Origin of the sequence: Gordonia sp. CPCC 205515 (assembly GCF_048537925.1) — a bacterium.
In the GTDB taxonomy this organism is placed as follows: Bacteria; Actinomycetota; Actinomycetes; order Mycobacteriales; family Mycobacteriaceae; genus Gordonia.
The window spans coordinates 56,224-113,649 of record NZ_JBCLVJ010000012.1 but is presented as its reverse complement, the minus strand read 5'-3'; the positions used below and the strand labels follow the sequence as shown (position 1 = coordinate 113,649).

Genomic DNA, 57,426 nt, shown 5'->3' with positions numbered 1-57,426 from the left:
CTCCTTGGCCATGATCTCCACGGCGTCCTGGTCGGCGATGTAGTCACCACCCTTGACGGTGTCGAAGGTGTGCCACTCCCAGTTGTCCTCTTCGACGTTGGCCAGGGCGGCGCACATGCCGCCCTGCGCCGCGCCGGTGTGGCTGCGGGTGGGGTAGAGCTTGGTCAGCACGGCGGTGCGGGCGCGCGGCGCGGATTCGATGGCTGCGCGCATCCCGGCGCCGCCGGCGCCCACGATGACAACGTCGTAACGATGTTCCTGCATCTTCTTCGTCTATCTCCTCTAGCCGACGCTGTTGGTGTCGAATGTCAGAAGCGCATAGGTACCCAGGACGAGGACCAGGATCATCGAGATCCCGAGCAGCACGTTGAGCCAGAAGCGGGTGGAGTCCTTGCGCGAGTAGTCGGCGATCACCGTGCGGACGCCGTTGCCGCCGTGCAGCTGGGCCAGCCACAGCATGGTGAGATCCCAGACCTGCCAGAAGGGTTCACGCCAGCGCGCGGCGACGAACGAGGCGTCGATACGGTGCACGCCGTCGTCCCAGGCGAGCATGATGAACATGTGCCCGATGGTCAGGATGATCAGGGCAAGGCCGGAGAAGCGCATGAACAGCCAGGCGTACTTCTCGAAGTTGCCGCCCTTGCGCATCCGCGGCGCCCGCGGGTTGTCCAGGCTGGCCGGCCGGTCGTGCTGAGTGCCCAGGGTCTTGGCGACACCCGGTGTGGCTTGCGATGCAGTCATCAGGTGCCTCCTACAACGAGTGGGTGATCAGGATCTGCAGCAGGCGGATGGCCGCCGCGCCGAAGACGATGACGAACAGCGTCAGGATCGTCCACAGCATCTGACGCTGGTACTTCGGACCCTTCGACCAGAAGTCCACCAGGATGATGCGGACACCGTTGAGTGCGTGATAGAGCACGCAGGCGACGAGGCCGATCTCCATCAGGCCGATGATCGGGGTCTTATAGGTCTCGATGACCTCGGAGTACTTGTTCGGGTCGATGCGGATCACCGCGGTGTCCAGCACGTGCACGAACAGGAAGAAGAAGATACTGACACCGGTGATGCGGTGCAGCACCCACGACCACATGCCGGGGTCGCCGCGGTATAGGGAGCGCTTGCGCACCGGCTCTGGTGCTACCTCAGTAGGGGAGCTCATAGGAAAATTGGCCTCCAACAACGTCGATGGAACTGCCGAGTCGGCATTATGAGGCTCGGCCGTGGACCCATGGAAGAGACTTTAAACCTATGCTGAGTCCGGTAGTAAATTGCCCGAACCGATTTGGGCCGCAATTGATCTCGACTTAGGTTTGCCTTACCAACATTTCGAATGGTAAGGGAGGTCACAAGTTGCACGCCCGTAGGAGAATGCGAGGACCCCGGTTGACCGTCGATTTGGACTGGAATCTGTTGCGGGACAAGGCGAAATCGATGATTGATCGGGCGTATGCACCGTATTCCCGGTTTCCGGTCGGCGCCGCGGGCCTCACCGACGATGACCGGATTGTCCTCGGGTGCAATGTGGAAAATGTCTCATACGGCCTGGGTATCTGCGCGGAAGTCGCATTGATCGCGCATTTCGCCGGAACTGGCGGAAATTCCCTTCGTGCGATATCGGTCTGTGACTCTCGCGGCGAGATCCTGATGCCCTGCGGCCGTTGCCGTCAGGTGTTGCTCGAGCACGGCGGCGGGGATCTGTTGGTCGACCACCGGGACGGCCCGATGCGGCTGGCCGAGTTGCTGCCCGAGGCCTTCGGTCCCGACGATCTGGCGAGCGGGTCGGTCCGGTGAGCGATCCCGGGTCCGGGAGCGATCTCGATGCCGTCATCGACACCATCTCGGTGATCGCCACCAAACGCGATGGCGGGGAATTGTCCGACGCGCAGATCGACTGGGTCATCGAGCGGTATACCGCCGAATCCGGGGATGTGGTCGCCGACGAGCAGATGTCGGCGTTGCTGATGGCCATCTTCCTGCGCGGGATGACGCGGCGCGAGACCACGCGCTGGACGCAGGCGATGATCGACAGCGGCCGCCGGATGGACTTCTCCGGGCTGCGTCGCGCCGGTCGGCCGCTGGTCACCGTCGACAAGCACTCCACGGGCGGGGTGGGCGACAAGATCACGCTGCCGCTCGCGCCGCTCGTGGCGTCCTTCGGGGTCGCGGTGCCGCAGTTGTCGGGTCGTGGTCTCGGTCACACCGGCGGCACGCTGGACAAGCTCGAGTCGATTCCGGGGTGGCGGGCCGACGTGTCGTCCGAGGAGATGGTCGACCAACTCGAGCGCGTCGGCGCGGTGGTCTGCGCCGCGGGCGGCGATCTGGCGCCGGCCGATCGTCGGCTCTATGCCCTGCGGGATGTCACCGCGACCGTGGAATCCATTCCGCTGGTGGCGAGTTCGATCATGAGCAAGAAGATCGCGGAGGGTACCGGCGCGTTGGTGCTCGACGTGAAGGTGGGCGCGGGCGCGTTCCTCAAGACCCTGCCCGAGGCGCGTGAGCTGGCCGAGACGATGGTGGCGCTGGGTACCGCGGCCGGGGTGCGGACGCGGGCGGTGCTCACCGCGATGGACACGCCGCTGGGCCACACGGCGGGCAACGCACTCGAGGTCACCGAGTCGCTGGAGGTCCTCGCCGGTGGTGGTCCGGCCGATGTCGTCGAACTGACCGTGGTGCTGGCACGCGAGATGCTCGACGCCGCGGGCCTGCCCGACGCCGATCCGGCGCGGCACCTGGCCGACGGCACCGCCATGGACACCTGGCGGGCGATGATCGCCGCGCAGGGCGGCGACCCGGATGCGCCGCTGCCGCAGGCGCGGCACACCGACACCGTCGCCGCCGAGGAGTCCGGGGTCCTCACCGGGCTCGATGCCATGGCAGTCGGGGTTGCGGCGTGGCGGCTGGGCGCCGGTCGGGCGATGCCCGGGCAGTCGGTGCAGGCCGAGGCCGGGGTGCGGATGCACGCCAAACCCGGAGATCGGGTGCGGACTGGTGATCCCCTGTTCACGCTGTACACCCAGACCCCGGAACGGTTCGCGGCGGCGCGTGCCGCGTTGGCGTCGGCGGTGTCGGTGGGCCAGACGCCGCGCGCTGCCGCGCCGTTGATCATCGATCGGGTTACCGTCGAGCCATGACGGATGGATCCCTCACAGCCGCGGGCCCGGCCGGGCGGCCGCTCGATCTCCCCAACATCTCCCTGGCACCCAAGGTGCTGCTGCACGATCATCTCGACGGCGGGCTGCGGCCGGCCACCGTCCTCGACCTCGCTCGGGAGGTCGGCTACACCGATCTGCCTGCCGACGACGCGGAGTCGCTGGCCCGGTGGTTCCGGGAGGCCGCCGACAGCGGGTCCCTCGAGCGCTACCTGGAGACCTTCGCGCACACCGTCGCGGTGATGCAGACGCCGTCCGCGCTGGCGCGGGTCGCGCGGGAATGCGTGGAGGACCTCGCCGCCGACGGTGTGATCTACGCCGAGGTGCGGTATGCGCCCGAGCAGCATCTGGAAGCGGGCCTGACCCTCGACGAGGTCGTCGAAGCGGTGCTGGCCGGGTTCGCCGAGGGGGAGAAGGCAGCCGCCGCCGAAGGTCGGCCGATCATCGTGCGATGCCTGGTCACCGCGATGCGGCATGCGGCGCGCGCCCGGGAGATCGCCGAACTGGCGGTGCGTTACCGCGACGAGGGGGTCGCCGGTTTCGACATCGCCGGAGCTGAGGCGGGCAACCCGCCGACGCGGCATCTCGACGCGTTCGAGTTCATGCGGGCCAACAACGCGCACTTCACGATTCACGCCGGCGAGGCGTTCGGGCTGCCGTCGATCCACGAGGCGATCGCGTTCTGCGGCACCGACCGGCTCGGCCACGGTGTTCGGGTCATCGACGACATCAGGTTGCCCGACGGTGTAGACCTGGCGGCTGAGTCGTTCGACGACGCCGAGCTGGGTCCGATCGCGAACATCGTGCGCGACAAGCGAATTCCACTGGAACTGTGCCCCAGTTCCAACGTGCAGACCGGTGCGGTGGCCTCGATCGCCGAGCATCCGTTCAATGTGCTTGCCCGACTGCGGTTCCGCGTCACGGTCAACACCGACAACCGGTTGATGAGCGACACCACGATGAGCAAGGAGTTCCTCCGCCTCGCCGAACAATTCGGCTACGGCTGGGCACACTTCGAACGCTTCTCCATCAACGCGATGAAGTCGTCGTTCATCCACTTCGACGAGCGGCTCCGGCTGATCGACGATGTGATCAAGCCGGGGTACGCGGTGCTGTTGGGCTGAGGTGATCGCGGGCGGGCTCAGCCCTTCTTGACCAGGCGGCCCTCGAAGTCGTGTACGAGCGCGCGCCACGCCTCGGACTCGTTGTCGAACGGTGCGCTCGGCGCCATCCGCTTGGGATCCGGGTTGATCGTGTAGTCCACGAACCAGCCGAGCGGAGTGCTCGAACCGAGTGCCTCGTTCACCGAGTCGTCGTCGGCATAATCGGCTGCGTCGGTGAGCAGTTCGACAGCGAGGTCGAGTTGATCGCGATCCATGCGTCGGGGGCCGTCGGCGATGTCCTCGGTGAGGCCGGGCAGCACGTAGACGTTCTCGTCGAGGACGTCGAACTCCAGCGAGCCGTCGTTGGCGCCGGCGCGGACGTCGTCGAAGGTCGACAGATGCGCGAGGTCGTGGTTGTTGTCGTCGGCGAGGAACCGGCCGAGCGACCGCCCGGAGGTGAACACGTAGATCTTGCCCTTGGACCCGAGGAAGACCGGGTCGTCGCCGAGATAGCAACGCAGGGAGAGGTATTCGCCGTCGGCGGTGACGATCCGGATCGGGTCGATGCCGACGTTGCCCCAGAAGTCGTCCTCGTCGATCTCGTCGTCGAGGTCCTCGTCGTCGGAGTCGTCGTCGGTGCCGTCCTCATCGGTGTCGTCGTCGATGGCCGCGGCGGCGCCTCCGGCGGCAGCGGCACCCTCGACGATTTCGAGGTCGTCGTCGGCCGGTTCGTCCTCGTCCTCGGCCGAGGCGGCGGCCTCGAGCTCGGCTTCGGCGGTGGCGACCGCAGCGCCGTCGACGTCGGGGGTGGTGATGACGTCGTCGATGGCGTCGAGGACGTCATCCCAGTGCTTGGCGATGAGCCGGCCGATGCGCACCCACAGGTCCACTCCGTCGCGGCCGGTGAAGTTGCGCGTGCCGGTGGTCACCGCGCCGAGGATCGGGTTGCCGTTGAAGAACTTGGTGATGACCGTGAGTTCACAGACCTCACCGAGAATCCGCACGATCTCCAGGGCGTCCTCTAGTTCGGCGATGACCTCGGGGGTCGGGTCCTCGGCGGCGAGTTCCGGGACACCGACGAGGTCGTAGGTGTGGCGGTCGTCGGGGACCAATTCGTCGGCCTGCACACCGACGACGGTCGGCCACGCCGGGTGCTCGTCGAGATCGTTGGCGGCGTTCTGCCGGATGAACGCGGTGAGTTCGGCGACACCGGGGAATCCGTAGAGGTCCTCGTCGAGCCCGAGGAACGCCTCCCACTCGTCGTCACCCTCACGCCACCGGGGTGCCCAGAGGGTGAAGGTGTTTCCGTCGGTGAGTCCGAGTTCGATGGGGACGATGTCTCCGGCCATGAGGACACAGCGTAGCGATGCGGCCTGTGAAAGTGGGTAGCGCCCCCGTGAACTCGAGGTGGTGATCGCGGTGCTCATCGTGGGCGGAAGAATCCCTGGAAACCCTGACCGGCGTTCGCGGTGCGCAGCGGGGACACCTGCACCGGATCGCCGGCCTCTACGAGCTGGTTGTTCCCGACGTACATCGCGACGTGACCGTCCCAAACAGCCAGATCGCCCGGCCGCAACTGCGCCTGGCTCACCGGCACGCCCGCGGTGTCCTGATCCTGGGCGAGGCGGGGAAGCTCGACACCGGCCTGGTGGTAGGCCCACTGGGTGAGGCCGCTGCAGTCGAAGCCGTTCGGCGTGGTGCCGCCCCACACATAGGGCACCCCGCGCTGACTCAGCGCCGCGCGCACGGCTGTCGCGGCTCGTTTGTCCGGGGCGTACGCGGTGGAGCCGTCGGGCAGGGTGATGGCGACGCCGCCGCCCGCCGCGACCGACGACGGATGGACCTGCGCGGGCGCCTCGGTCCGGGCCAGACTCATCATCCGGGTCGTGTCGGATTTCAACTCCGCCTGGGTACGGGCCACGATCTGCACCCCACGACCGACGTGGTCGGCGGCGATCGGCAGGATCCGGATCAACCCCTCGGGAGTGAACAATGCGGGTCCCATCGCGGTGGCCGCGGAGCTGAACGAGTCGATGAGACCGTTGAGCTGATCGGCGGCGACCTTCACCTTCGCGCCGGCCGATTCGATCAGTCCGGCGATCGCGGTGGTGTCGTCGGTGGCGTGCGCGGCGTGGGCGTCGGTGCGCTGCGCTGCGGTGACGGCGTTCTCGGCGCCGGAGCCGCGCCACTGAGTCGCGACCTGCCGGGTTGCGGCGGCCGAGGACGCCCGGGTCTGTTCGAGTTGCGGTGCCGACGTCCGCAACCGGTCGGCGGGGTTGTCCGGCGGCAGCACTCCGGTCCCGAGTGCGCTGATCAGGATGCGCAGCGGGGCGATCAGGATTTCGATGGTCAGCATCAGAGTCGCAACTCCTGGTCGCCGCGGGTCGACCCGATCACCGCACCCGCGCCGGCGTCACCGGTGCGGTAGGTGGTTGCGGCGTCCCGGGTATGGGTGGCCTGGTCATTGTGCCGGGCGGCGAGCGCGTCGAGGGTGCGTGCGTGGGCGTCGAGCACGTAGGTGGTGGCGGCGAGGAATTCGGCGCCGATCACACCGAAGGTGCCGGCGAGTGCACCGACCTCACCGCGGTGCGTGCGGGCGTGATCGCCGACCACGGCGGCCGCGGTGCGCTCGGCGCGGACATAGCTGTCCAGGGCGTGGGGTGCGACGGTTACCTGACTCATGGAAATAGGACGCGCCACACTCGCGTCCGGTTCCCTTTACAGTTCCAGCCATGCAGGTAACGATCGTCGATCATCCGTTGGCGGCGGCGCGCTTGACCACGCTGCGCGACAAGACCACCGACAACGCCCGATTTCGGGCGGCGCTGTCGGGCCTCACCCAGATGCTGGTCTACGAGGCACTGGCGACCGCGCCCGTCAAGACGGTGCCGATTGAGACGCCGTTGACGTCCTGCACGGGATCGAAGCTCGCGGCGCCCCCGCTGCTGGTGCCGGTCCTGCGGGCCGGACTCGGCATGGTCGAGCAGGCGCATGCGATGGTGCCGGAGGCGCTCGTCGGGTTCGTCGGCATCGCCCGCGACGAGGCGACCGCCAAGCCTGTGCCGTATCTCGCGTCGCTGCCCGACGACCTCGCCGATCAGCCGGTGTTCGTGCTCGATCCGATGCTCGCGACCGGCGGATCGATGCTGCACACCATCGACCTGCTGGTCGAACGGCACGCCACCGACATCACCGCCGTCTGCGTCGTCGCGGCTCCGGACGGGGTGGCCGCACTCGAGGCCTCCGGGCACCCGGTGCGGTTGGTGGTCGCCGCGGTCGACGAGGGCCTCAACGACGTCGCCTACATCGTGCCCGGGCTCGGCGACGCCGGGGATCGTCAGTTCGGTCCGCGGTGAGTTTCGTCGCCCCGTTTCACACCGTGTCGGGGGCTGCGACCGCCGACCAGCGTCCACCGGCGCGACGCACGACGACGTCGTGGTCGAAACACGTGCTGATCGTCGCCGAGGTGAGCGCGTCGTCGACCAGTCCGGCCGACACGATGACACCGTCGCGCAACAGCATCGCGTGACTGGTGCTCATCGGTAGATCCTCCAGATGGTGGGTGACCAGCACACTCGCGAGTTCGGGTACCTCCGAACGTAATTGGTCGATGCCGGTGAGCAGTTTCTCGCGGGCGGCGAGGTCGAGGCCGGTCGCCGGTTCGTCGAGCAGCAGCAGCGCGGGCTGCGGCATGAGTGCGCGGGCGATCAGTGTGCGGCCACGTTCGCCCTGACTCATCACCGGCCACACCGAATCGCGGCGCGCCGACATGCCGAGCAGTTCGAGCAGGTCGTCGGCATGCCGGTGTTCGGCGTCGGTGTAGGTGTGGCGCCGGTCGAGTTCGGGGGTGTTCGTCAGACCGGTCAGCACCACCTCGTGTGCGGTGAGCGGGACGTCGATGCGCCAGCGCGGATCGACATGGCCGATGTGCGTGCGCAATTCGCGCATGTCCACGCGGCCGAGACGTTTGCCGAGGACGTCGACGGTGCCGGTGGTCGGGTGGCCGCGCGCACCGAGGATGGTCATCAGGGTCGACTTGCCCGCCCCGTTGGGACCGAGCAGCGCCCAGTGTTCGCCGGGCACCACGCGCAGGTGCACATCGCGCAGCAGGTGCCGGCCGCTGCGGACGACGTCGATGGACGCGGCGTCGAGCACCGTGTCCCCGTGTGAAGCGGGGCTCACAGCTGCGCCACGATGGTCGCGAGCAGTTCGCCCATGCGGGCCGCCGAGGAACGGCCCACCTCCAGCACCTCGGTGTGGCTGAGCGGTTCGCCGGTGATTCCGGCCGCGAGATTGGTGACCAGCGACATGCCGAGCACGTTGAGCCCGGCGGCGCGCGCCGCGATCGTCTCGTGCACAGTCGACATGCCGACCAGATCCGCACCGAGAGCGCGCAGCATCCGGATCTCCGCCGGCGTCTCGTAGTGGGGTCCCGGCAGGCCGGCGTAAACCCCTTCGGCCAGAGATGGATCCGCGCTGCGAGCGATCTCCCGCAATCGGGGTGAATAGGCGTCGACGAGGTCGACGAACTGCGCGCCGACCATCGGGGAGCGGGCGGTGAGGTTCAGATGGTCGGAGATCAGCACGGGCTGACCGACCGACATGTCCGCGCGCAGACCCCCGGCCGCGTTGGTGAGCACAATCGTGTGCGCGCCGGCCGCCGCGGCGGTGCGCACGGGGTGCACGACACGGGCGAGTGGATGACCCTCATAGGCGTGAATCCGGCCGAGGAGGATCAGCACGCGGCGATCCCCGATGTGCACCGACAGCACGGTGCCGCCATGGCCGGCCGCCTTCGGCGCGGTGAAGCCGGGGACGTCGGCCATCGGCAGGCTCGCGATCGGCGTGCCGAACGCGGCCGCCGCCGGAGCCCAGCCCGATCCCAGGATCACCGCCACATCGTGCGCGGAGCAGTCGGTTTCGGTGGCGATCGTCGCAGCGGCCGCGACCGCCGCGGCATCCGGGTCGATGGTGGGATCCATGCGGTCACTCTAATGACGGTCGGCGCAGGCGATAAGGTCGCACCATGCCATTTCTGAGTTCCGCGGGCGATGTCAACGAGCTGTACCTCGGCTCCGAGGGTGTCGAACTCGACGAGGCCAACCCGGACAACCGATTCCGGCTGGAGTGGCTCGCAGCCGTCGGGAACCTGCTCGACGATGTCGCGGCCGAACCGTCGAAGCCGCTGGTCATCACCGCGACCGGTAAGTTCTTCTCCAACGGTCTGGACACCGATTACATCGCCGCCAATGCGAGCGGTCTGCCCCGCTACCTCGACCGGGTACACGAACTGTATGTGAAGGTGCTGACACTGCCGGTGCCCACCGCGGTTGCCATCAACGGGCATGCGTTCGGTGCCGGCGCGATGCTGGCACTGTGCACCGACGTCCGGGTGATGCGCAGCGATCGCGGATTCTGGTCGCTGCCGGAGGCCGCGCTGGGCATGCCGTTCACGCGAGGTATGGCATCGCTGCTGCGCACCCGTCTCTCCGACCCGACGGCGACCACGGCGATGCTCACCAGCCACCGTTACGGCGGTGCGGAGGCAGCGGCCGCCGGCATCGTCTCCGAGGCCGTCGATGCCGACCAATTGCGTTCGCGTGCAGCCGAATTGCTCGCCGAACGGGCACCGCTGGCGGGGCCGAATCTGGGTGCCATCAAACGCGGTCTGCGACAGCCGCTGATCGCCGACCTGGAAACCGAGACCCCCGCGAGTCTGCTGTGAGCGACACGATCGGTTCCTGGTGGGCCGCCCACGGCCAGGACGTGGTGCGGTGGCGGCGACACATCCACGCGAATCCGGAACTGTCGCGGCAAGAGGTCAACACCACCGAGCTGGTGATGGCCGAACTCACCGCATTCGGGCTGGCCCCTCGTCGGCTGCCGCTGGGCACCGGCGTGGTGTGTGATCTCGGCCCCGACGACGGACCGCGGATTGCGTTGCGCGCCGATATGGATGCGTTGCCGATCACCGAGTACACCGGGCTGTCGTTCAGCTCCACCGTCGAAGGTGTGTCGCATTCGTGTGGGCACGACGCGCACACTGCCATCCTGATGGGCACCGCCGGGTTGCTCGCATCGCTGGACACGCTGCCGGTCGGGGTACGGCTGGTCTTCCAGCCGGCCGAGGAGGTCATGCCCGGCGGGGCGCTCGACGCCGTCGCCGCCGGCGTCACCACCGGTGTCAGCCGCATCTTTGCGCTGCACTGCGATCCGCGGCTGCCCGTCGGCTCGGTGGGGTTGCGTGCCGGCGCGCTGACCTCGGCCGCTGATCACATCGACCTGCAGTTGCACTCAGCGGGCGGGCACACGTCGCGTCCGCACCTGACCTCGGATCTGGTGTACGCGATGGGCATGGTGATCACCGGGTTGCCGGGGATCCTGTCCCGGCGGGTCGATCCGCGTTCCGGCACGATCATGGTGTGGGGTGCGGCGCATGCGGGCAACGCACCCAACGCGATTCCGCAGGAGGGACGCCTGCGGGGCACCGTCCGCACGGGCGATCACGCGATGTGGTCGGAACTCGAACCCATGGTGCGCAGCGTCGTCGGTGAACTGCTGGCGCCGCTCGGGGTGCGCTACGACCTGTCGTACTTCCGGGGTGTACCGCCGGTGGTCAACGAGGAGACCGCGGTCGAGATGATGCGGGCATCTGTTGCGGCGATCGGGCCGAACGCCGAAGCCGATACCCCGCAGTCACCCGGTGGCGAGGATTTCTCGTGGTATCTCGAGCATGTGCCGGGCGCGATGGGCCGCCTCGGCGTGTGGGACGGCATGGGTCCACAACTGGATCTGCATCAACCGAACTTCGACCTCGACGAACGTGCCCTCGAGGTGGGTGTGCGCACCCTGGCCGGCATCGTGCTGGGCGCCGGCGCCTAGGAGACACTCGGCCCTGGGTTCAGGCCTCGCCGCCGTCGGGTCCCGGCCCGACGTTGCGCGACTCCCGCAACCGCAGGTCCTGGACGTATTCGGCGGGCGCTCCGGCGATCTCGGCGGCCTCGGCCATCACGCCGAGGTAGCGGGCCGACGGCAGACCGCCCTCGTAGGCGTCGAGCACATAGAGCCACGCGAGGACCGGACCGTCGGCGGTCTCGACCCGCGCCCGGATCTTGACATGGATGCCGAGCTCGGACCCCTCCCACCGGTCGAGGTTGGCCTCGTCCTCGGAGGTGACGTCGTAGAGCACGATGAAGACCCGCGCCGACGGGTCGTCGCGGTCCTCGGTGACCGTCGCCAGTGATCCTTCCCACCCGATGTCGCCGCCGCCGAAGGTGAGACGCCAGCCGTGTAACCACCCGGTCCCGGCCATCGGCGAGTGCGGTGCACGCTCGGCCATCTGCTCGGGATGCATGTTCGAACCGTAGGCGGCGTAGATGGGCATTAAGCCTCGGACCTGCACTTTCTCGACTGCGGGGCGGTCGGATTCGTGGTGAGGCCGACCGGGGTGGTTTCAGTTCCCGATTGATCGTATTACGCGTGGGTCCCGAATACGTCAGGGAGATCCGGTGCACCGCGATGGAGAGGACTAGGTTTGTAGGCGGTCCTCCGCTGCCCCGGAGGCGCATGCTCAGCCACCTGACGCCCATTGTTCTGACAGGAGTGCACAGTGACGAAGATCGTGATCATCGGCGGCGGACCGGCAGGTTATGAGGCGGCGCTGGCCGCAGCCGCCTACGGCGCCGACATCACGGTGATCGACTCCGACGGCGTCGGCGGCGCCTGCGTGCTGTGGGACTGTGTGCCGTCGAAGACCTTCATTGCGTCCACCGGGATCCGCACGGAGGTTCGGCGGGCCAAGGATCTCGGTATCGAGCTCAACACGACCGACACGCGGGTGACCCTGACCCAGATCCATCAGCGGGTGCGCGATCTGGCGTTCGCCCAGTCGGCCGACATCCGGTCCCGACTGATCAGCGAGGGCGTGACCGTGGTGGCCGGGCGCGCCGAACTCGGTGCCCGGCAACTCGGGGTGTCCACGCACGAGGTCACCGCCACCCTGGCCGACGGCACCACCCAGCGCTTCGACGGAGACGTGGTGCTCATCGCGACCGGTGCGTCGCCGCGGGTGCTGCCCGATGCGCAACCCGACGGTGAACGCATCCTGACCTGGCGTCAGCTCTACGACCTCGAGAAGCTGCCCGAGCATCTGATCGTGGTGGGTTCGGGTGTCACCGGTGCCGAATTCGTGCACGCCTACACCGAACTCGGCGTCAAGGTGACCCTGGTGTCGAGCCGCGACCGAGTGCTGCCGCACGAGGACGAGGACGCGGCACTCGTCCTCGAGGACGCCCTCGCCGAGCGTGGCGTCGAACTGATCAAACACGCGCGCGCGGACAAGGTTGAACGACACGGTGATTCGGTGACCGCCCATCTGGCCGACGGCACCACGGTGACCGGATCGCATGTACTGATGACGGTGGGGTCGGTGCCCAACACCAACGGCCTCGGCCTCGACCGGGCCGGCGTGGATCTGGGCAAGGGCGGCTACATCACCGTCGACCGGGTCTCGCGGACATCGGTGCCCGGCATCTATGCCGCCGGCGACTGCACCGGTCTGCTTCCGCTGGCATCGGTCGCCGCGATGCAGGGACGGATCGCGATGTACCACGCGCTGGGTGAGGGCGTGAGCCCGATCAAGCTGAAAACTGTTGCGTCGGCGATCTTTACCCGCCCGGAGATCGCCACCGTCGGAGTCTCGCAGAAGGCGATCGACGCGGGGGAGTATCCGGCGCGCACGGTGATGCTGCCGCTGGCCACCAATCCGCGCGCCAAGATGAGCGGTCTGCGGCGCGGCTTCGTGAAGATCTTCTGCCGCCCGGCGACCGGTGTGGTGATAGGCGGTGTGGTGGTCGCGCCGAACGCGTCGGAACTGATCCTGCCGATTGCCCTCGCCGTGCAGAACAAGTTGATGGTTTCCGATCTCGCACAGACCTTTTCGGTGTACCCGTCGCTGTCGGGGTCGATCACCGAGGCCGCTCGGCAACTCGTGCGGCACGACGACCTCGACTGACTCACTCACTCGCGCCGCCCGCAAGCTGGTGGTCGGTGTCGACGAAGGTGGTGTGTGCCGCTGCGCAGGACCGGGCGAGGTCGGTCAGGTGGGCGGCCTGCGCTGCGAGTTGTGTCTGCCACTCGTGTAGTGCCGGGATGAGAGCGGACTGCATGCCGCTGCCCTCGGTGCACTCGCCGAAGTGATTGGCCGCGGCGACAGCAGTGACCGCACGGTCGGCCGCCCGCAACGCGTCGGCGCACTCTGCCGCGGCGCGCGCCCGTCTGGCCCAGTCGGTGGCCGCCGACTGCACGATCTGCCCGTCGGGACCGGGACTCGACGGTGGGGTGGGGGCGTCGTCGCTCATGTCCATTAGACGTTTTATCCACAGCCTCGGTTCCACCCCCGATTTCGGGGGGTGGACGCGGTAACGTCCGTGCGAGGCGATGGTCGGTGAGGGGAGGGGAGGCCGTGCCGGCGGACGACAGTGTCGACGCGGGTGAACTCGGTGCGCACCCGACGAGCGGTGGCGCATGTGCGGATTCGGGGTTCGAACGGGCGGGTGGGTGCTCGCCGTGGGCGAGCATGTCGATCGGTGAGATCCTCGGCATCGTCGACACCATGAACGACACCGGAGCGGCGGGCGACGCCGCCGCCGTGCAAGCGGCCATCACCGCGGTGCATGCCGCGGCCGACTCGCTCGACGCCGCGTTCGGAACCACCACCGGTGGCATCGTCGGTGCGGCCGTCGATGCGAGTGCCGCGTCGGCGGCAGCGCTGGCCGCCCGCATGCGCAGCACCGCGGGCAACGCCGCGCAGACCCAGGCTGCGATGACCGGTGCCGCGACGACACTGTCGGCGACACGCACCAATCGGGAGATGCTCGAGTCGGTGCGGCGGGCGATGGCCGACAATCCGGAGAACGCCCCCGCACTGCGCGCCGGGGTGGAGGTGGTGATGTCGGCGACGTACACCATTCCGATGAACACCGCGCAGGCCGGCGTGCCGGGACCGGCGGTGACCGGCGACGGCAGGGCGATGGCCGATGTGCGGACCGGGAGCACCGTGACGGACGTGGTCGGCGGGGGTGCGCGCTCGGTGGTTGGCGGCGGTGGTTCGGCCGATCCGACTCTTGCGCAACCGGATTCGGCAGGAACGTCGACATGGACCGCCGACCCGCTGGATCAGGAGGGCGTGGGCACCGGCACGCAGGCGGGTGTCACGGCCGTCACGTCGACAGTGAGCCCTGCGTCAACCGCCCGCACCCCGACCACCGGCACCCAGTCCAGGGCGGCCGCATCGACCGGCGATCGCCCGCTGTCTCGTGGCTCTGGTGCGACGTCGCCGGCTTCGGTTGGCGCCCAAGGACTCACCGGCTCCGCGCCGGGCCCGGGCGGGCGCCGCTCGGCGCCGGGTTCGGCAGGCGCGACGGCCGACGACGACGGGCAGCGCACCGTCGACGTCCCGGTGCCGGGGACTCGATCGGGCGATCCGGTTGCGTCGCATGGTGGTCCTGTTCCCGTTGGCGGCGGCGGTGGGGGAGGCGGGATGGTCGGCGCCCGCACGCCGCTGACACAGCGACTGCTCAGCGCGCTGCCGGTCGCCACCGTGGTGGGCACCACCTCCGGCGCGACGGTGCCTGCCGGACCGGTGCGGTCGACGGTCGGTCCCTTCGGTGCCGGACCACACGCCGGTCGCGAACGAGGACGCGACGGCCGGCATACGGCGGCGTCGTATCTGCACACCACCGACAACGGTGCGCAGATCGTCGGGGCGTTGCCGCTCGTCGGCCCGCCGGTCATCGGTGGGTGGGCGGTGGCGCGGCCGTCGCCGGAGGACGTCGAGGAGTCCGATGGCGCCGATCCGCCCGTGGACACCGAGCGGCCGGACAATGAGCGGCCGGGCACCGAGCGGCCGGGCACCGGGGACGAGTGACGGTGCGACCCGGAGAACGTCTGCCCGCCGGACTCATAGACCTCGTGGCCCGGATACCCGACGCCGACCTCACCCACTGCCTGCGGCTGTTGGCGATCACTGCGGTCGATGTCACCGACCTCGGCAGCACCCCGGTGGTGCGGTCGGCCCTCACCGACTGGCGGCTACACGGTCGGGTCTCCGACGACACCCGTACGGCACTCGACACGCTTCTGCGCCGCATCGAATCCGACGGTTTCGAGTATCAGCGGCGGGGCGCGATCGACGACTGGCGCACCGCCTACCTCCGCGTGCGCACCCTCGAATGCCTGCGCATCTGCTTCGACAACCGGATCGCGCCGCGGACCGCGGTGGCCGAGGCCGCCGCCGAGGCCGCGATTGCGCTGCGCAGTCACATCGCGGTCACGGCGATCCTCAGCGACTTCGTCGCCAGATCACTACCCGTCTAGCCGAGATCGAGACTGTGCTCGACCGCCCGATTCCACTCGCGGTACAGGCGGTCCCGTTCGTCGTCGGACATCTCCGGTGTCCAGCGGGTGTCCTCGGCCCAGTTGTCGCGGATCTCGTCCTCGGACTCCCAGTACCCCACCGCGAGGCCCGCCGCGTAGGCCGCGCCGAGTGCGGTGGTCTCGTTGACCACGGGCCGCACCACCGGCACGTCGAGCATGTCGGCCTGGAACTGCATGAGCAGATCGTTGACCACCATGCCGCCGTCGACCTTGAGCGTGGAGAGCTCCACTCCGGAGTCGGCCTGCATCGCCTCGATGACCTCGCGGGTCTGGAAAGCGCTGGCCTCCAACGCTGCTCGCGCAAGGTGGCCCTTGTTGGCGAAGCGGGTCAACCCGACGATCACCCCGCGGGCGTCCGGTCGCCACCGGGGCGCGAAGAGCCCGGAGAAGGCCGGCACGAAGTAGACGCCGCCATTGTCATCGACCTCGGCGGCCAACGCCTCGATCTCCGAGGCATGCGCGAACAACCCGAGATTGTCCCGCAGCCACTGCACCAGCGACCCGGTGACCGCGATCGACCCCTCCAACGCGTAGCGCGCATCCTGGTCGCCGATCCGATAACACACGGTGGTGAGCAGACCGTGGTCGCTGAAGACCGGTTCGGTCCCGGTGTTGAGCAGCAGGAAATTGCCGGTGCCGTAGGTGTTCTTCGCCTCTCCGGGACTCAGACATGCCTGCCCGAAGGTCGCCGCCTGCTGATCGCCGAGGATTCCGGCGAGCGGCACCCCGGCCATCGATCCATGCTCGCGTAACGGCGCGTACACCTCCGACGAACTGCGGATCTCCGGCAACACCGCGGTGGGGATGCCCATCTCGCCGCAGATCTCCTCGTCCCACGCCAAGGTCCGCAGATCCATCAGCATCGTCCGCGACGCGTTGGTCACGTCGGTGATGTGCACCCCGCCGTCTGCTCCGCCGGTGGCATTCCAGGCCACCCAGGAATCCATTGTGCCGAAGCAGAGTTCGCCGGCCTCGGCGCGGTCGCGGGCGCCGTCGACATTGTCGAGCAGCCAGCGGATCTTCGGGCCGGCGAAATACGTGGACAGCGGCAGTCCGGTGCGATCCCGGTAGCGGTCGACGCCCGCCTCGCCCGCGAGTTCGTCGCACAGCGCTTTGGTCCGGGTGTCCTGCCACACGATGGCGTTGTGGATCGGTTCGCCGGTTGCGCGATCCCACAGCAGTGTTGTTTCTCGCTGGTTGGTCAGCCCGCACGCCTCGATGACGGTGGCGTCGAGATCGGCCGAGGCCAGCGCCGACGCGACGACGCGGCGGGTGTTGCGCCAGATCTCGGCGGCGTCGTGCTCCACCCACCCGGCCTGCGGAAAGATCTGACGGTGTTCGAGTTGCTCGGAGCTGATGACCCGTCCCTGACGATCGAAGATCATCGCCCGCGTGGAGGTGGTGCCCTGGTCGATCGCCGCGACGTACGTCTGCTTAGCCACGACGCCAGTCTTGCACGCGGCCGGTCTGCAGGAGTTCAATCGGCCGTGGCGGCCCCGTTGCACAGTGTCGCATGCGGCGGGCTCCTCCGAGATCAATTAGTCTCGGCAATCATGAACACCGAGTTCAATCCAGACCGACCTGCGGATATGGGGCCGCTCTATCGCGAGCAGGCGTGGCGTCGGCTCGGCAGTGAGCAGTTCGACATCGTCGTCATCGGCGGGGGAGTCGTCGGGGTGGGGGCTGCCCTCGACGCGGCCACCCGCGGCCTGCGCGTGGCGCTGGTAGAGGCCCGCGACATCGCCTCCGGCACATCGAGCCGGTCGTCGAAGATGTTCCACGGCGGCCTGCGCTATCTCGAACAGCTCGAATTCGGGCTGGTGCGTGAAGCATTGGCCGAACGTGAACTCTCCCTGCGGTTCCTGGCACCCCACCTGGTCAAGCCATTGCCGTTTCTGTACCCGCTGACCCAGCGGATCTGGGAACGCCCGTATGTCGCCGCCGGTCTGTTCCTCTACGACCAGATGGGCGGCGCGAAATCGGTTCCCGGGCAGAGCCATGTGACCCGCGCCGGGGCGTTGCGGGTGGCGCCGGCACTCAAACGGAACTCGCTCGTCGGCGGTATCCGCTACTACGACACCGTCGTCGACGATGCACGCCACTGCCTGACCGTGGCCCGCACCGCCGCCCATTACGGTGCGGTGATCCGCACCTCGACACAGGTGGTCGGCTTCATCACGGAGTCCGATCGGGTTCTCGGTGTGCGCGTGCGTGATTCGGAGAGCGGGGAGCTCGCCGAGGTGCGGGCGCACTGCGTCATCAACGCCGCCGGGGTGTGGACCGACGAGGTGCAGGCACTCTCAAAACAGCGGGGCCACTTCCGGGTTCGCGCATCCAAGGGTGTGCACATCGTGGTGCCGCGCGACCGGATCGTGTCCGAGACGGCGATCATTCTGCGGACCAAGAACTCGGTGCTGTTCGTGATCCCGTGGGAGACGCACTGGATCATCGGTACCACCGACACCGACTGGAATCTCGATCTGGCGCACCCGGCCGCCACCCGCGCCGACATCGACTACATCCTCGAGAAGGTCAACGAGGTCCTCGTCACCAAACTCACCCACGCCGACATCGAGGGTGTCTACGCCGGCCTGCGGCCCCTGCTCGCCGGTGAGGACGACGAGACCTCGAAGCTCTCCCGCGAGCATGCGGTGGCCACGGTGTCGCCGGGCCTGGTCGCCATCGCCGGCGGCAAGTACACCACTTATCGGGTGATGGCGGCCGATGCGGTGGACGCGTGCAACGATTTCATCCCCACCCGGGTGGCACCGTCGATCACCGAACGTGTGCCGCTGCTCGGGGCCGACGGCTACTTCGCGCTGATCAACCAGTGCGAGCACCTCGGGCAGCGATTCGGCTTGCACCCCTACCGGATTCGTCGTCTCCTCAACCGGTACGGCTCACTCATCGACGACGTCCTCTACTACGCCGATGCGGACCCGTCGTTGCTGGCGCCGCTGGCCGCCGCCCCGCAATACCTCCGGGTCGAGGTGGTCTACGCCGCGATCGACGAGGCGGCGCTCCATCTCGAGGACGTGCTGGCCCGTCGCACCCGCATCGCCATCGAATACCCGCACCGCGGCGTCGATTGCGCGCAGGAGGTGGCCGAGCTGCTCGCGCCCATTCTCGGGTGGACGCAGCAGCAGACGGCGTACGAGGTGGCCACCTACATCGCCCGGGTGGAGGCCGAGATCGCGTCCCAGCGGCAACCCGACGACGCCTCCGCAGATGCGTTGCGGGCCGCGGCCCCGGAGGCGCGTCCGGAAATACTCGAGCCCGTCCCGGTACCGGAATGAGGCCGTCTACTCGGGACCTTCTACTCTGGTAATGACCATCCGCCGTGACGAATAATGAACTATGGCAGAAGGACAGATCATGGTTGAGAATGCCGTACACGAACTCACCGTCGAAGAGGCCTGGAAGCAACTGGCCGCTGTTGAACTCGGGCGAATTGCCTTGAGTGTCAACGGACAGCCCGACATCTTCCCGGTCAACTTCTATGCCGGTGAGGGCAAGATCGTCTTCCGTACCGGAGAGGGCACCAAGCTCTCCGAGCTCGTGGTCAATGAGCACGTCGCCTTCGAGGCCGACGACCACACCGATGCGGGTGGTTGGAGTGTCGTCGCGAAAGGCACTGGCCGTGTGCTGGTTTCGGGTCATGACATCGCCGCTGCCGACGAGTTGCCGTTGAAGCCGTGGATTCCCACGCTCAAGTACAACTACGTCGAGATCTCGGTCACCGAGATCACCGGCAGGCGTTTTCTGTTCGGCCCAGAGCCGGAACGGTACCCGGTCTAATCGGGGGCGGGTATCGCGTCGGCATCATTGCCACGCGATCCGCTACATGTCCGAGATGGTGTCACGACTGGCATCGCGGACAAAAGTAGATCACGCGTTCACCGCCGATCGAGCCGAGTTGCACTCGCTCGATCGGCGTTTGGCATCTCCGGCACCCGTGCCCGCGTCGCCCGTACACCCACATCCGCGCATTCGGGGCGGTGTTGCCGGTCGTGGTGCGCGTCGTCCGCAACCGATTGGCCCACAACATCTTCCGCGCCAGCTCCACCATCGGCGGCAGATTCACCTCGGCCACCGGCCGGGTGGATGCAACCCCACGCAGAAAACAGATCTCGCTGCGATACACGTTGCCGATGCCGGCCAGGTTCCGCTGATCCAGCAGCGCCTCACCGATCTCCCGATCCGGGTCGGCCGCCAGGCGTCGCACCGCCTCGGCGGCATCCCAGTGCTCGCCCAACAGATCCGGGCCGAGGTAGGCGAGCGTAGCATCCGGATCCTCGAGGAGCTCGAGAATTCCCAGGGCGAATCCGACCGCCTCGGAGCCGTTGGCGCGCAGCACGATCCGTGCCTCGAACCCGGGTCGCCGCCACCGCTGACCAACCCGGTGCACGTGCCACGCACCCTCCATCTTCAGATGCGAGTGGATACTGACGTCCGCGGTGTCGATCAACAGATGCTTACCCACCGACCGAACTGCGGTGACCTCCTGCCCGGTCAGATCGACGGTGGCCAGTGACGGAATCCGGAACTGGCAGTGGTCGATTCGGTGTCCGGCCAACGCCTTCCGCAACCGTGCGGCCGCGGCGAACACGGTATCGCCCTCAGGCATGCGCCCCGTACCGCATCCGGATTCCACGGGGCGTGGTGGCGAAACCCGCCGCGACGAGAGCCCGCCCGAAATCGGTGGTGAGGACCGGTTGGCCATCCACCTGGTCGATCATCAATCGCGAGACCCGGCCGGACCGCACCAGTCGCACGAGGGCGTCCGCGGTTGCGGCGACCGATGATTCGCGGTTGGTGAAGGTGAGCACCGTCTTGCCGCCGCGTTCGACGAAGGCCACCAACTCGCCGTCGACGAGGACGATCAGCGCGCCCGGCTTCCGGCCCGGTCGGTGACCACTCTCCTCGGCGTCGCGCGGCGGCCAGTCCAGTGCCGCGCCGAAGGGATTGGCGGGATCGGTGGCGGCCAGCACCACGGCCTTGGCGGCGGCCTTACGATCGGGCAGTGCGTGCGCACGCAACGCATCGACCTGGCTCGGTGACGCGAACTGCGCACCACCGAGACCGTCCACGTAATAGCCGCGCCGCACCTGTCCACTGTCCTCGAACACATTGAGTGCCTTGTAGATCCGGGCGAAGCCGCCGACGACGTCCTCGACCGTGACACTGCCGCGGGTGACCACGCCGTAGCGGGCCAGCAACTGGTCGCAGAGCGCCTGGGTGGCCACCGTCGGATCAACGGTCGGGTGGTGCAGCAGGAACCAGCGGCCCCCGGCCGTCGGCGGGACCGAGCCACGCAACGATTGTTCGGCCAGATAGCGGGTGGACAGCCGCTGCGGCCGCAATCGCGGTGCGCGGCCCCGCGATCGATGCGTGGGCATCGATTTCGGCGCCGACGACGCACGCCGGGGTGCGATGGCCGCGCGCAGCGGTGCGAAGGAGTCGTTGCTGATCCAGCCCGCCCACACCAGATCCCACAGTGCAGCCTCCACCTCGGTGGCCGCGGGGGGTGTGCCGTCGTCGTCTGCTGCGGCGTCCACGATCTGGGTGAACCGCAGGGCGCCACCGGGTTCGAGCGCGGCCAGTACCCGTGAATGCACCGGCGTGAGGTCGATCTCGTCGGGCGCGGGCACCGTCAGTGCCGCGACATCGGCCGTGTGCAAGGAGATCCAGCCGTCCGAGCCGCCGATGCGGCCGCGCGCCGTCCACACCACCTCGCCGGAAGCGAGAAGTTCGTCGAGCATCGCCGGCGTGTAGTCGGCTACGCGCGAGGGCAGCACCAGCGACTCCCACGCCGAGGCCGGCAACGGGTAGCCGGCCAACTGGTCGACGACCATGTCCACGGCATCGACACCCGTCAGCGGGTCGTCGAGTCCGACATGCTGCCACGCGGTCAGGAAGCGGGCATAGACATCGGTACCGACCGGCGCCACCTCGGCACGACTGGCCGCCAGCGAGCCACGCCGGATCTGCCCGAGGACATCGGCGTGACACCACTGCGTGACCCGGGTGCCCGGCCCGGACTCGGTGTCCGGCAGAAAATCACCTTCGACGACCCGACGATCACCGGCCAACCGGGTGAGCACATCGCGCACCACACCCGCCGCCATGCCCAGGTTCTCGGCCGCCTCGGCAATGGTGAACGGGCCATGCGTGCGGGCATAGCGGCCCACCAGATCGCCAAGCGGGTCGGCGACCTCGTCCAGGTAAGCGGTCGGAATACCCAGCGGCGCAGGTACACCCAGGCCGTCGCGGAGGCGTGCGGTGTCGTCGATGGATGCCCACAGCGCCCGGCTGCGGTGGTTGATCGAGATGATCTGCCCGCTGCGGTGCAATTCGGTCAAGGTCTCGAGGATCGGTTCCTCGCCGCGGTACCGGGCCTCCACGTCCTCGGTGCTCAGCGGGCCGAGCCAGCGCAGCAGGTCGACGACATCCTCCGCGTCACGGGCCTGCCGTTCGGGGGTCCGGCGCTGCAGGCGGGCGGTGACCTCGGCGATCACGCCGGGATCGAGCAGTTCCCGCAGATCCACCCGGCCGAGGAGTTGCGCGAGCAGGCTGGTGTCGAGGGAGAGCGCCGCGGCGCGCCGTTCAGCGAGCGGTGCGTCGTCGGCGTACATGAACGCCCCGACATACCCGAAGAGCATGGACGCGGCGAACGGTGAGGGGCTGGCGGTTTCGGTCTCGACCACCCGCACGCGGCGTCCTCGGATGCGGGTGAGCAGATCGGTCAGCGCGGGCAGGTCGTAGACGTCCTGCAAACATTCGCGGACGGCTTCCAGCACGATCGGGAAGTCCGGGAACTTCGAAGCGACCGAGAGCAATTGGGCGCTGCGCTGCCGTTGCTGCCACAGCGGTGCACGACGGCCCGGATCGCGGCGTGGCAACAGGAGGGCGCGGGCAGCACATTCGCGGAACCGCGAGGCGAACATCGACGAGTCGGCCAGCGCGTCGGTGACCAACTGCTCGATCTCGTCCGGATCGATCACGAAGACCGCGGCGCCCGGCGGGTCGTCGTCGGTGTCCGGCAGTCGCACGATGATGCCGTCGTCAGAGGCGGTGGTGGCGCCCTCGAGGCCGAGGGTGGTGAGCAGGCGTGCGGAGATCGCGCTCGCCCACGGCGCGTGGACGCGTAATCCGTAAGGGGAGTGCAGGATCAGCCGCCAGTCGCCGAGTTCATCACGGAATCGCTCGACCACCAGGGTGCGATCGGTGGGCAGGTGGCCGGTCGCGTCGCGTTGCTCGGTGATCAGTGCGGCGAGGTTGTCGCGGGCGAATCCGGTCAGACCGAGGCGTTCGGCGTGGGCATCGAGGATCTCCGGATCGGCGACGGCGCCGGTGAATTTGCCGATGGCCGCACCCAATTCGGCCGGTCGGCCGACCGAGTCGCCGATCCAGAACGGCAGCCGGCCGGGCTGGCCGGGTGCGGGTGTCACCAGCACCCTGTCGTGGGTGATGTCCTCGATGCGCCAGCTCGTCGCGCCGAGCGCGAAGACATCGCCCACCCGCGATTCGTAGACCATCTCCTCGTCGAGTTCACCGACACGGGTGGATTTCTCGCCCACCATGAACACCCCGAACAACCCTCGGTCCGGGATGGACCCGCCGGAGGTGACGGCAAGGCGCTGCGCTCCACGCCGACCGGACAGTGTGCCGGTGTCGCGGTCCCAGGTGACGCGCGGGCGGAGCTCGGCGAACTCGTCGGACGGGAACCGCCCGGCGATGAGGTCGAGTGTCGCCTCGTAGACACCCCGCGCCAGTTCCCGATAGGGCGCCGCACGGCGGACGACGTCGAACCAGTGCTCGACGTCGAGGTCGTCGATCGCGGCCGCGGCGATGGTCTGCTGTGCGAGGATGTCGAGCGGATTCTGCGGGACCCGCAATTCCTCGATGGCGCCGTCGAGCATCCGTTCCACCGTCACCGTGCAGTGGATGAGGTCGGTGCGGTGCTTCGGATAGAGCACACCCTGACTGATCTCGCCGACTTGGTGCCCGGCGCGGCCGATGCGCTGTAGACCGTTCGCCACCGACGGCGGCGCCTCCACCTGGATCACCAGATCGACCGCACCCATGTCGATGCCGAGTTCCAGTGAACTCGTCGCCACCACGCAGGCGAGGCGACCCGACTTGAGGTCGTCCTCGATCTCCGCGCGCTGCTCTTTGCTGACCGACCCGTGATGGGCGCGGGCGAGCACCGGTTCGGCGCCGGCGCTCGCACCACTGCCCATCACGAAGGCCGGGGACCCGCCGGCCACCCGTGGATTCGGTGCCGCCTGCGCCGGGCTGCCTACGCGTTCGGCGTGGATCTCGTTGAGCCGCGCGGTGAGTCGTTCGGCGAGCCGGCGCGAGTTGGCGAACACGATGGTCGCGCGGTTCTTCTCGATGAGGTCGACGATCGAGTTCTCCACGTACGGCCACAGCGATCCGGCGGTGGGGGAGAACGCATCGTCGAGATCATCGCTGGAATCGGCCGGCGCTGGAATGTTGGCCATGTCCTCGACCGGCACATCGACGCGCAGGTCAAAGGTCTTGGTGGCCTTGGGTTTCACCACCGTGCACGGGGCGGCGCCGCTGAGGAAGCCGGCGACCAATTCCGGTGGGCGGACCGTCGCGGACAGGCCGATCCGCTGCGCGGGCCGATCGAGGATCTCGTCGAGGCGTTCGAGGGTCAGGGCCAGGTGGGTGCCGCGTTTGGTGGCCGCGACGGCGTGCACCTCGTCGACGATGATCGTGTCGACGTGCGTCAGGGTTTCCCGCGCCGCCGACGTCAACATCAGATACAGCGACTCGGGGGTGATGATGAGGATGTCGGGTGGCGTCTTGACGAGGGATCGTCGCTGCGTCGGCGACGTGTCGCCGGACCGCACCCCGACGGTGATGTTCGGCTCCGGCTGATCGAGTTCCTGCGCCGCCCGGGTGATCCCGGTGAGTGGGGCCCGCAGGTTGCGTTCGACGTCGACCGCAAGTGCCTTGAGCGGGGAGATGTAGACGACGCGGGTGCCGTGGGTGCGGTCGGGCTCGGCGGCCAACCGGTCGAGCGCCCACAAGAACGCCGAGAGCGTCTTGCCGGAGCCGGTCGGGGCGATGACGAGGGTGTTGTTGCCGTCGGCGATCGAGGTCCAGGCGCCTGTCTGCGCGGCGGTCGGCGCAGCGAACGCGCCGGTGAACCACCGCTGTGTGGCAGCGGTGAAGCGGTCGAGAACGGTCGCCTTTCGGGGCACTCTGCCATCATCCCCCACACCTATGACAACCCCGGGTATAGAGTCATCTCACATCGCTGTGCGGGGAATCCGGTGAGAGTCCGGAGTGGTCGCGCCGCTGTGATCGTCTGACGGTGTCCACCGTGGGGCGAGAACCAGAATGCCGCCGTGATGACCGTTCGTTTGGACAACGCTGATGGGACGCGAAATCCCAGGGAAAGGACACCGATGACCGCCTCGACCCAGACGGCCGCAAAGGCTCGTTCGCTTGCCGTACCCAATCTGTCCGTTGCGAGTGCCGCTGTCTGGCTGACCCTCACGGTCATGCTCGCCGCACTTGCCTACTACTTCCTCGGCTACGACCAGGGCGCCGTGTCGGTCTTCGGGTCCGACACCCACGTGCACGAGTTCGTACACGACGCCCGCCACTTCCTCGGCTTCCCCTGCCACTGATCGCCCACCGGCAGGGAGACAACAGCACATGGAGAAGAAGTTCATCGGCGCAGGCCTGTTCTCGGGTCTGATCGCCGGCATCGTCGCGTACGTTTTTGCCCGGTTGTTCATCGAACCACAGGTGGCGAAGGCGATCGACTACGAAGAGGGGCGTTCGCACGCCGAGGAGATGCTCGCCGGTGACACCGGTGCGCACGAGCACGGTGAGGTGTTCACCCGCTCGGTGCAGGAGAACATCGGCGCCGGCGTGGGCACCGTCGTGTTCGCGGTGTGTATGGGCGCGTTCTTCGCGGTGGCATTCACCATCCTGTGGAGTTACCTCGGCCGCCGGTACCCGGCGACCGACCCGCGGATGGTCGCCGCCGCGCTGGGCGTGATCGGGTTCGTGGCCCTGTTCGCCGTACCGTTCTTCGTCTATCCGGCCAACCCGCCTGCGGTCGGCAACGACGACACCATCGGCGCGCGCAGCGGCGCGTTCCTGACGATCACGCTGCTGTCGGTCGCGTTCGCGATCGTGGCCGTCATCATCACGTTGTTGCTGCGTCCGCGGCTCGGCGGTCTGGTCTCGGGCATCCTCGGCGCCCTCGGGTATCTGGTCGCGGTGACCATCACCGCGGCCCTGATGCCGGAGTTCCACGAGGTGCCCGGACCGGTGACCAACGACGCCGGCCAGATCGTCTTCCCCGGATTCCCCGGCGACGTGATCGGCGACTTCCGCGTATACGCCATCGCCAACCAGGTCATCTTGTGGACGGTGCTCACCGTCGTCTTCGCCCTCGTCCTCGGGCGGTTGATGCGACCGCAGGATCAGCTGCTCAGCACGCAGTCCCCGCAGACCGCGGTGCGGTCGCCGGAGACCCGGTAGATCAAACAACAACTGCGCCGACGAAATCCCGGCCCGGACCGGAGGACACCCGATTCCACCTCTGGTTCGGCCAGGATCTCGTCGGCTGCGGCGTGCGCGGCCGCCGACAGCTCCGGCCGGGCGAGCGCGATCATTCGTGCCGCGCTGTTGGCCGCGGACGCGACGTTGCCCCCGAGCACCAGGTCACTGACCCCGAACGTGCGGGCGACGGCTCGGGTCACCGCGACGATCGCCGACTCTTCCCACCCGCGATCGTCCGCCCAGATCACCGACAACGGAAATGGGCCACCGAGCCGGTCCTGCCACCAGAGGTCCTCGACGCGTCGCGAGATCGGCTGCCCGTCCATCACGACCGACGCCACCCACGGCGCGATCACGCGCGCCACCAGACCGAGATGGGCGACCGACGCCGCGACCCGGTCATCGACGGTCCCGGAGGGAGCGCCGGGATAAAGCGCCGCCTGGACGGCCACCACTCGAGTGGTCAGCGTCGCGGTTTCTAGGATCGTCGAAAAAGGTTGCCACGGAGCATCTTTGGTTCCGTCGACGGGGTGGGTGTCCACGGCGAAGAACGGTCCCAGCGCCGCAAGGTCATGCACGGTCATCGTCGACCAACATACCGCCTTGGGTGGACAGCCCCGGACCAGCAAAGATACGAAGTGTGCGTCATGTGTCTTTACATCGCACCGCACTCCTGACACAGTATTCAGAAAGTAGTTGCAACAGGTTCTGATCTGGCGGGAGTGTGCCGATGTTCGAGTGGTCCGACGAAGACTTGATGGTGCGAGATGCCTTGCGCGCGTTCATCGACAAGGAGATTCGCCCGCACATCGACGACCTCGAGACCGGTGTGCTCCCGCCGTACGACATCACCCGCAAACTGCTGTCGACCTTCGGTGTCGACGCGATGGCGAAGGATGCGCTGGAGAAGGAACTCGCCGCCGAGGCCGAGGGCAAGAATTCGTCGGGCGGCGGTGGCGGCGGCAATATGAACAGCTCGATGTTCATGATCCTCAACATCGAGCTCGCCGGTGTCTGCCTCGGACTGGTCGGCTCGATGGGGGTCAGCATGGGCTTGACCGCGTCGGCCATCCGCGGCAAGGGCACCCTCGCGCAGAAGAAGCGCTGGCTGCCCGAACTGGTCACCATGGAGAAGGTCGGGGCGTGGGCGATCACCGAACCAGATTCGGGGTCCGATGCGCTCGGCGGCATGAAGACCACCGTCCGCCGCGACGGCGACGACTACGTCCTCAACGGCCAGAAGACCTTCATCACCAACGGCCCCTACGCCGACACCCTCGTCGTGTTCGCCAAGCTCGACGACGGCTCCGGCACCCCGATGCGGGACCGCAAGGTGCTGACCTTTGTGCTCGACAAGGGCATGGAGGGCCTCACGCAGGGCAAGCCGTTCAAGAAGATGGGCATGGTCAGTTCGCCCACCGGTGAACTCTTCTTCGACAACGTGCGGCTCGGCAAAGATCGACTGCTCGGCGAGACCGAGGACACCGGCTCCAACGCGCGGGGAGACGACGGCGTCAAGGCCGGTTTCACCGCGGAACGAGTCGGCATCGCGGCGCTGTCGCTCGGCATCATCAACGAATGTCAGCGGCTGTCCATCGATTACGCCAAGACCCGCAAGCTGTGGGGTCAGGAGATCGCCCAGTTCCAGCTCATCCAGCTCAAGCTGGCCGAGATGGAGATTGCGCGGATCAACGTCCAGAACATGCTGTTCAACGCGATCGAACGAGGGAAGGCGGGCAAGCCGCTGACCCTGGCCGAGGCGTCGGCGATGAAGCTCTATTCGTCGAAGGCGGCCACCGACGTCGCGATGGAGGCGGTGCAGCTGTTCGGCGGCAACGGCTACATGGCCGAGTACCGCGTGGAACAGCTTGCGCGCGACGCCAAGTCATTGATGATCTACGCGGGCAGCAACGAGATCCAGGTGACGCACGTGGCGAAGGGTTTGCTCCGCGGGTAGCGGGGCTTGCGGGGTGTCAGGCGGAGCCGGTCAGCACCAGACCGATGAGCGTGAGGTTGAGGATCACGATCAGCACCGCCGACACCCCGGCCGCGACGCGTAGCGGCCAGCGGTCGACGAACTCGCCCATCAACTCCCGGTCACCGGTGAGGCGTCCCAGCGGGATCAGTGCGAACGGGATGCCGAAGCTCAGTACGACCTGACTGACGACCAGCGCCCACGTCGGGTCGACCCCGATAGCCAACACGATGAGCGCGGGGATCACCGTGACCACGCGACGGACGAACAGCGGGATCCGCTTGTGCAGCAGGCCGCCCATGATCGCGGCGCCGGCCGTCGAACCGACCGAGGTGGCGGCCAGGCCGCTGGCCAGCAGTCCGATCGCGAAGATCGTGGCCATGCCGTGGCCGAGGGCGTTACTGACGGCGTCGTAGGCGCCCTCGATGGTGTCGGTGCCCTCGATGCCGAGCAGGTTGGTGGCCGCCAACAGTAGAAGGGCGATGTTCACCGTGCCGGCGATGATCAGCGCGATGACCACGTCCCAGCGGGTGATGCGGATCAGCCGACGTTTGCGCACCGAGGTCTTGCTGACCCCGAAACGGTCGATGACCAGGGCGGAGTGGACGTAGATCGCGTGGGGCATCACCGTGGCGCCCAGCATGCTCGCGGCGAGCAGCACCGTCTCCGGCCCCTGCAGGCGCGGGATCAGGCCGCCGAGCACCTCACCCGCGGGTGGCGGATTGACGAAGAGTCCGGCGACGAAGCCGATGACGATGATCGCCAGCAATCCGAGGATCACGCGTTCGAAGACCCGCTGCTGCTGCGGATTCTGCAGCAACAACAGCAACATCGACACGACACCGACGATCACGCCGCCGACCACGAGGGGCAGGCCGAACAGCAGTTGCAGGGCGATGGCGCCGCCGAGAACCTCGGCGAGATCGGTGGCGATGGCAACGATCTCGGCCTGCAGCCAGAACGCGCGTCGGGACCGGGTGCCCAGGCGCCGTCCGAGCAGCGTGGGCAGGCTCGTGCCGGTGACGATGCCCAATTTGGCCGACTGGTACTGGATCAGCATGGCGATGAGATTGGCCAGCACCAACACCCAGACCAGCAGGAATCCGTAGCGGGCGCCGGCGGTGATGTTGGCGGCGACGTTGCCCGGATCGACGTAGGCGATGGCGGCGACGAAGGCCGGACCGAGGAACGCGATGTTGCGTAGCCATACCCGGGGGCCGCGCGCCCCTGCGCTGTTGGCCTCAGTGGCGTCGTCCACCGAAACCGGTTCGCGGTTGTCGACCGTACTCACTCCCTTAATTTCGCACAGCTGCACTCAAGTTTCAACACGATCGAAGAGAAAAGTTCGGTTAGCCGAAAAACTCGTCGTGGGGAAGGAGGCGCCAGATGCGATCGCGGGACATCGGCAACTCGTCTGGGCGCACTCCGATCGCTCGGCGGATCGCGTTCGCCAGCGCGGGGGCAACAGGGTTGTACGGTGATTCGCTCATCGACTTCGCGCCGAATGGGCCGAGGTCGTCGGAGGTGTCGGCGAAGTAGACCTCGGTGGTCGGGATGTCGGCCATCTGCGGCACCCGATAGGTGCGGAACACCGGGGTCTGTGGCACGCCGTTGTCCAGCATGACTTCTTCGTAGAGCGACGACCCGATGGCCTGCGCGACGCCGCCCTCCACTTGTCCTAGGCACTGTTGCGGGTTGATCACCGTGCCAGCGTCGGCGGAGTGCACCGACTGCAGGATGCGCACGGCTCCGGTGTCGGTGTTGACCGCGACCCGGAAGGCGTGGACGTTGAACGCGATCGAGCGGAGGTCGCCGTTCTCTTCGCCGTCGGCGACGACGCGGCCATCGGTACCCGCTGTGGCGGTCAACTCGCCGAAACTCACGAGCCGCTCGCCGACGAACGCGCCGTCGGGGCCGAGGATGACGAGATCGGGTGCGGCGCCGGTGATGGTGGCCGCCGCGTCGATGAGCTTCTCGCGCAATGAGGTACACGCGGCATGCAGCGCCTTGCCCGCGACGGTGATGCCCGCCGACGCGAAGGCGCCGGTGTCGTAGTCGGCGGCGTCGGTGTCGCCGTGGTGCAGACGTATTCGCTCGGGCGTGGTATCCAGCGTGGTCGCGGCGATCTGGGTGTGCACGGTGGTGGTGCCGTTGCCGAACTCGGCGGTGCCCACGCCGACGTCGTAGATGCCATCGGCGCCGACCGAGACCCGGGCCCGGGAGATGTGGCCGCGTGGCGCCATGGTGGCGATCGCGGCGAGTGCCATACCCTCGCCGACGCGCCACTGCGGACCCTGGGGTGGTTCGATTCCGCTGCCGCGTAGCAGGGCTCGCTGGGCAAGGTCGAGACACTTGTCGAGTCCGTAGCTGCCGTACACCATGTCGGCCTCGGGTTCGGGATGCGCGATGAGCAGTGGGTCGCCGTCGGCGACCGCGTTGATGCGCCGCAGTTGGAACGGGTCGAGGTCGAGTTCGACGGCGAGTTCGTCGAGGGCGCTCTCGATCGCGAAGATCACCTGGCCGAGGCCGTAGCCGCGGAAGGCACCCGACGGCGGGTTGTTGGTGTAGACGACCTCGGCGTCGACGTGCTTGACCGGGCAGTTGTAGACCGAGACCGATTCGGCGCAGCCGTGGAACAGCACGCCGATCGCGTGGTTGCCGTAGGCGCCGGTGTCGGAGAGGACGTCGATCTTCAGGGCGGTGAGACGGCCGCAGGTGTCGGCGCCGAGGTCGACGGCGACCCGGAACGGGTGCCGGTAGGTGGTGCGGGTCATCTCCTCGGTGCGGCTCATCTCGTACGCGCAGGGTTTTCCGGTGCGCAGGACGGCAAGGGCCACCAGGTCTTCGGTCAGCAACTCCTGCTTGCCGCCGAAGCCGCCGCCGACCCGGGCGGTCAGCACCCGGATCTGCTCCGCGGGCAGGTCGAGGATGTGAGCGAGTTCGTCGCGCACCAGGAACGGCACCTGGGTGCTGGAGCGGATCACCAGGCGTCCGTCGTCGTCCAGCCAGCCGAGGGCGCCGTGGGTTTCCAACTGGGCGTGGGCGACTCGCGACGTGCGCCAGGCGCCGGAGATGGTGACCGGCGAATCGGCCAGTGCCGCTTCGATATCACCGCCCAAGCCCTCGTGGAACGCGACGACTGTGTTGCGGTCGGCATGCGCCACCCGATCGGCGGGGGTGCGGTCGGGATGCAGTCGCGGTGCTCCGGCGCTGCGTGCCTCCTCGGGGTCGAAGACCGCGGGTAGCGGTTCGTAGGTGACCTCGATCAGCCGGCAGGCATCCTCGGCGGCAGCGGCGGTGGTGGCCACGACCGCGGCGACGCGTTGGCCGACGAAGCGGACAACGTCGTCGAGGATGCGCGTATCGTCCGGATCGTCTTCTCGGTGTTCGTGACGCGCGGTGGAAAACCTTGTGGCGGGTACATTCTCGTGGGTGAGGATCAGTTCGACACCGTCGACTCGCGCCGCGGCGGTGGTGTCGATGGCGAGGATGCGGGCGTGTGGGTGTGGCGAACCGAGGACGCGCAGGTAGCGCAGGTCGGTGATGGAGGTGTCGAACGTGTAGGGCTCGGTGCCGGTCACGACTCGACGTGCGGCCGGGGGAGTGACGGCGCGGCCGACGGAGTTGCTGTCGGCGCAGAACTGGTTGCTGTCGGCGCACGAGTGGTTGCTGTGGGCGGAAAGTTGGTTGCTGTCGGCGGGCGGGGTTACGCCCTGGGTGATGGCGTCCCGGATCGCGCGATAGCCGGTGCAGCGGCAGAGATTTCCCTTCATCGTGCGGGGGAGGTCGTCGAGGTCGTCGGGGGTCAGCGTGGAGGCGGTGACGATCATGCCGGCGGTGCAGAAGCCGCACTGGAAGCCGAAGTTGTCGACGAAGGCCTGCTGCATCGGGTGCAGATCGTCGGGGGTGCCGAGGCCGGCGACTGTCGTGACGTCGTGTCCGTTGATGCGCTGCGCGGGAAAGATGCAGGAGTGCACCGGGGTGCCGTCGACGAGGACCGAACACGCGCCGCAATCGCCGGCGTCGCAGCCCTTCTTGACCTCGAAATGCGCGGCGTCGCGCAGGAAGGTGCGCAGGCACTGTCCGGGGCGCGGTGTCTCCGAGTGGGATTCGCCGTTGATGGTGTACTTCATGGTGACCCGCCGTCGGCGAGTTCGATGCGAATCTCCTCGGCGAGGGTTGCCGACACGGCGCGCCGCCAATCCGCGGCGCCGAGGGGGTCGGTGTAGTAGCCATCGGCGGCCAGCACATCGGCACGCAGGGTCTGGGGTTCCGGACAAGCGCTGTACCGCAGCATGATTGGTCGTGCCGTGGCCGCGGTGATCCCGAAGACAGCACTGCCGTCGTCGTCGATGCGGCCGGTGATCACCGCGCCCGAGCGGCCGAGTTCGGCGAGCGCGATCTTGCGAAAACCCGTGCGCGCCCGCATCATGTGCCCGGGAATATCGACCGCACGGAGGATCTCACCCTGTCGCAGGGTGTTGGTTCCGTTGCCGGTGATCAACTCGGGCACCGGGATTCGTCGTTCACCGCCGTCCGGTGTCCAGATCAGCGCCACCCCGTCGAGGCCGGCGGTCAGCGACACCATCGACGCCGCGGCGAACGACCGGCAGATGTTGCCGCCCACCGTGGCGACATTCCAGATCTTGAACGACGCCAGTAAGGCGTTCGCGCACTGCGCGAACAGGGGACGCGCCCGCCACGCCGGATGCGCCGGTAGTCGGGTGATCTCGACGATCGGGCAGGTCGCCGCTATGCGCAGGCCGTCGCCGGGAAGTTCTTCGGTCGCAGGCCACTCCATGGTGGTGAGGTCGACGAGACCGGTGGTGGCGACCTGGGGTTCGGAGAACATCCAGGTGCCGCCCGCGACGAACCGTTCGCCGGGTGCGAGGGCGAGGTCGTCGCGAGTATGGGCGTAGCGGTAGCCGGTGACGGTGTTGAGGTCCATCAGCCGGCTTTCGCCAGGAGTCGACGATGCTCGTGGGCCACATCGGCGGCCACCCGCTCGGCGTCGACGGTCAGCATGGTGCCGTCGGCGACGATGCGGCGGCCGTTCACCCAGGTGCCGGCGATCGGCGGGATCGCACCCAGAACGAGGGCGGCGACCGGATCGTCGATCCCGCTGTGCGCCACCGTCGAGAGATCCCACAGCACCAGATCGGCGAGTTTGCCGACCTCGATCGACCCGGTGTCGTGGTGGCGCCCCAGCACCCGGGCGCCACCGATCGTCGCCAATTCCATTGCGGTGCGGGTGGTCAGGGCGGTCGGCCCGTCCTTGGCGCGAGCCATCAGCACCGCCTGATGCGCCTCCTCGAGCAGCCGACATGACTCGCTGGATGCCGCACCGTCGACGCCCAGGCCGACCGGCACGCCCGCGTCGACGAGGTCGCGGGTGCGGCAGATCCGGTTGCCCAACCGGGCATTCGAGGTGGGGCAGTGTGCGACCCCGGTGGCGGTGGCGGCCAGGCGGCCGATCTCGGCGTCGTCGAACTCGATGCCATGCGCGAACCACACGTCGTCACCGACCCAGCCGACCGACTCCATGTATTGCAATGGGGTGCAACCGAAGTGCTCGTCGCAGTAGGTGTTCTCGTCGAGCGACTCGGCCAGATGGGTGTGCATCCGTACGCCGAGTTCGCGTGCCAGTAGCGCGGATTCGCGCAGCAGGTCGGTGGTCACCGAGAACGGGGAACAGGGGGCCAGCGCGATCCGGAGCATCGACTCGGCACTCGGATCGTGCCAGCGCGCGACCGCATTGCTACTGGCGGCGAGGATCTCGTCGAGGGTCTGCACCACCGAATCCGGTGGCAGCCCACCGTCTTTCTCCGACAGATCCATCGATCCACGGGTCGGATGGAACCGCAGGCCGACGGTGGCGGCGGCGTCGATCTCCGCGCCGAGCAGGTCACCGCCCCGCGGCGGGAAGACGTAGTGATGATCGGTGGTGGTGGTGCATCCGGACAGGGCGAGCTGGGTGAGTCCGCCGAGCGCTGCCGTCCGCACCGCGTCCTCGTCGATCCCTGCCCAGATGGGATAGAGCGTCGTCAGCCACTGGAACAAGGTGTGGTCGGCGGCCAGGCCGCGGGTGATCCACTGATAGAGGTGGTGATGGGTGTTGATCAGGCCGGGGGTGAGCACGCATCCGGTGCCGTCGGCGCGGAGTGTGTCGTCGGGCAACCGGTCCGGGGTGTCGCCGACCGAGACGATACGGGTCCCGTCGATCACCACCGATGCGTGCGACAATTCGCGGCGCTCGGCGTCAACCGTGATGACCTGAGTGTTCTCGATCAACGTCATGGGGGACACCGGAATCACGCTACGACGAACCAGCCGTCACCGCATGTCCGGCGGCTGTTATGCGACGATCGACACCGCGGTCCCGTCGCCGGCCCAGTCGTAGAGCCGGGCCATCGCGGGTCTGGGGACGTGGATGCAGCCGCGGGATCCGTCGAGCTTGTAGCGTGTCATGTCGCCATACGAGAACTTCTGCCATGACGAATCGTGGAAGCCGATGTCGCCGAACAGTCGCACCCAGTAGTGCACGAACACCCGGTAGCCAGGGCCGCTGAGATAGCGGTTGGGTTCGTGATCGGCGACGTGGAAGTTGCCGACCGGAGTTCCCGCACCCAAGCTCGAACTGCCGGTCGTCACGGGTGAATCCGACAGTTGTTTGCGTCCGTCACAGAGCCACATGTGCTGGTCGGAGATGCTGACCTTGACCAGTTTCCCGGCGCGGTTGCTGCCACAGGCCGGGGGCGGCGGTGGCGTCGGGGCAGTGGTCGTCGGGGCGGCGACGGGACGGGCCGCCACCGGATTCGGTTCGGCAGTACCGAGGATCAACTGCCCGACGACGAGCACGCTCACGACGAGAACGGTGACGGTCAGGACCGAAAGCCAGATGCGGTCCCAGTCGGCGACATGCTTGCTTCCGGACCAGACCACGAGCCCGATTATGCACGTGCGAACGCCATGGGTCGAAACGGTCGCCCTCCGCGACCGCTCGTCCTCGGCATCAGCCGTGGCTGTGGGCGTGTTCGGACGTCAGACCCTCCTGGTGCACATGGGTGTGCGTGTGCTCGACACCGTCGTGGATGTGGGTGTGCTCATGTGTGACGTGGGTGTGGGCATGGGTGGTGTGCGCGTGGGTATGCGTCGTGCCGTCGTGGGTGTGCTCGTGCGTATGCACTCCGATACTGTTATCTGCATTCATACGTAGATACGTTAGCTCAACCGGACGCGACGGTCCAGAGGTGTGCCGCCTCGCCGAGGAGATCAGCTCAGTGCGTCTCCCAGGTCGTCGGCCCGGCCGAGCATCTCGGCTCCGTCGCGGGCATCCACGACTCCCGCGCAGTGATCGGCGTAATCGTCCATTGCACAACCTGTTTGGGTCCAGTAGCGGGACGGCTCCGGAGTCACCCAGGCGATTCGATGTGCGCGACGCGACACCTCGGCGAACAGATCGACGCGGGGATCGAATCCGTTGCTGCGGGCATCGCCGACGACGAGAACGGAGGTGCGGCGGGTGATCAGGTCGCCGTACTGGTCCAGCAGCTCGTTCCACATGGTGCCGTAGTCGCTGGTCGCGGCGAGGTCGAGTCCGTCGGCGGCCAGCACCGCGGCCAGCGCGGCATCGGCGTGGGCCGCGCGCAGCGCCGCGGTGACCAGGACGGGACGGTCGACAAAGGCGACGACCTCGCATCGGTCGCCCATCCGATGCAGCGTTTGCGCCAGTCGGAGGATGAAGCCGGTGACCGGCCGCACCGACAGCGACACGTCGACCAGGATGAGCAGCCGGACCGGTCCCGGGGAGCGACGCCGACGCCAGAGTTCCAGCGGCACACCGTCGGTGGTCACCGACGCGCGCATGGTCCGTCGGATGTCCAGACCACCGCGGTCACCGCGCCGCACGACCCGTCGCGGCGCGCCACGCATACGCTGCACCAGCCGATGGCAGGCGCGATCGATCTCCGCCTGATCGGTGTTCTGCGACGGCGCCTCGCCGGGATCCGTGATCACCGCCAGTTCGCCATCGAGTCGCTCCGCGAGTGCGTCGATGAACGCTGCAAGTGCGCGCTCGAGTTCGGCTCGGCGATGGTCGTCGAGGCCTTCGGCGCCGTCGGTACCGTACGCGCGGCGGGCGTCGTAGGCGTCGAGGGCGCGCAGGATGGCCGCGGCTCCGGTGAGCCCGAGCGGGGTGCCGCGCACCCGGGTGGCGGACCCGACCAGCTCGCCGACCGAACCGGAGTCCGCCTCGTCGAGCTCCACGGTGTAGGTGATGCCGCCGGCGACCGACTCGCTGTCCGGATCGACGCCGAGCTGTTCGGCACCGGAGGACACGGTGAAGTCGTTCTCCTCGCGATGGGCGCTCTCGGCGTTGCGTTCGGTCGCGTCGGGGTCGTCGACCATCAGCTCGCCGATCTCGTCGGTGTGCTCGTCGGCGCCGATTCGCCGTGCGGCACCTTCGAATTCGTCCTCCCAGACCACGTCCTCGGGCAGGTCTGCGGCGGCGCCTCGGGGGCGCGGCAATGACTCGTCCGCGGCGACGTGTTCGGTGCCGCGGAAGAACACGTCAAACGCGCGGTCGAAGCCCGCCGACTCGTGCGTGTACTTCACGCACACACTGCACAGCGCGGCACGCAGGACGCCCAGATCGGCGGCACCGACGATGGCGAGCGTGCGCCGGATCTCGATGACCTCGGCCGGCGAGGCCGCCACCGAGCAGCGGCGCAGTATCTGGCCGAAGAGCACCGCGAGCAGATCGAGCACCCGGGTGCGGTCCGCGGACACTGCAGGCTCGTCGATGATCGTCACCGCCGTCACCGCCGCTGCGAACTACGGGCCCGTCCGGCGCCGAACGCGGTCGCGGTCACGGTGCCTCGCGGCGTCGACCCGTCGGTACCGATCTCCCCGGCGCGCGGATCGCGGGCGACTGGAGCTTCCAGGGCCCGTCGGGCAACCTCGAGGTCGGTGCCGAACTTGACCAGCAACGCCAGCAGCGCCCGATCGACCGCTGAGCGGTCCGCGGCGCCGGTGGACGTCGTGCCCTCGAGGAACGACGCGGCACGGGCGGCGTCGATGACCTCGGCGATCGACGGACTCTTGCGCAATGGCAGTTCGCGCAGATCCCGGGCGAGCTCGACGACCCGACCGATGATCGCCTCCTCGACCTCCGGTGCCCGCACCGCGACGATGCGGCGTTCGCGATCCACCGACGGATAGTCGACCTGGAAATGCAGGCAGCGACGCTTGAGGGCGGGGGAGAGTTCGCGAGTGTCGTTGGAGGTCAAGATGACCCACGGTGCCGAGCGGGCCGTGAAGGTGCCGAGTTCGGGTACGGTGACCTGCCGTTCGGCGAGCACCTCGAGCATCACCGCCTCCATCGCCTCGTCGGTCCGGTCGATCTCGTCGACCAGCAGGACGGTCGGGACGGTCGACATGATCGCCGCGAGCAGCGGTCGCGGAACCAGGAAGTCCTCGGTGTAGACCCCGACGTCGGTGCGCGCCAACGCCGCCGACGCCGAGGACAAGCTGGACTCGGCGGCCAGCTCGCTGCTGATGCGGTCCCGCAACATCTGCACATGCAGCAGTTGCCGCGCGTAATCCCATTCGTAGAGGGCCCGCGCCTCGTCGAGCCCCTCGTAGCACTGCAGCCGAATCAACTCACGCCCGGATGCCGCCGCCAACGCCTTGGCCAATTCGGTCTTGCCGACCCCGGCCGGCCCCTCGAGTAACAGCGGTCGGTCCAGCAAGGTGGCCAGATGCACGACGACGGCCAGATCGTCGTCGATGAGGTAGCCCTGCGCACTGAGCGCGGCCGTGAGATCGTCGACCGTATCGAAGGTGGTCAGTGGCTCGGACAGGGCGGGCATGACGGACATTTCTCCTCAATTCGTCTCTCGGACAACAGGTGTGGATGTGTGACTGGGGATAGGGCACGGCCCGGGTGAGGTGGTGCACCACCTCACCCGGGCCGCTCGACGGCAGTGCCCACCACCGACGTTCAGGGGACGCTACTGGGTCAGTAGCTTCCGGTCATCGCATGCGTCACCATCGGGATCAGCGATTCGACGGTGCATTCGCGCGGGTTGCCCGGCGTGCACCAGTCATCCATCATGTGCTCGGAGATCGCGCGGATCTGCTTGTCCGAGGTGTCCATGGTCTCGCCGCGGCCCTCGTACTTGCCGGTGTTCATCCGGTTCTTGTCGTAGCTCGTGACGCTGACCTGCCCGAAGTTGTCCGGGATGCCGAGGTCCTTGGACAGCCGGATGGCTTCCTCGACCGCGGCGTCGGCCGCCTGCACGGTGGTCATCTTGGACGTGTCGACACCCAGTAGTCGGGCGATGTCGGCGTAGCGCTCGTACCGCGAGGGCAGGTTGTACTCCCACACGCGCGGCAGGGCGATCGCGTTGTTGAGGCCGTGGTGGCTGTCGTAGAAGGCGCTCACCGCGTGCGACAGTGAGTGGATCAGGCCCAGGCCGCCGGAGTTGAACGCCTGTGCCGCAATGTATTGCGCGTGCATCATGCCGGTGCGGGCCTCGAGGTTGCGGGGCTCGTACACGGCGGTGCGCAGGTGATCGCGGATGAGCTCGATCGAGTACTTGGCGTTGCCCAGCGACGGCGCGAAGTCCAGCCGCGACACGTACGGTTCACTCGCGTGCGCCAGGACGTCGAAGCCGCAGAACGCGGTGAAGTGCTCGGGGCAGCTGTAGTACAGCAGCGGGTCGTCCATCGCCAGGTCGACGAGGCAGGTGTCGTCGAAGGCCACCCACTTGTGCGGCTTGTTCATGTCCGAGGTGTCGGTGATGACGTAGGCCCACGAGGTCTCCGAGCCGGTGCCGGCCGTCGTCGACACCGCGATGTGCTTGGGGTTCTCCTTGTTGGTGGCCTTGGAGAAGCCCTCGAACTCGTTGATGTTTCGGCCGTCGTGCGCGATCACCATACGGGCGCCCTTGGCGGCGTCGTGGCTCGAGCCGCCGCCGACGGAGATGATGCCGTCGCACTTCTCGGACTGGTACAGCGCGGCGGCGTCCATGCAGTTGTAGTCCTTGGGGTTGGACTCCACCTTGTCGTAGAGGACGACGTCGACACCCTGGTATTCGATCTTGCCCTTGAGTTCCTCGATGATGCCCGAGCCGCGCAGGCCGGTGGTCATGAGCAGGACGCGGGTCATGCCGAGATTCTTGGCCTCGACGCCGAGCATGTCGTGGGCGCCGACACCGATCTTGGCGTTGGGGAACGGGTGGAAGTCCTTGATCGGGAAGTCCCAGATCTGGTTGAGCTCGATGGCCATGTGGTCAAACTCCCTTGCGAGGTGAATTGATCGTGATGCCCCTCAACCATGTTGGACAGATCACACTCCACACAAGATTACCTGTTCACATACACATATGTTCAGGCTTAGGGGTGAGTGGACTACCTGTCGTTTCGGACAGGTGGGCAGGCGCGGTCGGGGGTGTCGCCGTCCACCTGGGCGAGTACGGCCTCCGCGAGTTTGATGTGGGCGGCGTCGACCAGTTGACCATCGACGCTGGTGGCGCCGAACCCGCGCGCCTCGGCGTCGCGGTATGCCTCGATATTGCGACGGGCCCGATCGATCTCTTCGGGGGTCGGGGAGTACACCGAGTTGGCCAGATCGATCTGTGTGGGGTGGATGGCCCACTTGCCGTCGAATCCGAGAGCGGCGGCGTTCCGGGCGGCCTCTAAGTAGCCGTCGCGGTCGGCGAAGTCGGGGTACGGTGCGTCGATTGCCAGCACCCCGGCGACCCGTGCGGCGGTCAGGACGGTCATGCGTGCGTAGTGCCAGAAGTCTCCCGGATAGAAGTCGCGGGGAGTGAAGTTGGTGTCGACGCGGGCATGCTGGGAGACGCTCAGGTCACCGGCGCCGAAGATCAGTGCATCCAATCGGGGGCTGGCGGTGGCGATCTCTTCGGCGTGGGCGACACCGGCGACGTCCTCGATGAGCACTTCGAGTCGGATCTGCCGGGTGAGGCCGATCGATTTCTCGAGTTGCCCGAGCAGTACGTCGACCCACCAGACGTCGCGGGCTGCGGTGACCTTCGGGATGATGATCGTGTCGAGTGTGTCTCGTGCGCCGGTGACCACTTCGATGATGTCGCCGTAGGCCCAGTGGGTGTCGATGCCGTTGATGCGGACGGCTCTCGCGGTTGTGCCCCAGTCGAAGTCGGTGAGTGCGGTGACCGCGGTCGTGCGAGCGGCTTCGCGGTGGGCCGGGGCGACGGCGTCTTCGAGGTCGAGGAAGACCAGGTCGGCGTCGGATGCCGCAGCCTTGGCGAACATGTGCTCGTTGGTGGCCGGGGTGGCGAGCTCGGATCGACGACGGATCGGTGTGCGTGGGGTGATCACTTGTGCTCCTGTGGATGTGGGGTGTCAGATGACCCGGTTGGCGCGCAGTTCGGCGATGCGGGCCGGGGCGAGGTCGAGGACCTCGCCGAGGATTTCGTCGGTGTGCTGCCCGAGTGTCGGGCCGAGGGCGTCGACGATTCCGGTGTGCTGTGAGAAGCGGGGGACCGGCGCCTGGACGAGCATGCTCTGCAGTTCGTCGTCGTCGATGCGAACGAACACGCCGCGTGCGGCCATCTGCTCGTCATCGATCAGGTCGCTGACGTCGTACACCGGGGCGGCGGCGATCTCTCCGAGTTCGAAGACGCGCATCGCCTCGGCGAGTGTCTGCTGCGAGACCCAGTCGGCGACGATCGAGTCGACCTCGCGGGCTCGTCCGAGTCGGCGTTGTGCATCGGCGAAGTCGGGATCGGTGGCCAGGTCGTCGCGTCCGATCGCGCGGAACACGCGCTGCGCAATGCTCGGCGCGCTGGCCGACAACGCGAGCCATCGATCGTCCTTGGTCCGATAGGTGTTGCGCGGGGCGGAGATATCCCATCGGTTGCCGGAGCGGTGCGGAATGGTCCCGGTCTGGTCGTAGGTCAGCAGCGACTGCTCGAGAAGCCGCGCCAAGGGGTCCACGAGATTGATGTCGATGAGCTGACCGCCACCGCCGTGCACGTCGCGGTGGTAGAGGGCCATCATGATCGCGTACGCGGCGTTGAGTGACGCGACACCGTCGGCCAGCATGAAGGGCGGCAGCGTCGGTGGCCTGTCTGCTTCGCCGGTGAGATGGGCGAAACCGCTCATCGCCTCGCCGAGGGTGCCGAATCCGGGTCGATCGCTCTTGGGGCCGCTCAATCCGTATCCGGTGACGTGCAGCATCACCAGTTGCGGATGGTCGGCGGCCAGACTCGCGTAGTCCAGGCCCCAGGTGCGCAGCGTCTGCGGACGGGTGTTGGCGATGACGACGTCGCAGCGGGCGGCGAGGTCGCGTACCAGCTGCTGTCCGTCGGTGGTGCGTAGATCGACGGTGACCGAACGCTTGTTGCGGCCCAGGCTTTTCCACATCAATCCGACTCCGTCGCGCTGGACACCCCACCCGCGGATGGCATCACCACCCTGGGGTTGCTCCACCTTGATCACGTCCGCGCCGAACTCGCCGAGGTAGGTCGCGGCCAGGGGAGCCGCGGCCAGCGTCGCCATGTCCAGGACGCGGACGCCGCTGAGCATGGTGCTGCGGGGCGGGGAGTCGTGGTCGGTCGCGTCAGACACCGACCACCTCGCCGCGTTCGGCGAAGACGTTTGCCGGTCGCGCGAGGCCGAGATTCTCGCGCAGGGTGGCGCCGGTGTACTCGGTGCGCATGAGTCCTCGGCTCTGCAGCTCGGGTACGACGAGGCGGGTGAAGTCCTCGAATGCGCCGGGGAAATGTGTTGCGGCAACGACGAATCCGTCACACGAGCGGGACTGGAACCAGTCGTCCATCTGGTCGGCGATCTGGCGTCCGGTACCCACGAATCGGGGTCCCTGCAGCAGGGTGGCGCGATGATTGGCCAGCACACGCAGGGTCAGCGGCTGATCGCCGATGTGGCGTTTGACTCCCTGGACGAGACCGCGGATGCCGGAGATCGAGTCGACCAACTCGTCGGTCACGACATCGTCGAGGGTGTAGCCGGAGAAGTCGTGGTTGGTGACTTCCGAGAGCAGCGCCAGAGACGCGTTGGGATGCACCAGTTCGTTGAGGAAGACCGACTCCTTCTCCCGGGCGATAGCCTCGGTCTCGCCGACGATGACGTAGACCATCGGCAGGATCTTGACCTGGTCGCCATCGCGACCGGCCGCCCGGATGATCTCCTTCTGCTGCGCGTAGTGTTCGGCCGCCACGGCCTGGCTCGGGTCGCCGGTGAAGATGAGATCGGCCCATTTCCCGGCAAAGTCGCGCCCTCGGCCGGACTGGCCGGCCTGGATGATCACCGGCCGCCCCTGCGGGGTGCGGGGCACGGTCAAGGGTCCACGCACCGAGAAGAACTCGCCGCGATGATTGAGTTCATGCACCTTGTCGGGTTCGGCGAAGACCCCCGACTCCCGATCGGCGACGATGGCGTCGTCCTCCCACGAGTCCCAGAGGTGCTCGACGACCTCGATGAACTCTTCGGCGCGGTCGTAGCGCCGATCGTGTTCGGTGTGTTGATCGACGCCGAAGTTGCGTGCCTCGGCGTCGTTGACCGAGGTGACGACGTTCCACGCGGCGCGTCCGCCGCTGAGGTGATCGAGGGTGGCGAAGGTGCGCGCCACGTGGAACGGTTCGTAATAGGTGGTCGAATAGGTCGCACCCAGTCCGAGATGCTCGGTGGCGGCGGCTGCAGCGCCCAGGATCGCGGTCAGGTCGAGTTTGATGGGCCGGGCGCCGTAGCGCACCGCCTCGTCGGCCGAATCGCCGTAGATGGCCGGCATGGCGAGTCGATCGTCGAAGAACATCAGGTCGAAGCGGCCCTCCTCGAGAACCCGCGCAATCCGTTGGTAGTAGCGAAGATCGAGGTAGTCGGAGGTATTGCTCGGGTAGCGCCAGGACCCCGAGTACACGGACACATTGGACGCCTGCATGAAAGCCACCAGGGTCAGTTGATCAGTTCGTCGAGCGTCGGACATGAAGGTCTCCGATTCATCAATATATCAGTTGGTAATTGATATATTTAGTCGAGAATCGATGGTGAGTCAAGATCTGGCGGCCGCTAGGATGCACTGAAAGTGTTGTGGCACAGCGATCACCGGATGGAGGGCGAGGATGCGCGAGGTAACAGGTGGCTGAGGTCGATCACGGACCGTGGTTGGTGGGCGAAGTGGTCGACGAACACGCGGGCCGCCGGACCGAACGGGAGCGGGTCGGTGACGTGTTGAGGGAACGGATTCTGGCCGGCGAGTTGGCCGCGGGGGTGCGGATCGACCTCGACGAATGCGCGCGCGAATTCGGGACCAGTCGTACACCGGTCCGCGAGGCGTGCCTGACGCTCGCGCAGGACGGGCTGGTCCGGGTGGCGCAGCGCAGTGGGGTCACGGTTATCGGTGTGTCTGCCGAGTCGACCATCGAGAACTTCACGTTGATGGCCGCGTTGTCCGGAGTCGCCGCGCAGTGGGCTGCGGCGCGGATCGAGCCGCGACAGCTGTTGCGAGTGCGTGAGCTGCATCGCGAGATCCGGATCGCCACGGAGGTCGGCGACGATATCGCCACACTCAACTGGCAGTTCCATCGCGAGATCAACAAGGCCGCAGGCTCACCTCGCCTTGAGGGCATGCTCGCGGACGCGGGCCGGATGATTCCGCGTCGCTTCTTCGATCTGTTCCCCGAGCAGGTGCCGTGCTCCCTTGATGAGCACGACGAACTCGTGACGGCATTGGCCCACGGGGATGGCGCGACCGCCCGTCAGGTCAGTGAGGGTCACTTCGACGCCGCGGCGCAGTTGCTGGTGAAGCACCTACGTGACCGGGAGCTGACCGAGAACTGAAGCAGCGCTGCCTCATTCGATGCATGAGGACTCGGTCAGGGCGTGCCAGGAACGTGCGTGGTAGACGAGCGGGCGTCGGTCGTCTACCACGCCGCTCGGCGCGGACGACATGTCGAGCGCCCGCACCACCAGCACCGTCGCCGCGCCGGCCTGGGCGCGCGCGGTCACAGCGCCGCGGATCCACGTACGCGTTCGGTGAAAATACGGCTCCCCACCCGGCAGTCGGGACCAGAGCGACGTGTCGGCGAACCGATCGATACCGCTGGTCGCCGCCAGCTTCGCGACGTCGAGGTCGGTGTCGTCGAGCAGATGGACGACGACCGTCTGCGCCGCTCGCAGCGTCGGTGCGCTCGACGACTGATCCGATACCGAGAACATCATCACCGGGGGGTCGACCGAGGTCGACGACACCGACGTGACCGTCATCGCGACCGGACCGCTGCCCGCGTCGGCCGTCACGACGGCCACCCCGCCGGGATGGCCGCGGAATGCGGACATGAACTGCTCGGGTGCTGCCGGGTCTGCGGAATGCGTTGTGCGACTGGGGTGATCTGACATTCCGATCATCACCTCACGACGGCGGTTGCCAGGTACGCGTACGGCTCATCCCGGCCGCGCGACCCTTGGCCGAGACGACCAGCGCCATCTTCCGTGAGGCCTCGTCGATCATCTCGTCGCCCAGCATCGCCGCGCCTCGCGCCCCACCCTCCGACGAGGTGTGCCAGGCGTACGCGTCGAGTATGTCCTCGGCGTGGTCATAGTCGTCCTGGCGAGGAGAGAAGATGTCGTTCAGTTCGTCGATCTGGGTCGGGTGCAGCGCCCATTTGCCGTCGAATCCCAGTGCCGCCGAACGCTGTGCGACCCGCCGGAGGCCGTCGAGATCCTTGATTGCGAGGTAGGGGCCGTCGATGGCCTGGAGATCATGACTCCGTGCGGTGAGCAGAATCGTCATCAGGATGTGGTGGTACGCGTCGCCCACGTCGTAACCCTCGGGCTGTTCCCCGACCACCAAGGACTTCATCTGGATCGACGCCATGAAGTCCGCCGGGCCGAAGACCAGCGTCTCGGTCCGTGGGCTCGCCGCCGCAATCGACTCGATGGCGAGCAGTCCCTGGGCGTTCTCGATCTGGATCTCGAAGCCGATCCGTCCCACCTCGAGACCTTCGGACTTCTCGACCTGGGTGACGAGCATGTCCAGCGCCTGCACCTGGGCCGTGCTCTGGACCTTGGGGAGCATGAGGCAGTCCACGTGTGCGCCGGCGCCACCGACCACATCGATGACATCGCGATGAGTCCACGGGGTGGTCCAGTCGTTGATGCGAACGACACGGACGATGTCGCCGAAGCCGCCTTCGTTGAGGGCGTCGACGATCAACTTGCGTCCCTGATCTTTTGCCGCTGGTGCGCACGCGTCTTCGAGGTCCAGGAAGAGGGCGTCGGGTGCGAGTCCGCGCGCCTTGTCGATCATCTTCTGACTGGACCCCGGAACCGCGAGGGTAGACCGGCGGGGACGTAACTGTGGCATGACGCGAACTCCTCACATCTGATGTATCAGTTCATAATTGATATATCATAGTCGAGTGGTTTGGTCGACCCGGATAGGTTGTGTCGCGGGAATCGCCATCGCAAGGACGGCTGCCACCACGCATGCTCCGAGGGATATGCCAGATGCCCAGAGATAACCGCTCGTCGTGGGAACGGTGAAGGTGCTGCCGTCAGAGGTGGTGCCGCTCATCATCGACGCGGTCAGGATCATGCCGACCACCGCTGCCGAGGTGGAGGTGCCGACGACACGCATCAGCGCGTTCACGCCGTTGGCCTCGCCGGTCTGTTCCACCCGGACTGCCCGCATGATCAGCGCGGGCATCGCCGAGTAGGCAACACCCAGTCCGGCTCCGATGAGGGACGCCAGGATCACCATCAGCCACCAGGTCATCGGCCACGGTCCGGCCATCGCGACGATGAAGACGGTGTAGCCGATACCCAGGATCACCGCACCGACGGCCAGCGAGACGCGAGGTCCGAAGCGCGCGGTGAGTCGGGCGCTGAGGTTGGAGCACACGAACATCACCAGTCCGCTCGGGGTGAGGACGAGACTGGCGGTGAGCATGTCGAAACCGAGCCCGTTCGGCGATGCGGTCGGTGCCATGAGCAACTGGATCGGGATGAGTTGCATCGAGTAGAACGCGAATCCGACGGCGATCGACGCGATGTTGGTGAGCAGTACCGGCCGCTCGATCGCCAAGCGGGTGTCGATCAGCGGGGTGGCGAGTCGTCGTTCGAGGAACCACCACGCGAGCGCCACGACGACGAACGCGGCGAACAGACCCAGAGTCAGCGGCGCGGCCCAACCCCATTGCGCGCCTTTGGAGAGCGGCAACAGTAGACACACGAGAATCGTCGTCAGCCCGATCGCGCCGAGGATGTCGAAACGTCCGCCGCTGGGCGCCCGACTCTCCGGGACGGTCAGTCGGATGCCGATGCCACCGGCGACGGCCGCGACCGCGCAGGCCCAGAACAGTGCATGCCAACTGAGGTGTTGGGCGATGGCCGCGGAGAACGGTAGGCCCAGTGCGCCACCCACACCGAGCGACGCGCTCATGGTGCCCACCGATGCGCCAAGGTGTCGAGGCGGCACGATGTCGCGCATCACGCTGATGCCCAGGGCGATGGTGCCGAACCCGAGTCCCTGCAGGCCACGGCCGATGAGGAACGGCACGAGTGCCGTCGACAGTGCGCATACGATCGAGCCGATCGTGACCGCACCCATGCTGGCGATCAACATGCGGCGCTTGCCGTACATGTCGCCGAGCCGGCCGCCGATCGGTGTGATGACGGCGCCGGTGAGCAGCGTGATCGTGAGCGCCCACGACGTGTTGCTCGGCTCGGCGTTCAGCAGCGTCGGCAGGCTCGGGATGAGCGGCACGATGATGGTCTGCATCAGCGCGACGACGATGCCTGCTGCGCACAGCACAGTGACCGCGAGTCGGGGATGGTGTTCGGGTGGAGTGTTGTCGGGGGACCGGTCAGGCGTCGTCGTCTCCGACCCATCGAGCGCGCTCACCGACATCCACCTCCGCTGAACACGGTAACCCACGCAGATCCGACACCCGAACGGGCGTTCGGGTGGGTGGTCAGAACGGCGCTGCCGTGACCGGCGCTTGTTCCGGCGTCGGATCTCAGGAACAGATAGGTCAACCCATATCGATCAGTTCGGCTCGAGTGGGGGCGAGTTGGGTTGACTCGCGGCTCATCAAACGAGCAACATCGCCCGCCTTTTGTGGCTCAGGTCCCATTTCAGCCATTGCGCGCATGTACGCGGTCTGCAGAGGTGTAGCGCGATCGAGTCGAACGCGGAAGTACGAAGTGTCCAGCTTTGCTTCGTAAGCTTCCTGTGCGACGTCGATATCGTCGCGAGTGATTGTGTCTCCGTAGGAGACTTCCCACGGCTTGATAGCCGAGCTCTTGGAGGAAGTACGGGTAGCACTGCGTGATCTGAATACTGCGGTCCAATGCATCTGGTTGGTAGTGCGCATCTTCCTGGGATGCTGGGCCGGCTAATGCCGCTCGGGCCTGATCGGGAGTGAGTGATCCGATGGTTGGAAACGTGAAGAGCCGTTCAGCGTACGACTTCGCGTCTCCGGCGAGCTCGGCGATCTGAGGTAGGTCTGCCCCGACGAACGTCACCGGAAGCTTTCGTTGGACCGTTTTGTGATTGCGGCAATGAGGGCTTCTCATTGGGACTTTCGGAGAAACTGTACTTCGTCAACCAGCAACACAATTCCTCGCTGGTTCTCCTGTGCGACCTCGCCGAGCGCAACAAGCACGTCTGTTAGATCCATCGCCAAGTCGCCGTGGTCGGCGAGTCCTTCTTCGAGATCGAAATCCCACGAAACCGATACGCCCGACGCTGAAACGCTGAAGGACCCTAGTGCAATCGCCGCGTTGTGTGGACCCAGAGTCGCGCATGGGCGCACTTGCCATGGTGATCTCGCCGGCGAGGTTAGAACGGCGCCTCGGGTCCTTCGTTGTGTCGCTTCCTGTTCCGATTCCTCTCCGCCCGGCGTCGGGCATGTTTGTTCGCCGTCCGACTGCGGGTGCGGGTCGGGCGTTCCTGATTCGGGGCGTCGGAGGCCGGTGGGGCCTGGGGTGGGGCGGTGTAGCGGATGCGGCGCAGCCCGGGGAAGAGTTCCTCCATGGTCTCGGCCTCACCCGGGATGATGAGGCCCTCGGGAGTGACTGTCTCCGTGCGTAATTGGCCATCGTCATCGCGCCACTGATCGTCGAGCCAGCCCGAGAACGTCTTCAACAAATGCCACGGCCGGCACTTCGGATTCATGTTCTCCGACGTCGTTTGTCCGCCGGCGCTGGGGTTGTCGTGGTCGAACTCCTCCACATGCTCGGCATCGCACTCCCACGCACTCTTCGTGCACCCGGGCTCACTGCATACGCCGTGGCGGATGCGGATGAACGCATCCAGTGAGGTGGTCGGCCGGTACGGGTCCGACGCCAGTGACCCGAGCAGCGTGACAGTGCCGTCCGGGTTGATCGGGGTGCCCGGCGGGATCAGTGGTGCGATCCGCGCGTCCGGGCGGGCGGCGAGCTCGCGGACGTGTTCGTCGTCGATGACCCCGTGACCGTCGAGGTAGCCGGGATTGTTGGCCCGGCCCTCGAGGGTGGCCTCATCGCAGACCACGTGGATGACGAACTTCGGTTGCACCTGCACCAGAGCCTTCGACGGTGGGTCATCGACGTTGTCGCCGGTGACATCGTCGAGGGTCAACGCGGTGACCGTGCAGTCGTCGCGGCCGCATTCACAGGCGAAGTCGCTGCCGGTCAGTAGCGCGAACTCGGCATCCGAGCGGCGCTGGTTCTTGGTGCGACCATCATGCGCACACACCCGATCGGCGAGAGAGTCGATATGCGCGTAGGCGATGCGCGCGTTCTCCGCCGACATCACCGCGGTGAGTTCTGCGGTGCCGTCCCTGCGGTTCTCGACCCAGACGCCCCGTTTGTCGATGGCGTCCTTGCGGCGTTCGCGCACCGCATCCGGATCGTGGCGGAAGATGATGCGGTCCACCATGTTCCGCAGGGCCTTGGTGGAAAACGTGCCCTTCCGCAACCGTCGAGCGATCTCCGCATCGACCTCGGGAGCATAGGACTGGCCGTCGATGAGATCGGTGTCGACGATGATCTGCTGAGCTTGGCGCTGAGAGATCACCCCGTCGCCGAGGCACTCGAACACCTCGGGCAGTCGGTCGCGCAGCACGACAGCTTCGTTCAACAGCACTTCGGCCTGGTGACGGGTCATCGCCCGCGTCTGCGCGATCCGCGTCGCCGCGTCGGCGAAACCGTCGACCACGAAGCCGTCGGTGTCCTCCCGCGCGGCGACGAAGCGGTCGTAGACGACCTGGGCCGTCCGGTAGTCGCAGTAGGCGAGGTAGGAGTGGCCGCGATCCAGATCGGTCATCCCGAGCAGGAGGTCGTTGATAGGTGCCTCATCGGCGTCGGCCGGGTCGATGCCGCCGAGGAAGGCAGCCGGCAACCCACGCCACACGGGCGTCTGGGGTGAGTCGACTGTCGAAGACACGCGCGCGACCTTTCAGAGATGCGGACATGGCTGCAGGACACCCACATTCATCTCTGATGCAACCCCTCAAACCCGGGGTCGCGGCGCTTCGTTCGTTGTCTTCTTCCTGCTACCAAGAACATACCTCGGGGGTCTGACAATTCTGTTCGGTCGCGCGAAGACCCTTCGACACGCTCGCTCGGCTGGCGCCTCGCGGGCTGCTCAGGGAGCGGAAGGAGGGCTCGGGGCGGAAGGGGTCGCGGTTCGGGGAGCGGGGAGCGGAAGGGGCTCGGGGAGCGCGAGCGGTAGGCGACTCAGGGAGAGGGAAGGACGCTCAGGGAGCGGTGGGGGCGGGGCGGTAGGGAATGGTGTCGCTGACGGTGTCGTCGATGTGGATGGGGCGACCGATCTGGGGGAAGGCGCGCTGCGGGCAGGCCGGGCGGTCGCAGACCTTGCAGCCGGCGCCGATCGGCACGATGGTGCGCGGGTCGGCGAGGTTGACTCCGGTCGAGTAGATGAGACGGTCGGCGTGGGCGATGTCGCAGCCCAGGCCGATGGCAAAACTCTTGTGCGGGGACAGGTAGCCGTCCTGTTCAGAAGTGGTACGGGCGAGCCAAAAATATGATCGGCCATCCGGCATCGATGACACCTGCGTGGCGATGCGACCCGGGGTCGCGAATGCGTCGTGCACCACCCAGAGTGGGCAGCTGCCGCCAACCCGGGAGAAGTGAAATGCGGTGGCGGATTGTCGTTTCGAGATGTTTCCCGCCCGATCGACGCGGACGAAGATGAACGGGATGCCGCGGTTGCTCGAGCGTTGCAGCGTGGACAGGCGATGGCAAATGGTCTCGAAGCCCACCTCGAAGCCGATGCTGAGCACCTCGATGTCGTACTGGGCGGCCTCGGCCGCTCGACGGAAGATCTCGTAGGGCAGCAACAGTGCGCCCGCGAAGTAGTTGGCCAGCCCGATCCGCGCGACGGGCACCGACTCGTCGCTCAGATCGGCGGCTTCGGCCACGATCTGGTTGATGACGTCGGCTTGGGTGAGCAGTGCGAGTTGGGTGGCGAGCTGGAATGCACGTTGCCCGGCGGTGAGGCGGCCCGCGAGGTGAATCGTCGCCTCAGTAGGGTTGTAGCGCCGCTTCGGCGTCCGGCTACGTGCGAGTGCGTCGGTGTCGTGGGTGATCTCCACCCGAAGTCCGTGGTCGCGGCGCAAGAGTTCGGCCAGCTGCAGGTCCAGTCCGCCGATCGACAGGTTGTTGTCGGCGAAGATCTGTTCGGCGGCCGCGTCCAGGGCCTCGATGTGATTGCGTCGATCGTAGAAGAAATCGCGCACCTCCTCGAACGGCATCGGGGTGGCGGTCGGGCGAGCGGGGTCGCCGGTGGCCTGCGCCCGATACGTCTCGAGTTCGGCGTCGCTCGCGGCCAGTCGGCGGTGCAGGTTGACCAGCGTGGCGCCGACGGCCGGCATTCGGGATACCAGCTCGGCGATCTCCGCGCGGCTGACGGGCGGGGTATCCGGCTGCGCCGCAAGCACATCGGCGAGGTCGGCGACGAGCCTCGCGTCGCCGTCGGTGGCGAAATAGTCGGCGTCGAGATCGAACTCGCGGGTCAGGCTCAGCAGTACCGGCACGGTGATCGGGCGTTGATCGTTCTCGAGCTGGTTGACGTAGCTCGTCGACAGGTCGATTCGTCGGGCCAGCGCGGCCTGAGACAGGCCGCGGTCATCCCGGAGTCGTCGTAATCGTGCACCCACGAACATCCGCGCCATGGGAGCACCGTACTCCACTCCGTGTTCACAACGTTCGCAAATCTGTCCCGCGCAATCCGCAAAAATACGCATTAGCCAGGTCTTTTCAGCACATTCTCGATGTGCGTACGGTGCGAACATGATCAACCACACCGTACGAACCCACCGCAGTTCCGAAGATTTCCCGCAGTCCGAACATCTCGCCCAGAAGATCGCCGAGATGGCTGCCGACCCTGTCGAGGTGCCCGCCGACACGCAGGAAATGATCATCAACCGGATCATCGACAATGCTGCCGTGAGCGCCGCGTCGGTGATCCGTCGACCCGTCACCACCGCCCGTCGGCAGGCACAGGCCCGTCCCGTACAACCTGGCTCGACCGTCTTCGGCATCGAGGGACGCTTCTCGCCGGAATGGGCCGCCTGGGCCAACGGCGTCGCAGTCCGCGAACTCGACTTCCACGACACCTTCCTCGCCGCCGAATACTCGCACCCGGGTGACAACATCCCCGCTCTCGTCGCGGTCGGCCAGCACGTCGGTGCCGACGGCCAGTCGTTGATCCGTGGTCTGGCCACCGCCTACGAGGTCCAGATCGACCTGGTTCGCGGAATGTGCCTGCACGAGCACAAGATCGACCACGTCGCACACCTGGGCCCGTCGGTCGCCGTCGGACTGGGCACCATGCTCGGCCTCGACACCGAGACCATCTATCAGGCCATCGGTCAGGCACTGCACCTCACCACCGCGACCCGCCAGTCGCGCAAGGGCCTCATCTCGAGCTGGAAGGCCTACGCGCCGGCCCACGCCGGGAAGATCGCCATCGAGGCCGTCGACCGCGCGATGCGCGGCGAGGGGGCCCCGGCGCCGATCTGGGAGGGTGAAGACGGTTTCATCGCCTGGATGCTCAGCGGCCCGGACGCCGAATACACCATTCCGTTGCCCGGCCCCGGCGAGGCCAAGCGCGCCATTCTCGACAGTTACACCAAGGAGCACTCCGCCGAGTATCAGAGCCAGGCCCCGATCGACCTGGCCCGCCGCATGCGCGACAAGATCAGCAACTTCGACGACATCGAGTCGATCGTGCTGCACACCAGCCATCACACCCACGTGGTGATCGGCACCGGCTCCGGCGACCCGCAGAAGTTCGATCCGTCGGCCAGCCGCGAGACCCTCGACCACTCGGTGATGTACATCTTCGCCGTCGCACTGCAGGACGGTACGTGGGATCACGAGAAGTCCTACGCCCCCGAGCGCGCCAACCGGCCCGACACCGTCGAACTGTGGCGCAAGATCTCCACCGTCGAGGACCCGGAGTGGACCCGTCGCTATCACTCCACCGATCCGGCGGAGAAGGCTTTCGGCGCCAAGGCGGTCATCACCCTGCGCAACGGCGAGGTCATCACCGACGAGCTGGCCGTCGCCGACGCCCATCCGCTGGGTGCTCGTCCGTTCGCCCGCGATCAGTACGTCGGCAAGTTCCGGTCGATGGCCGACGGTGTGGTCGACGCGGCCGAGCAGGATCGGTTCCTCACTGCGGCAGCCCAATTGGCCGACATCCCGGCCGATGGTCTCGACGCGCTCAACACACTGGTGCTGCCCGTGGTTCTCGACAAGGCGCCCAGCACCCCGAAGGGGATCTTCTGATGTCGCTGTTCTCTTCTGACGTCACCGACAGCGAGAAGCGCCGCGCACTGCGCGCCGGTCTCTCCTCCGGCACCCTGCAGCGGTGGCCCGGTGCCTTCTCGCCGCTCGTCGCGAAACTGATCGCCGACGTCGGATTCGAGGGCGTCTACGTCTCCGGCGCGGTGCTCTCGGCCGACCTCGGTCTGCCCGACATCGGGCTGACCACGCTGTCCGAGGTCGCCGTCCGCGGCAGCGCCATCGCGCGGGCCACCGACCTGCCGACGCTCATCGACGCTGACACCGGATTCGGTGAGCCGATGAGCGCCGCCCGGACGGTCGCCGCACTCGAGGATGCCGGCCTCGCGGGATGCCACCTCGAAGACCAGGTCAACCCGAAGCGCTGCGGACATCTCGACGGCAAGGACGTCGTACCCACCGACGAGATGCTCAAGCGACTGCGGGCGGCGGTGTCTGCCCGCCGTGACGAGAACTTCGTCATCTGCGCGCGCACCGATGCCCGCGCGATCGAAGGTATCGACGCCGCGATCGAACGGGCCAAGGCCTACGTCGATGCGGGCGCCGATCTGATCTTCACCGAGGCGCTCCGTGATCTCGGTGAGTTCGAGCAGTTCCGCAAGGCGGTCGACGTGCCACTGCTGGCCAACATGACCGAGTTCGGCAAGTCGGATCTGCTCACCGTTTCCCAACTCACCGACGTCGGCTACAACGCGGTCATCTACCCGGTGACCACGCTGCGGATCGCGATGGGTGCGGTGGAGCGCGGATTGCGTGAAATCGCTTTGGAGGGAACGCAAACCGGTCTTCTCGACGACATGCAACACCGGAGCAGGCTGTACGAGCTGCTGCGCTACGCCGATTACAACGATTTCGACACCTCCCTGTTCAACTTTTCTCTCGAAGGAGTTCGGCAATGACCACTGCGGCCCCGCCCACCATTCACAAGGGTCTCGCCGGTGTCGTCGTCGACACCACCGCGATCTCCAAGGTCGTGCCCGAGACCAACTCACTGACCTACCGCGGCTACGCGGTGCAGGACCTGGCCGCGCACTGCAGTTTCGAGCAGGTCGCCTACCTCCTGTGGCACGGCGAACTGCCGACCGACGGGGAACTCGCACTGTTCACCCAGCGCGAGCGCGCCAACCGACGGATCGATCGGTCGACTCAGTCCGTGCTGCAACGCATTCCGGAGAACTGCCACCCAATGGATGTGGTCCGGACCGCGATCAGCTATCTGGGCACCGAGGACCCCGACGAGGACCTGGCGACGCCGGAAGCCAACTACGAGAAGTCGCTGCGCATGCTCGCCGTGGTGCCGACGATCGTCGCCGCCGACATGCGCCGCCGGCGCGGTCTCGATCCGATTGCGCCGCATCACGGACTTGGCTACGCGGAGAACTTCCTGGCCATGTGCTTCGGGGAGGTGCCGGACCCGATCATCGTGCGCGCCTTCGAGAAATCGATGGTGCTCTATGCCGAGCACAGCTTCAACGCATCGACCTTCACCGCTCGGGTCGTCACCTCGACACAGTCCGATATCTACAGCGCGGTCACCGCGGCCATCGGTGCGCTCAAGGGCTCGCTGCACGGCGGGGCCAACGAGGCCGTCATGTACGACATGATCGAGATCGACCGACCCGAACGCGCACGGGACTGGTTGAACGCCAAGCTCGACGCCAAGGACAAGGTGATGGGTTTCGGTCACCGGGTCTACAAGAACGGCGACTCGCGGGTGCCGACGATGAAGGACGCGCTGACCGAGATCTCCCGCCATGTCGGGGACACCCGATGGCTGCAGATCTACGCGGAGCTGGAGCAGATAATGGCTGAGCGCACCGGAATCAAGCCGAACCTCGACTTCCCCACGGGCCCCGCCTATCACCTCATGGGATTCGACATCGGTTCGTTCACACCGATTTTCGTCATGAGCCGGATCACCGGCTGGACGGCGCACATCATGGAACAGGCGGCCTCCAACGCCTTGATCCGACCGCTGAGCGAATACTCGGGTCCGCCGCAGCGGCAGCTGCAGTGGTGATCCGCCTCACCGGACCCTGGCGCAGCCACGTACCATTTCCCACAGCTGGGGGGCCGTGCCGATCGTGAGTGCCGAACGATGAGGAGTCCGAACATGTTCGACAAGGTGTTGGTGGCCAACCGCGGTGAGATCGCCATCCGCGCGTTCCGTGCGGCCTACGAGCTGGGTGCGCGCACCGTCGCGATCTTCCCCTACGAGGACCGCAATTCGGTGCACCGCCTCAAAGCCGACGAGTCCTATCAGATCGGCAACCCCGGTCAGCCCGTCCGCGCCTACCTGTCGGTCGACGAGGTCGTCGGCGCGGCCATCCGCTGCGGTGCGGACGCGATCTATCCCGGTTATGGCTTCCTGTCGGAGAACCAGGGCCTCGCGGCGGCGTGCGCCGAACACGACATCACTTTCGTCGGTCCGTCGGCCGACGTGCTGGAGCTGACCGGCAACAAGGCGACCGCCACCGCCGCGGCGAAGGCGGCCGGCCTGCCGGTACTCGCGTCGTCGGAGCCGTCGGCCGACATCGACGAGCTGATGACCGCGGCCGAGACGATGCAGTTCCCGGTGTTCGTGAAAGCGGTCGCCGGTGGCGGCGGCCGCGGCATGCGTCGGGTCGAGACCATCGACGATCTGCGCGAGGCGATCGGCGCGGCCTCCCGCGAAGCCGATGCGGCATTCGGTGACGCGACCGTGTTCCTCGAGCAGGCCGTGGTCAACCCGCGCCACATCGAGGTGCAGATCCTCGCCGACACCCACGGCAACGTGATCCACCTGTTCGAGCGTGACTGCTCGGTGCAGCGACGCCACCAGAAGGTCGTCGAACTGGCGCCGGCCCCCAACCTGCCCGAAGAGTTGCGGCAAAAGATCTGTTCGGACGCGGTCGCCTTCGCCAAACACATCGGCTACACCTGCGCCGGCACGGTGGAGTTCCTGCTCGACGAGCAGGGACGCTATGTGTTCATCGAGATGAACCCGCGCATCCAGGTGGAGCACACGGTGACCGAGGAGATCACCGATGTGGATCTGGTGGGCTCGCAACTGCGGATCGCATCCGGTGAGTCGCTGCCGGATCTGGGTCTGACGCAGGACAAGATCACGATCCGCGGCGCGGCGATGCAGTGCCGTATCACCACCGAGGACCCGGCCAACGAGTTCCGGCCCGACATCGGCCGGATCACCGCCTACCGTAGCCCCGGCGGCGCGGGCGTGCGACTGGACGGCGGCGCGGTACTCGGCGGCGAGATCAGCGGCCACTTCGACTCCATGCTCGTCAAATTGACTTGTCGCGGAAGGGATTTCGCCACCGCAGTGCGGCGAGCCCGACGCGCCGTCGCGGAGTTCCGCATTCGCGGTGTGGCCACCAACATCCCGTTCCTGCAGGCGGTGCTCGACGACCCGGATTTCCGCGCCGGCAAGGTCACCACGTCGTTCATCGAGGACCGGCCGTGGTTGCTGACCTCCCGCAGTTCCGCCGACCGCGGCACCAAGATCCTCAACTTTCTGGCCGACGTCACCGTCAACAAGCCGCACGGCGAACGCCCGACGACGGTCTACCCGCGCGACAAGCTGCCCGCCCTCGACAAGTCGGTGCTGGCCCATCCGGCCGACGGGTCACGCCAGCGGCTGCTGAAGCTGGGCCCGGAAGGATTCGCCGCCGATCTGCGGGCCAGCAAAGCGCTCGGGGTCACCGACACCACCTTCCGCGATGCGCACCAGTCGTTGCTGGCCACCCGGGTGCGGACCAGCGGGTTGGTGGCGGTCGCGCCCTTCGTGGCGGCCCTGACCCCGCAGCTGCTGTCCGTCGAATGTTGGGGTGGCGCAACCTATGACGTGGCGCTCCGGTTCCTCAAGGAAGACCCGTGGGACCGGTTGGCGCAGTTGCGGGAGGCGATGCCCAACATCTGTCTGCAGATGTTGCTGCGCGGCGCCAACACCGTCGGCTACACCCCGTACCCGACCAAGGTGACCACCGCGTTCGTCGCGGAGGCCACCGAGGTGGGTATCGACATCTTCCGAATCTTCGACGCGCTCAACAACATCGAGCAGATGCGTCCGGCGATCGACGCGGTCCGCGAGACCGGTACCGCGGTCGCCGAGGTCGCGATGAGCTACACCGGCGACCTCGCCGATCCGGCCGAGGATCTCTACACCCTCGACTACTACCTGCGGCTGGCTGAGCAGATCGTCGACGCCGGTGCGCATGTGCTGGCGATCAAGGACATGGCCGGACTACTGCGGGCACCGGCGGCGACCAAACTGGTCTCCGCACTGGTCAAGGAGTTCGAGCTGCCGGTGCACGTGCACACCCACGACACCCCGGGCGGCCAGCTGGCCACCCTGATGGCGGCGTGGGAGGCCGGTGCGTCGGCGGTCGACGGC

Annotated in this window: 50 protein-coding genes and 1 riboswitch (2 of these 51 cut by a window edge); of the genes, 19 read left to right on the top strand and 31 right to left on the bottom strand. The window is 67.2% G+C overall.

Annotated elements, in window-relative coordinates; all coding sequences use genetic code 11:
* The 3 genes in view from sdhA to sdhC are tightly spaced (at most 18 nt apart) and all read right to left on the bottom strand, a layout consistent with a single transcriptional unit that may run on beyond the window.
* On the bottom strand, positions 1–264 hold the start of the coding sequence (sdhA, locus tag AAFP30_RS19870) for a succinate dehydrogenase flavoprotein subunit (protein WP_419231728.1). The gene continues 1,491 nt to the left of window position 1, outside the view; 264 of the gene's 1,755 nt are visible here — the first part of the coding sequence; it begins with the start codon at positions 262–264; its stop codon lies beyond the left edge, outside the window.
* 18 nt (positions 265–282) lie between these two features.
* Positions 283–741, bottom strand: coding sequence for a succinate dehydrogenase hydrophobic membrane anchor subunit (locus AAFP30_RS19865; RefSeq protein ID WP_419231727.1), 459 nt, complete (start codon positions 739–741; stop codon positions 283–285).
* A gap of 10 nt (positions 742–751) precedes the next feature.
* Positions 752–1,159: a succinate dehydrogenase, cytochrome b556 subunit gene (gene sdhC, locus AAFP30_RS19860; RefSeq protein WP_419231726.1), complete on the bottom strand. Its 408-nt coding sequence runs from the start codon at positions 1,157–1,159 to the stop codon at positions 752–754.
* A gap of 224 nt (positions 1,160–1,383) precedes the next feature.
* On the opposite strand from sdhC, the gene AAFP30_RS19855 reads away from it, so the two are divergent.
* From AAFP30_RS19855 to AAFP30_RS19845, 3 genes are read left to right on the top strand one after another with little or no spacing between them, the layout of a single operon-like run.
* On the top strand, positions 1,384–1,791 hold the full coding sequence (locus AAFP30_RS19855; protein ID WP_419231725.1) for a cytidine deaminase: 408 nt from the start codon (positions 1,384–1,386) through the stop codon (positions 1,789–1,791).
* The gene (locus tag AAFP30_RS19850; RefSeq protein WP_419231724.1) at positions 1,788–3,131 is read left to right on the top strand and encodes a thymidine phosphorylase; all 1,344 of its coding nucleotides are present in this window, start codon (positions 1,788–1,790) and stop codon (positions 3,129–3,131) included. The genes AAFP30_RS19855 and AAFP30_RS19850 overlap by 4 nt, the downstream gene beginning before the upstream one ends.
* The gene (locus tag AAFP30_RS19845; RefSeq protein WP_419231723.1) at positions 3,128–4,273 is read left to right on the top strand and encodes an adenosine deaminase; all 1,146 of its coding nucleotides are present in this window, start codon (positions 3,128–3,130) and stop codon (positions 4,271–4,273) included. Before AAFP30_RS19850 ends, AAFP30_RS19845 begins: the two co-directional genes overlap by 4 nt.
* Before the next feature lie 17 nt (positions 4,274–4,290).
* Here AAFP30_RS19845 and AAFP30_RS19840 read toward each other — a convergent pair whose 3' ends face one another.
* The 3 genes from AAFP30_RS19840 to AAFP30_RS19830 all read right to left on the bottom strand — a co-directional run bounded on the left by AAFP30_RS19840 (position 4,291) and on the right by AAFP30_RS19830 (position 6,934).
* Positions 4,291–5,601 (bottom strand): primosomal protein, encoded by a 1,311-nt coding sequence (locus AAFP30_RS19840; protein ID WP_419231722.1) that lies wholly within the window; start codon positions 5,599–5,601, stop codon positions 4,291–4,293.
* Between the two features lie 74 nt (positions 5,602–5,675).
* The gene (locus tag AAFP30_RS19835) at positions 5,676–6,608 is read right to left on the bottom strand and encodes a C40 family peptidase (protein ID WP_419231721.1); all 933 of its coding nucleotides are present in this window, start codon (positions 6,606–6,608) and stop codon (positions 5,676–5,678) included.
* Entirely contained in the window at positions 6,608–6,934 is a 327-nt protein-coding gene (locus AAFP30_RS19830) for a type VII secretion target (RefSeq protein WP_419231720.1), read from the bottom strand. The genes AAFP30_RS19835 and AAFP30_RS19830 overlap by 1 nt, the downstream gene beginning before the upstream one ends.
* 50 nt (positions 6,935–6,984) lie before the next feature.
* Here AAFP30_RS19830 and upp point away from each other — a divergent pair, with 50 nt between their 5' ends.
* Complete coding sequence (gene upp, locus AAFP30_RS19825; RefSeq protein WP_419231719.1) at positions 6,985–7,608, top strand: uracil phosphoribosyltransferase; 624 nt, start codon at positions 6,985–6,987, stop codon at positions 7,606–7,608.
* Positions 7,609–7,624: 16 nt separating this feature from the next.
* Here upp and AAFP30_RS19820 read toward each other — a convergent pair whose 3' ends face one another.
* On the bottom strand, positions 7,625–8,434 hold the full coding sequence (locus AAFP30_RS19820; RefSeq protein ID WP_419231718.1) for an ABC transporter ATP-binding protein: 810 nt from the start codon (positions 8,432–8,434) through the stop codon (positions 7,625–7,627).
* Positions 8,431–9,234 carry a purine-nucleoside phosphorylase gene (locus tag AAFP30_RS19815; protein ID WP_419231716.1) on the bottom strand — a complete coding sequence of 268 codons (804 nt, stop codon included), beginning with the start codon at positions 9,232–9,234 and terminating at the stop codon, positions 8,431–8,433. The genes AAFP30_RS19820 and AAFP30_RS19815 overlap by 4 nt, the downstream gene beginning before the upstream one ends.
* Positions 9,235–9,278: 44 nt before the next feature.
* On the opposite strand from AAFP30_RS19815, the gene AAFP30_RS19810 reads away from it, so the two are divergent.
* Both AAFP30_RS19810 and AAFP30_RS19805 read left to right on the top strand, forming a co-directional pair.
* Positions 9,279–9,977, top strand: a complete 699-nt coding sequence (locus AAFP30_RS19810; protein WP_419231715.1) for an enoyl-CoA hydratase/isomerase family protein — start codon at positions 9,279–9,281, stop codon at positions 9,975–9,977.
* Positions 9,974–11,134, top strand: coding sequence for an amidohydrolase (locus AAFP30_RS19805; protein WP_419231714.1), 1,161 nt, complete (start codon positions 9,974–9,976; stop codon positions 11,132–11,134). The genes AAFP30_RS19810 and AAFP30_RS19805 overlap by 4 nt, the downstream gene beginning before the upstream one ends.
* 19 nt (positions 11,135–11,153) lie before the next feature.
* On the opposite strand, the gene AAFP30_RS19800 is transcribed toward AAFP30_RS19805, so the two are convergent.
* Entirely contained in the window at positions 11,154–11,636 is a 483-nt protein-coding gene (locus AAFP30_RS19800) for a gamma-glutamylcyclotransferase (protein ID WP_419231713.1), read from the bottom strand.
* A gap of 225 nt (positions 11,637–11,861) precedes the next feature.
* On the opposite strand from AAFP30_RS19800, the gene AAFP30_RS19795 reads away from it, so the two are divergent.
* A complete protein-coding gene (locus AAFP30_RS19795) occupies positions 11,862–13,265 on the top strand; it encodes an NAD(P)H-quinone dehydrogenase (protein ID WP_419231712.1) in 1,404 nt (467 codons plus the stop codon).
* 1 nt (position 13,266) lies between these two features.
* On the opposite strand, the gene AAFP30_RS19790 is transcribed toward AAFP30_RS19795, so the two are convergent.
* Entirely contained in the window at positions 13,267–13,611 is a 345-nt protein-coding gene (locus AAFP30_RS19790; RefSeq protein ID WP_419231711.1) for a hypothetical protein, read from the bottom strand.
* A 104-nt stretch (positions 13,612–13,715) separates the two neighbouring features.
* Between AAFP30_RS19790 and AAFP30_RS19785 the strand changes: the two genes are divergently transcribed.
* Positions 13,716–15,179 carry a hypothetical protein gene (locus AAFP30_RS19785; RefSeq protein ID WP_419231710.1) on the top strand — a complete coding sequence of 488 codons (1,464 nt, stop codon included), beginning with the start codon at positions 13,716–13,718 and terminating at the stop codon, positions 15,177–15,179.
* The gene (locus AAFP30_RS19780; RefSeq protein ID WP_419231709.1) at positions 15,176–15,628 is read left to right on the top strand and encodes a hypothetical protein; all 453 of its coding nucleotides are present in this window, start codon (positions 15,176–15,178) and stop codon (positions 15,626–15,628) included. Before AAFP30_RS19785 ends, AAFP30_RS19780 begins: the two co-directional genes overlap by 4 nt.
* Here the strand turns inward: AAFP30_RS19780 and glpK are convergent.
* A complete protein-coding gene (glpK, locus tag AAFP30_RS19775) occupies positions 15,625–17,130 on the bottom strand; it encodes a glycerol kinase GlpK (RefSeq protein ID WP_419231708.1) in 1,506 nt (501 codons plus the stop codon). The two genes, AAFP30_RS19780 and glpK, sit on opposite strands and share 4 nt — an antisense overlap.
* Before the next feature lie 111 nt (positions 17,131–17,241).
* Between glpK and glpD the strand changes: the two genes are divergently transcribed.
* Both glpD and AAFP30_RS19765 read left to right on the top strand, forming a co-directional pair.
* On the top strand, positions 17,242–18,984 hold the full coding sequence (glpD, locus tag AAFP30_RS19770; RefSeq protein WP_419231707.1) for a glycerol-3-phosphate dehydrogenase: 1,743 nt from the start codon (positions 17,242–17,244) through the stop codon (positions 18,982–18,984).
* A 79-nt stretch (positions 18,985–19,063) separates the two neighbouring features.
* A complete protein-coding gene (locus tag AAFP30_RS19765; RefSeq protein ID WP_419231706.1) occupies positions 19,064–19,486 on the top strand; it encodes a pyridoxamine 5'-phosphate oxidase family protein in 423 nt (140 codons plus the stop codon).
* A 61-nt stretch (positions 19,487–19,547) separates the two neighbouring features.
* Here AAFP30_RS19765 and AAFP30_RS19760 read toward each other — a convergent pair whose 3' ends face one another.
* On the bottom strand, positions 19,548–20,315 hold the full coding sequence (locus AAFP30_RS19760; RefSeq protein WP_419231705.1) for a DNA-formamidopyrimidine glycosylase family protein: 768 nt from the start codon (positions 20,313–20,315) through the stop codon (positions 19,548–19,550).
* The gene (locus tag AAFP30_RS19755; protein WP_419231704.1) at positions 20,308–24,924 is read right to left on the bottom strand and encodes an ATP-dependent helicase; all 4,617 of its coding nucleotides are present in this window, start codon (positions 24,922–24,924) and stop codon (positions 20,308–20,310) included. Before AAFP30_RS19755 ends, AAFP30_RS19760 begins: the two co-directional genes overlap by 8 nt.
* Positions 24,925–24,947: 23 nt before the next feature.
* A riboswitch (cobalamin riboswitch) is annotated at positions 24,948–25,089 on the top strand.
* A gap of 42 nt (positions 25,090–25,131) precedes the next feature.
* Here AAFP30_RS19755 and AAFP30_RS19750 point away from each other — a divergent pair.
* Entirely contained in the window at positions 25,132–25,356 is a 225-nt protein-coding gene (locus tag AAFP30_RS19750) for a CbtB domain-containing protein (RefSeq protein ID WP_419231703.1), read from the top strand.
* Positions 25,357–25,384: 28 nt separating this feature from the next.
* Complete coding sequence (locus tag AAFP30_RS19745) at positions 25,385–26,221, top strand: CbtA family protein (protein WP_419231702.1); 837 nt, start codon at positions 25,385–25,387, stop codon at positions 26,219–26,221.
* On the opposite strand, the gene AAFP30_RS19740 is transcribed toward AAFP30_RS19745, so the two are convergent.
* A complete protein-coding gene (locus AAFP30_RS19740) occupies positions 26,164–26,826 on the bottom strand; it encodes a (2Fe-2S)-binding protein (RefSeq protein ID WP_419231701.1) in 663 nt (220 codons plus the stop codon). The two genes, AAFP30_RS19745 and AAFP30_RS19740, sit on opposite strands and share 58 nt — an antisense overlap.
* A 146-nt stretch (positions 26,827–26,972) precedes the next feature.
* On the opposite strand from AAFP30_RS19740, the gene AAFP30_RS19735 reads away from it, so the two are divergent.
* The gene (locus tag AAFP30_RS19735) at positions 26,973–28,199 is read left to right on the top strand and encodes an acyl-CoA dehydrogenase family protein (RefSeq protein WP_419231700.1); all 1,227 of its coding nucleotides are present in this window, start codon (positions 26,973–26,975) and stop codon (positions 28,197–28,199) included.
* 16 nt (positions 28,200–28,215) lie between these two features.
* On the opposite strand, the gene AAFP30_RS19730 is transcribed toward AAFP30_RS19735, so the two are convergent.
* The 12 genes from AAFP30_RS19730 to AAFP30_RS19675 all read right to left on the bottom strand — a co-directional run bounded on the left by AAFP30_RS19730 (position 28,216) and on the right by AAFP30_RS19675 (position 43,206).
* Complete coding sequence (locus AAFP30_RS19730) at positions 28,216–29,508, bottom strand: Nramp family divalent metal transporter (protein ID WP_419231699.1); 1,293 nt, start codon at positions 29,506–29,508, stop codon at positions 28,216–28,218.
* 58 nt (positions 29,509–29,566) lie between these two features.
* Positions 29,567–32,350: a molybdopterin-dependent oxidoreductase gene (locus AAFP30_RS19725; RefSeq protein ID WP_419231698.1), complete on the bottom strand. Its 2,784-nt coding sequence runs from the start codon at positions 32,348–32,350 to the stop codon at positions 29,567–29,569.
* Positions 32,347–33,165, bottom strand: coding sequence for an FAD binding domain-containing protein (locus AAFP30_RS19720; RefSeq protein WP_419231697.1), 819 nt, complete (start codon positions 33,163–33,165; stop codon positions 32,347–32,349). The genes AAFP30_RS19725 and AAFP30_RS19720 overlap by 4 nt, the downstream gene beginning before the upstream one ends.
* On the bottom strand, positions 33,165–34,514 hold the full coding sequence (locus AAFP30_RS19715) for an 8-oxoguanine deaminase (RefSeq protein ID WP_419231696.1): 1,350 nt from the start codon (positions 34,512–34,514) through the stop codon (positions 33,165–33,167). Before AAFP30_RS19715 ends, AAFP30_RS19720 begins: the two co-directional genes overlap by 1 nt.
* 57 nt (positions 34,515–34,571) lie before the next feature.
* Positions 34,572–35,159, bottom strand: a complete 588-nt coding sequence (locus AAFP30_RS19710; RefSeq protein WP_419231695.1) for a L,D-transpeptidase — start codon at positions 35,157–35,159, stop codon at positions 34,572–34,574.
* A 70-nt stretch (positions 35,160–35,229) separates the two neighbouring features.
* Positions 35,230–35,427 (bottom strand): zinc transporter Slc39a7, encoded by a 198-nt coding sequence (locus AAFP30_RS19705; RefSeq protein ID WP_419231694.1) that lies wholly within the window; start codon positions 35,425–35,427, stop codon positions 35,230–35,232.
* Positions 35,428–35,489: 62 nt separating this feature from the next.
* Positions 35,490–37,028, bottom strand: coding sequence for a MadC family VWA domain-containing protein (madC, locus tag AAFP30_RS19700; protein WP_419231693.1), 1,539 nt, complete (start codon positions 37,026–37,028; stop codon positions 35,490–35,492).
* 5 nt (positions 37,029–37,033) lie between these two features.
* Positions 37,034–38,095: a MadB family AAA-type ATPase gene (locus AAFP30_RS19695; RefSeq protein ID WP_419231692.1), complete on the bottom strand. Its 1,062-nt coding sequence runs from the start codon at positions 38,093–38,095 to the stop codon at positions 37,034–37,036.
* 140 nt (positions 38,096–38,235) lie between these two features.
* Positions 38,236–39,507: an NDMA-dependent methanol dehydrogenase gene (gene mdo, locus AAFP30_RS19690; protein ID WP_419231691.1), complete on the bottom strand. Its 1,272-nt coding sequence runs from the start codon at positions 39,505–39,507 to the stop codon at positions 38,236–38,238.
* A 122-nt stretch (positions 39,508–39,629) separates the two neighbouring features.
* Positions 39,630–40,580 (bottom strand): HpcH/HpaI aldolase/citrate lyase family protein, encoded by a 951-nt coding sequence (locus tag AAFP30_RS19685; RefSeq protein ID WP_419231690.1) that lies wholly within the window; start codon positions 40,578–40,580, stop codon positions 39,630–39,632.
* Between the two features lie 24 nt (positions 40,581–40,604).
* On the bottom strand, positions 40,605–41,789 hold the full coding sequence (locus AAFP30_RS19680) for a CaiB/BaiF CoA transferase family protein (protein WP_419231743.1): 1,185 nt from the start codon (positions 41,787–41,789) through the stop codon (positions 40,605–40,607).
* 34 nt (positions 41,790–41,823) lie between these two features.
* Positions 41,824–43,206, bottom strand: coding sequence for an LLM class flavin-dependent oxidoreductase (locus AAFP30_RS19675; RefSeq protein ID WP_419231689.1), 1,383 nt, complete (start codon positions 43,204–43,206; stop codon positions 41,824–41,826).
* A gap of 152 nt (positions 43,207–43,358) precedes the next feature.
* Between AAFP30_RS19675 and AAFP30_RS19670 the strand changes: the two genes are divergently transcribed.
* Positions 43,359–44,060: a GntR family transcriptional regulator gene (locus AAFP30_RS19670; protein ID WP_419231688.1), complete on the top strand. Its 702-nt coding sequence runs from the start codon at positions 43,359–43,361 to the stop codon at positions 44,058–44,060.
* Positions 44,061–44,072: 12 nt separating this feature from the next.
* Here the strand turns inward: AAFP30_RS19670 and AAFP30_RS19665 are convergent, their stop codons facing one another.
* The 5 genes from AAFP30_RS19665 to AAFP30_RS19645 all read right to left on the bottom strand — a co-directional run bounded on the left by AAFP30_RS19665 (position 44,073) and on the right by AAFP30_RS19645 (position 51,400).
* The gene (locus AAFP30_RS19665; protein WP_419231687.1) at positions 44,073–44,618 is read right to left on the bottom strand and encodes a flavin reductase family protein; all 546 of its coding nucleotides are present in this window, start codon (positions 44,616–44,618) and stop codon (positions 44,073–44,075) included.
* A 13-nt stretch (positions 44,619–44,631) separates the two neighbouring features.
* Positions 44,632–45,585 carry an HpcH/HpaI aldolase/citrate lyase family protein gene (locus AAFP30_RS19660; protein WP_419231686.1) on the bottom strand — a complete coding sequence of 318 codons (954 nt, stop codon included), beginning with the start codon at positions 45,583–45,585 and terminating at the stop codon, positions 44,632–44,634.
* A 45-nt stretch (positions 45,586–45,630) separates the two neighbouring features.
* The gene (locus AAFP30_RS19655; protein WP_419231685.1) at positions 45,631–47,130 is read right to left on the bottom strand and encodes an MFS transporter; all 1,500 of its coding nucleotides are present in this window, start codon (positions 47,128–47,130) and stop codon (positions 45,631–45,633) included.
* A 933-nt stretch (positions 47,131–48,063) separates the two neighbouring features.
* Entirely contained in the window at positions 48,064–49,650 is a 1,587-nt protein-coding gene (locus AAFP30_RS19650; protein ID WP_419231684.1) for a DUF222 domain-containing protein, read from the bottom strand.
* Positions 49,651–49,963: 313 nt separating this feature from the next.
* Positions 49,964–51,400, bottom strand: coding sequence for a short-chain fatty acyl-CoA regulator family protein (locus AAFP30_RS19645; protein WP_419231683.1), 1,437 nt, complete (start codon positions 51,398–51,400; stop codon positions 49,964–49,966).
* 118 nt (positions 51,401–51,518) lie between these two features.
* On the opposite strand from AAFP30_RS19645, the gene prpD reads away from it, so the two are divergent.
* From prpD to AAFP30_RS19625, 4 genes are all read left to right on the top strand, one after another.
* Complete coding sequence (prpD, locus tag AAFP30_RS19640; RefSeq protein WP_419231682.1) at positions 51,519–53,021, top strand: 2-methylcitrate dehydratase PrpD; 1,503 nt, start codon at positions 51,519–51,521, stop codon at positions 53,019–53,021.
* On the top strand, positions 53,021–53,935 hold the full coding sequence (gene prpB / locus AAFP30_RS19635) for a methylisocitrate lyase (protein WP_419231681.1): 915 nt from the start codon (positions 53,021–53,023) through the stop codon (positions 53,933–53,935). The genes prpD and prpB overlap by 1 nt, the downstream gene beginning before the upstream one ends.
* A complete protein-coding gene (locus AAFP30_RS19630) occupies positions 53,932–55,056 on the top strand; it encodes a bifunctional 2-methylcitrate synthase/citrate synthase (RefSeq protein ID WP_419231680.1) in 1,125 nt (374 codons plus the stop codon). The genes prpB and AAFP30_RS19630 overlap by 4 nt, the downstream gene beginning before the upstream one ends.
* A 93-nt stretch (positions 55,057–55,149) precedes the next feature.
* Positions 55,150–57,426, top strand: the 5' portion of a protein-coding gene (locus tag AAFP30_RS19625) for a pyruvate carboxylase (RefSeq protein ID WP_419231679.1). It continues 1,113 nt past the right edge of the window; 2,277 of the gene's 3,390 nt are visible here — the first part of the coding sequence; it begins with the start codon at positions 55,150–55,152; its stop codon lies off the right edge, out of view.

Bases quoted from the DNA above. Each gene is read 5' to 3' on its own strand.
- AAFP30_RS19865 (WP_419231727.1), bottom strand. From the start codon at position 741: ATGACTGCATCGCAAGCCACACCGGGTGTCGCCAAGACCCTGGGCACT.
- sdhC (WP_419231726.1), bottom strand. From the start codon at position 1,159: ATGAGCTCCCCTACTGAGGTAGCACCAGAGCCGGTGCGCAAGCGCTCC.
- AAFP30_RS19845 (WP_419231723.1), top strand. From the start codon at position 3,128: ATGACGGATGGATCCCTCACAGCCGCGGGCCCGGCCGGGCGGCCGCTC.
- AAFP30_RS19840 (WP_419231722.1), bottom strand. From the start codon at position 5,601: ATGGCCGGAGACATCGTCCCCATCGAACTCGGACTCACCGACGGAAAC.
- AAFP30_RS19835 (WP_419231721.1), bottom strand. From the start codon at position 6,608: ATGCTGACCATCGAAATCCTGATCGCCCCGCTGCGCATCCTGATCAGC.
- AAFP30_RS19830 (WP_419231720.1), bottom strand. From the start codon at position 6,934: ATGAGTCAGGTAACCGTCGCACCCCACGCCCTGGACAGCTATGTCCGC.
- upp (WP_419231719.1), top strand. From the start codon at position 6,985: ATGCAGGTAACGATCGTCGATCATCCGTTGGCGGCGGCGCGCTTGACC.
- AAFP30_RS19815 (WP_419231716.1), bottom strand. From the start codon at position 9,234: ATGGATCCCACCATCGACCCGGATGCCGCGGCGGTCGCGGCCGCTGCG.
- AAFP30_RS19810 (WP_419231715.1), top strand. From the start codon at position 9,279: ATGCCATTTCTGAGTTCCGCGGGCGATGTCAACGAGCTGTACCTCGGC.
- AAFP30_RS19800 (WP_419231713.1), bottom strand. From the start codon at position 11,636: ATGCCCATCTACGCCGCCTACGGTTCGAACATGCATCCCGAGCAGATG.
- AAFP30_RS19790 (WP_419231711.1), bottom strand. From the start codon at position 13,611: ATGAGCGACGACGCCCCCACCCCACCGTCGAGTCCCGGTCCCGACGGG.
- glpD (WP_419231707.1), top strand. From the start codon at position 17,242: ATGAACACCGAGTTCAATCCAGACCGACCTGCGGATATGGGGCCGCTC.
- AAFP30_RS19765 (WP_419231706.1), top strand. From the start codon at position 19,064: ATGGTTGAGAATGCCGTACACGAACTCACCGTCGAAGAGGCCTGGAAG.
- AAFP30_RS19760 (WP_419231705.1), bottom strand. From the start codon at position 20,315: ATGCCTGAGGGCGATACCGTGTTCGCCGCGGCCGCACGGTTGCGGAAG.
- AAFP30_RS19750 (WP_419231703.1), top strand. From the start codon at position 25,132: ATGACCGCCTCGACCCAGACGGCCGCAAAGGCTCGTTCGCTTGCCGTA.
- AAFP30_RS19745 (WP_419231702.1), top strand. From the start codon at position 25,385: ATGGAGAAGAAGTTCATCGGCGCAGGCCTGTTCTCGGGTCTGATCGCC.
- AAFP30_RS19740 (WP_419231701.1), bottom strand. From the start codon at position 26,826: ATGACCGTGCATGACCTTGCGGCGCTGGGACCGTTCTTCGCCGTGGAC.
- AAFP30_RS19735 (WP_419231700.1), top strand. From the start codon at position 26,973: ATGTTCGAGTGGTCCGACGAAGACTTGATGGTGCGAGATGCCTTGCGC.
- AAFP30_RS19725 (WP_419231698.1), bottom strand. From the start codon at position 32,350: ATGAAGTACACCATCAACGGCGAATCCCACTCGGAGACACCGCGCCCC.
- AAFP30_RS19720 (WP_419231697.1), bottom strand. From the start codon at position 33,165: ATGGACCTCAACACCGTCACCGGCTACCGCTACGCCCATACTCGCGAC.
- AAFP30_RS19715 (WP_419231696.1), bottom strand. From the start codon at position 34,514: ATGACGTTGATCGAGAACACTCAGGTCATCACGGTTGACGCCGAGCGC.
- AAFP30_RS19705 (WP_419231694.1), bottom strand. From the start codon at position 35,427: ATGAATGCAGATAACAGTATCGGAGTGCATACGCACGAGCACACCCAC.
- AAFP30_RS19695 (WP_419231692.1), bottom strand. From the start codon at position 38,095: ATGTCCGTCATGCCCGCCCTGTCCGAGCCACTGACCACCTTCGATACG.
- mdo (WP_419231691.1), bottom strand. From the start codon at position 39,507: ATGGCCATCGAGCTCAACCAGATCTGGGACTTCCCGATCAAGGACTTC.
- AAFP30_RS19680 (WP_419231743.1), bottom strand. From the start codon at position 41,789: ATGCTCAGCGGCGTCCGCGTCCTGGACATGGCGACGCTGGCCGCGGCT.
- AAFP30_RS19675 (WP_419231689.1), bottom strand. From the start codon at position 43,206: ATGTCCGACGCTCGACGAACTGATCAACTGACCCTGGTGGCTTTCATG.
- AAFP30_RS19665 (WP_419231687.1), bottom strand. From the start codon at position 44,618: ATGTCAGATCACCCCAGTCGCACAACGCATTCCGCAGACCCGGCAGCA.
- AAFP30_RS19660 (WP_419231686.1), bottom strand. From the start codon at position 45,585: ATGCCACAGTTACGTCCCCGCCGGTCTACCCTCGCGGTTCCGGGGTCC.
- AAFP30_RS19655 (WP_419231685.1), bottom strand. From the start codon at position 47,130: ATGTCGGTGAGCGCGCTCGATGGGTCGGAGACGACGACGCCTGACCGG.
- AAFP30_RS19645 (WP_419231683.1), bottom strand. From the start codon at position 51,400: ATGGCGCGGATGTTCGTGGGTGCACGATTACGACGACTCCGGGATGAC.
- prpD (WP_419231682.1), top strand. From the start codon at position 51,519: ATGATCAACCACACCGTACGAACCCACCGCAGTTCCGAAGATTTCCCG.
- prpB (WP_419231681.1), top strand. From the start codon at position 53,021: ATGTCGCTGTTCTCTTCTGACGTCACCGACAGCGAGAAGCGCCGCGCA.
- AAFP30_RS19630 (WP_419231680.1), top strand. From the start codon at position 53,932: ATGACCACTGCGGCCCCGCCCACCATTCACAAGGGTCTCGCCGGTGTC.